The 56,922-nt window shown below is 65.5% G+C and carries 59 protein-coding genes and 1 CRISPR repeat array; of the genes, 23 read left to right on the forward strand and 36 right to left on the reverse strand.

Annotation, left to right across the window (positions count from 1 at the left end; translation table 11 throughout):
- Nucleotides 1-120 precede the first annotated feature (120 nt).
- Nucleotides 121-758: direct repeats of the CRISPR family, unit length 28 nt; unit sequence GTGCTCTCCACGCATGTGGAGGTGGTCC.
- A gap of 1,023 nt (nt 759-1,781) precedes the next feature.
- Nucleotides 1,782-2,039 (reverse strand): hypothetical protein, encoded by a 258-nt coding sequence (locus AC07FN_RS32015; protein ID WP_478399036.1) that lies wholly within the window; start codon nt 2,037-2,039, stop codon nt 1,782-1,784.
- Between AC07FN_RS32015 and AC07FN_RS32020 the strand changes: the two genes are divergently transcribed.
- From AC07FN_RS32020 to AC07FN_RS32030, 3 genes are all read left to right on the forward strand, one after another.
- On the forward strand, nt 2,040-2,603 hold the full coding sequence (locus AC07FN_RS32020; protein ID WP_478399031.1) for a tyrosine-type recombinase/integrase: 564 nt from the start codon (nt 2,040-2,042) through the stop codon (nt 2,601-2,603).
- A gap of 299 nt (nt 2,604-2,902) precedes the next feature.
- Entirely contained in the window at nt 2,903-3,286 is a 384-nt protein-coding gene (locus AC07FN_RS32025) for a hypothetical protein (protein WP_478398964.1), read from the forward strand.
- On the forward strand, nt 3,283-4,347 hold the full coding sequence (locus tag AC07FN_RS32030) for a tyrosine-type recombinase/integrase (RefSeq protein WP_478398965.1): 1,065 nt from the start codon (nt 3,283-3,285) through the stop codon (nt 4,345-4,347). The genes AC07FN_RS32025 and AC07FN_RS32030 overlap by 4 nt, the downstream gene beginning before the upstream one ends.
- Nucleotides 4,348-4,683: 336 nt before the next feature.
- On the opposite strand, the gene AC07FN_RS32035 is transcribed toward AC07FN_RS32030, so the two are convergent.
- Nucleotides 4,684-5,469: a tyrosine-type recombinase/integrase gene (locus AC07FN_RS32035; RefSeq protein WP_478398966.1), complete on the reverse strand. Its 786-nt coding sequence runs from the start codon at nt 5,467-5,469 to the stop codon at nt 4,684-4,686.
- A 2,183-nt stretch (nt 5,470-7,652) separates the two neighbouring features.
- Between AC07FN_RS32035 and AC07FN_RS32040 the strand changes: the two genes are divergently transcribed.
- The 10 genes from AC07FN_RS32040 to AC07FN_RS32085 all read left to right on the forward strand — a co-directional run bounded on the left by AC07FN_RS32040 (nt 7,653) and on the right by AC07FN_RS32085 (nt 19,697).
- Nucleotides 7,653-8,537 (forward strand): hypothetical protein, encoded by an 885-nt coding sequence (locus tag AC07FN_RS32040; protein WP_478398967.1) that lies wholly within the window; start codon nt 7,653-7,655, stop codon nt 8,535-8,537.
- A 175-nt stretch (nt 8,538-8,712) separates the two neighbouring features.
- On the forward strand, nt 8,713-9,003 hold the full coding sequence (locus tag AC07FN_RS32045) for a pilin (protein WP_478398968.1): 291 nt from the start codon (nt 8,713-8,715) through the stop codon (nt 9,001-9,003).
- Between the two features lie 332 nt (nt 9,004-9,335).
- Entirely contained in the window at nt 9,336-10,043 is a 708-nt protein-coding gene (locus AC07FN_RS32050; RefSeq protein WP_478399032.1) for a TrbL/VirB6 family protein, read from the forward strand.
- A 952-nt stretch (nt 10,044-10,995) separates the two neighbouring features.
- Nucleotides 10,996-12,024 (forward strand): PrgI family protein, encoded by a 1,029-nt coding sequence (locus AC07FN_RS32055; protein ID WP_478398969.1) that lies wholly within the window; start codon nt 10,996-10,998, stop codon nt 12,022-12,024.
- Nucleotides 12,024-13,868, forward strand: coding sequence for a VirB4 family type IV secretion system protein (locus tag AC07FN_RS32060; protein ID WP_478398970.1), 1,845 nt, complete (start codon nt 12,024-12,026; stop codon nt 13,866-13,868). Before AC07FN_RS32055 ends, AC07FN_RS32060 begins: the two co-directional genes overlap by 1 nt.
- Nucleotides 13,869-13,893: 25 nt before the next feature.
- Nucleotides 13,894-14,157, forward strand: a complete 264-nt coding sequence (locus AC07FN_RS32065) for a hypothetical protein (RefSeq protein ID WP_478398971.1) — start codon at nt 13,894-13,896, stop codon at nt 14,155-14,157.
- A gap of 103 nt (nt 14,158-14,260) precedes the next feature.
- The gene (locus AC07FN_RS32070; protein ID WP_478398972.1) at nt 14,261-15,094 is read left to right on the forward strand and encodes a GP88 family protein; all 834 of its coding nucleotides are present in this window, start codon (nt 14,261-14,263) and stop codon (nt 15,092-15,094) included.
- A 60-nt stretch (nt 15,095-15,154) separates the two neighbouring features.
- Nucleotides 15,155-17,617: a type IV secretory system conjugative DNA transfer family protein gene (locus AC07FN_RS32075; RefSeq protein WP_478398973.1), complete on the forward strand. Its 2,463-nt coding sequence runs from the start codon at nt 15,155-15,157 to the stop codon at nt 17,615-17,617.
- A gap of 227 nt (nt 17,618-17,844) precedes the next feature.
- Nucleotides 17,845-18,744, forward strand: a complete 900-nt coding sequence (locus tag AC07FN_RS32080) for a replication-relaxation family protein (protein WP_478398974.1) — start codon at nt 17,845-17,847, stop codon at nt 18,742-18,744.
- Nucleotides 18,745-18,755: 11 nt separating this feature from the next.
- Nucleotides 18,756-19,697: a M23 family metallopeptidase gene (locus AC07FN_RS32085; protein ID WP_478398975.1), complete on the forward strand. Its 942-nt coding sequence runs from the start codon at nt 18,756-18,758 to the stop codon at nt 19,695-19,697.
- Nucleotides 19,698-19,716: 19 nt separating this feature from the next.
- Here AC07FN_RS32085 and AC07FN_RS32090 read toward each other — a convergent pair whose 3' ends face one another.
- The 18 genes from AC07FN_RS32090 to AC07FN_RS32175 form a co-directional block, all read right to left on the reverse strand.
- Nucleotides 19,717-20,433 (reverse strand): N-6 DNA methylase, encoded by a 717-nt coding sequence (locus AC07FN_RS32090; protein ID WP_478398976.1) that lies wholly within the window; start codon nt 20,431-20,433, stop codon nt 19,717-19,719.
- Between the two features lie 201 nt (nt 20,434-20,634).
- On the reverse strand, nt 20,635-21,621 hold the full coding sequence (locus AC07FN_RS32095; RefSeq protein WP_478398977.1) for a DUF4192 domain-containing protein: 987 nt from the start codon (nt 21,619-21,621) through the stop codon (nt 20,635-20,637).
- A gap of 510 nt (nt 21,622-22,131) precedes the next feature.
- On the reverse strand, nt 22,132-22,416 hold the full coding sequence (locus AC07FN_RS32100) for a hypothetical protein (RefSeq protein WP_478398978.1): 285 nt from the start codon (nt 22,414-22,416) through the stop codon (nt 22,132-22,134).
- Nucleotides 22,304-22,684, reverse strand: coding sequence for a hypothetical protein (locus AC07FN_RS32105; RefSeq protein ID WP_478398979.1), 381 nt, complete (start codon nt 22,682-22,684; stop codon nt 22,304-22,306). The genes AC07FN_RS32100 and AC07FN_RS32105 overlap by 113 nt, the downstream gene beginning before the upstream one ends.
- A 130-nt stretch (nt 22,685-22,814) precedes the next feature.
- Nucleotides 22,815-23,366 carry a hypothetical protein gene (locus AC07FN_RS32110; protein WP_478398980.1) on the reverse strand — a complete coding sequence of 184 codons (552 nt, stop codon included), beginning with the start codon at nt 23,364-23,366 and terminating at the stop codon, nt 22,815-22,817.
- 33 nt (nt 23,367-23,399) lie between these two features.
- The gene (locus AC07FN_RS32115) at nt 23,400-24,002 is read right to left on the reverse strand and encodes a hypothetical protein (protein WP_478398981.1); all 603 of its coding nucleotides are present in this window, start codon (nt 24,000-24,002) and stop codon (nt 23,400-23,402) included.
- Between the two features lie 741 nt (nt 24,003-24,743).
- Nucleotides 24,744-27,683: a LysM peptidoglycan-binding domain-containing protein gene (locus tag AC07FN_RS32120; RefSeq protein ID WP_478398982.1), complete on the reverse strand. Its 2,940-nt coding sequence runs from the start codon at nt 27,681-27,683 to the stop codon at nt 24,744-24,746.
- Nucleotides 27,680-28,093 carry a hypothetical protein gene (locus AC07FN_RS32125; protein ID WP_478398983.1) on the reverse strand — a complete coding sequence of 138 codons (414 nt, stop codon included), beginning with the start codon at nt 28,091-28,093 and terminating at the stop codon, nt 27,680-27,682. Before AC07FN_RS32125 ends, AC07FN_RS32120 begins: the two co-directional genes overlap by 4 nt.
- Nucleotides 28,090-28,518, reverse strand: a complete 429-nt coding sequence (locus AC07FN_RS32130; RefSeq protein ID WP_478398984.1) for a TadE/TadG family type IV pilus assembly protein — start codon at nt 28,516-28,518, stop codon at nt 28,090-28,092. Before AC07FN_RS32130 ends, AC07FN_RS32125 begins: the two co-directional genes overlap by 4 nt.
- Nucleotides 28,515-28,940, reverse strand: coding sequence for a TadE/TadG family type IV pilus assembly protein (locus tag AC07FN_RS32135; protein WP_478398985.1), 426 nt, complete (start codon nt 28,938-28,940; stop codon nt 28,515-28,517). Before AC07FN_RS32135 ends, AC07FN_RS32130 begins: the two co-directional genes overlap by 4 nt.
- A 15-nt stretch (nt 28,941-28,955) precedes the next feature.
- Entirely contained in the window at nt 28,956-29,192 is a 237-nt protein-coding gene (locus AC07FN_RS32140) for a hypothetical protein (protein ID WP_478398986.1), read from the reverse strand.
- A gap of 44 nt (nt 29,193-29,236) precedes the next feature.
- Nucleotides 29,237-30,130: a type II secretion system F family protein gene (locus AC07FN_RS32145; RefSeq protein WP_478398987.1), complete on the reverse strand. Its 894-nt coding sequence runs from the start codon at nt 30,128-30,130 to the stop codon at nt 29,237-29,239.
- Nucleotides 30,127-30,900: a type II secretion system F family protein gene (locus AC07FN_RS32150; protein WP_478398988.1), complete on the reverse strand. Its 774-nt coding sequence runs from the start codon at nt 30,898-30,900 to the stop codon at nt 30,127-30,129. Before AC07FN_RS32150 ends, AC07FN_RS32145 begins: the two co-directional genes overlap by 4 nt.
- An 83-nt stretch (nt 30,901-30,983) precedes the next feature.
- The gene (locus tag AC07FN_RS32155; protein WP_478398989.1) at nt 30,984-32,357 is read right to left on the reverse strand and encodes a CpaF family protein; all 1,374 of its coding nucleotides are present in this window, start codon (nt 32,355-32,357) and stop codon (nt 30,984-30,986) included.
- Nucleotides 32,354-33,163 carry a CpaE/TadZ family protein gene (locus AC07FN_RS32160; RefSeq protein WP_478398990.1) on the reverse strand — a complete coding sequence of 270 codons (810 nt, stop codon included), beginning with the start codon at nt 33,161-33,163 and terminating at the stop codon, nt 32,354-32,356. The genes AC07FN_RS32155 and AC07FN_RS32160 overlap by 4 nt, the downstream gene beginning before the upstream one ends.
- A gap of 44 nt (nt 33,164-33,207) precedes the next feature.
- Nucleotides 33,208-33,885, reverse strand: coding sequence for an SAF domain-containing protein (locus AC07FN_RS32165; RefSeq protein WP_478398991.1), 678 nt, complete (start codon nt 33,883-33,885; stop codon nt 33,208-33,210).
- A gap of 995 nt (nt 33,886-34,880) precedes the next feature.
- Nucleotides 34,881-35,417 (reverse strand): hypothetical protein, encoded by a 537-nt coding sequence (locus AC07FN_RS32170; RefSeq protein ID WP_478398992.1) that lies wholly within the window; start codon nt 35,415-35,417, stop codon nt 34,881-34,883.
- A 13-nt stretch (nt 35,418-35,430) separates the two neighbouring features.
- A complete protein-coding gene (locus AC07FN_RS32175; protein WP_478399033.1) occupies nt 35,431-35,850 on the reverse strand; it encodes a prepilin peptidase in 420 nt (139 codons plus the stop codon).
- Between AC07FN_RS32175 and AC07FN_RS32180 the strand changes: the two genes are divergently transcribed.
- The 3 genes from AC07FN_RS32180 to AC07FN_RS32190 all read left to right on the forward strand — a co-directional run bounded on the left by AC07FN_RS32180 (nt 35,762) and on the right by AC07FN_RS32190 (nt 38,602).
- Complete coding sequence (locus tag AC07FN_RS32180; RefSeq protein ID WP_478399037.1) at nt 35,762-36,082, forward strand: hypothetical protein; 321 nt, start codon at nt 35,762-35,764, stop codon at nt 36,080-36,082. The two genes, AC07FN_RS32175 and AC07FN_RS32180, sit on opposite strands and share 89 nt — an antisense overlap.
- 765 nt (nt 36,083-36,847) lie before the next feature.
- Entirely contained in the window at nt 36,848-37,858 is a 1,011-nt protein-coding gene (locus tag AC07FN_RS32185) for a ketoacyl-ACP synthase III family protein (RefSeq protein ID WP_478398993.1), read from the forward strand.
- A gap of 435 nt (nt 37,859-38,293) precedes the next feature.
- Nucleotides 38,294-38,602: a hypothetical protein gene (locus tag AC07FN_RS32190; RefSeq protein WP_478398994.1), complete on the forward strand. Its 309-nt coding sequence runs from the start codon at nt 38,294-38,296 to the stop codon at nt 38,600-38,602.
- A 219-nt stretch (nt 38,603-38,821) separates the two neighbouring features.
- Here AC07FN_RS32190 and AC07FN_RS32195 read toward each other — a convergent pair whose 3' ends face one another.
- Genes AC07FN_RS32195 through AC07FN_RS32210 form a run of 4 tightly spaced genes read right to left on the reverse strand, consistent with a single transcriptional unit; the run spans nt 38,822 to nt 42,612 of the window.
- Entirely contained in the window at nt 38,822-39,901 is a 1,080-nt protein-coding gene (locus AC07FN_RS32195) for an LLM class flavin-dependent oxidoreductase (RefSeq protein WP_478398995.1), read from the reverse strand.
- Nucleotides 39,882-41,069, reverse strand: a complete 1,188-nt coding sequence (locus AC07FN_RS32200) for an MAB_1171c family putative transporter (protein ID WP_478398996.1) — start codon at nt 41,067-41,069, stop codon at nt 39,882-39,884. The genes AC07FN_RS32195 and AC07FN_RS32200 overlap by 20 nt, the downstream gene beginning before the upstream one ends.
- Entirely contained in the window at nt 41,066-42,037 is a 972-nt protein-coding gene (locus AC07FN_RS32205; protein ID WP_478398997.1) for a hypothetical protein, read from the reverse strand. Before AC07FN_RS32205 ends, AC07FN_RS32200 begins: the two co-directional genes overlap by 4 nt.
- Entirely contained in the window at nt 42,034-42,612 is a 579-nt protein-coding gene (locus tag AC07FN_RS32210) for a hypothetical protein (protein ID WP_478398998.1), read from the reverse strand. The genes AC07FN_RS32205 and AC07FN_RS32210 overlap by 4 nt, the downstream gene beginning before the upstream one ends.
- Nucleotides 42,613-42,818: 206 nt before the next feature.
- Between AC07FN_RS32210 and AC07FN_RS32215 the strand changes: the two genes are divergently transcribed.
- Complete coding sequence (locus AC07FN_RS32215; RefSeq protein WP_478398999.1) at nt 42,819-43,307, forward strand: WhiB family transcriptional regulator; 489 nt, start codon at nt 42,819-42,821, stop codon at nt 43,305-43,307.
- Nucleotides 43,308-43,374: 67 nt separating this feature from the next.
- Here AC07FN_RS32215 and AC07FN_RS32220 read toward each other — a convergent pair whose 3' ends face one another.
- From AC07FN_RS32220 to AC07FN_RS32230, 3 genes are all read right to left on the reverse strand, one after another.
- On the reverse strand, nt 43,375-44,133 hold the full coding sequence (locus AC07FN_RS32220) for a class I SAM-dependent methyltransferase (protein WP_478399000.1): 759 nt from the start codon (nt 44,131-44,133) through the stop codon (nt 43,375-43,377).
- Complete coding sequence (locus tag AC07FN_RS32225; protein ID WP_478399001.1) at nt 44,133-45,692, reverse strand: asparagine synthase-related protein; 1,560 nt, start codon at nt 45,690-45,692, stop codon at nt 44,133-44,135. Before AC07FN_RS32225 ends, AC07FN_RS32220 begins: the two co-directional genes overlap by 1 nt.
- Before the next feature lie 66 nt (nt 45,693-45,758).
- Complete coding sequence (locus tag AC07FN_RS32230) at nt 45,759-45,881, reverse strand: hypothetical protein (protein ID WP_478399002.1); 123 nt, start codon at nt 45,879-45,881, stop codon at nt 45,759-45,761.
- 611 nt (nt 45,882-46,492) lie between these two features.
- Here AC07FN_RS32230 and AC07FN_RS32235 point away from each other — a divergent pair.
- The 3 genes from AC07FN_RS32235 to AC07FN_RS32245 are packed head-to-tail and all read left to right on the forward strand — an operon-like array spanning nt 46,493 to nt 48,071.
- Nucleotides 46,493-46,702: a hypothetical protein gene (locus AC07FN_RS32235; protein ID WP_478399003.1), complete on the forward strand. Its 210-nt coding sequence runs from the start codon at nt 46,493-46,495 to the stop codon at nt 46,700-46,702.
- Nucleotides 46,699-47,229, forward strand: a complete 531-nt coding sequence (locus AC07FN_RS32240; RefSeq protein ID WP_478399004.1) for a DUF6879 family protein — start codon at nt 46,699-46,701, stop codon at nt 47,227-47,229. Before AC07FN_RS32235 ends, AC07FN_RS32240 begins: the two co-directional genes overlap by 4 nt.
- Before the next feature lie 14 nt (nt 47,230-47,243).
- A complete protein-coding gene (locus tag AC07FN_RS32245; RefSeq protein WP_478399005.1) occupies nt 47,244-48,071 on the forward strand; it encodes a helix-turn-helix domain-containing protein in 828 nt (275 codons plus the stop codon).
- Nucleotides 48,072-48,697: 626 nt separating this feature from the next.
- On the opposite strand, the gene AC07FN_RS32250 is transcribed toward AC07FN_RS32245, so the two are convergent.
- The 6 genes from AC07FN_RS32250 to AC07FN_RS32275 all read right to left on the reverse strand — a co-directional run bounded on the left by AC07FN_RS32250 (nt 48,698) and on the right by AC07FN_RS32275 (nt 52,238).
- Nucleotides 48,698-49,387, reverse strand: a complete 690-nt coding sequence (locus AC07FN_RS32250; RefSeq protein ID WP_478399006.1) for a phosphotransferase family protein — start codon at nt 49,385-49,387, stop codon at nt 48,698-48,700.
- 202 nt (nt 49,388-49,589) lie between these two features.
- Complete coding sequence (locus AC07FN_RS32255) at nt 49,590-49,751, reverse strand: hypothetical protein (RefSeq protein ID WP_478399007.1); 162 nt, start codon at nt 49,749-49,751, stop codon at nt 49,590-49,592.
- Nucleotides 49,752-49,776: 25 nt separating this feature from the next.
- Nucleotides 49,777-50,130 (reverse strand): hypothetical protein, encoded by a 354-nt coding sequence (locus AC07FN_RS32260; protein WP_478399008.1) that lies wholly within the window; start codon nt 50,128-50,130, stop codon nt 49,777-49,779.
- Between the two features lie 438 nt (nt 50,131-50,568).
- Nucleotides 50,569-51,201: a 3'-5' exonuclease gene (locus AC07FN_RS32265; RefSeq protein WP_478399009.1), complete on the reverse strand. Its 633-nt coding sequence runs from the start codon at nt 51,199-51,201 to the stop codon at nt 50,569-50,571.
- A 17-nt stretch (nt 51,202-51,218) separates the two neighbouring features.
- A complete protein-coding gene (locus AC07FN_RS32270; RefSeq protein ID WP_478399010.1) occupies nt 51,219-51,749 on the reverse strand; it encodes an NUDIX hydrolase in 531 nt (176 codons plus the stop codon).
- 150 nt (nt 51,750-51,899) lie between these two features.
- A complete protein-coding gene (locus tag AC07FN_RS32275) occupies nt 51,900-52,238 on the reverse strand; it encodes a hypothetical protein (RefSeq protein WP_478399011.1) in 339 nt (112 codons plus the stop codon).
- Nucleotides 52,239-53,212: 974 nt separating this feature from the next.
- Between AC07FN_RS32275 and AC07FN_RS32280 the strand changes: the two genes are divergently transcribed.
- The 3 genes from AC07FN_RS32280 (at nt 53,213) to AC07FN_RS32290 (ending at nt 55,017) form a co-directional block, all read left to right on the forward strand.
- Nucleotides 53,213-54,070: a helix-turn-helix domain-containing protein gene (locus AC07FN_RS32280; RefSeq protein ID WP_478399012.1), complete on the forward strand. Its 858-nt coding sequence runs from the start codon at nt 53,213-53,215 to the stop codon at nt 54,068-54,070.
- A complete protein-coding gene (locus tag AC07FN_RS32285) occupies nt 54,067-54,270 on the forward strand; it encodes a DUF397 domain-containing protein (RefSeq protein WP_478399013.1) in 204 nt (67 codons plus the stop codon). The genes AC07FN_RS32280 and AC07FN_RS32285 overlap by 4 nt, the downstream gene beginning before the upstream one ends.
- Nucleotides 54,271-54,549: 279 nt before the next feature.
- Entirely contained in the window at nt 54,550-55,017 is a 468-nt protein-coding gene (locus AC07FN_RS32290) for a Scr1 family TA system antitoxin-like transcriptional regulator (RefSeq protein ID WP_478399034.1), read from the forward strand.
- 55 nt (nt 55,018-55,072) lie between these two features.
- Here AC07FN_RS32290 and AC07FN_RS32295 read toward each other — a convergent pair whose 3' ends face one another.
- The 3 genes from AC07FN_RS32295 to AC07FN_RS32305 are packed head-to-tail and all read right to left on the reverse strand — an operon-like array spanning nt 55,073 to nt 56,859.
- Complete coding sequence (locus AC07FN_RS32295; RefSeq protein ID WP_478399014.1) at nt 55,073-55,855, reverse strand: hypothetical protein; 783 nt, start codon at nt 55,853-55,855, stop codon at nt 55,073-55,075.
- A 20-nt stretch (nt 55,856-55,875) separates the two neighbouring features.
- Nucleotides 55,876-56,190, reverse strand: coding sequence for a type VII secretion target (locus AC07FN_RS32300; protein WP_478399015.1), 315 nt, complete (start codon nt 56,188-56,190; stop codon nt 55,876-55,878).
- A gap of 15 nt (nt 56,191-56,205) precedes the next feature.
- Nucleotides 56,206-56,859: a hypothetical protein gene (locus AC07FN_RS32305; RefSeq protein ID WP_478399016.1), complete on the reverse strand. Its 654-nt coding sequence runs from the start codon at nt 56,857-56,859 to the stop codon at nt 56,206-56,208.
- Nucleotides 56,860-56,922 lie beyond the last annotated feature (63 nt).

Raw genomic sequence — 56,922 nt, forward strand, 5'->3', positions numbered from 1 at the left:
GCCGGCACAACCGAAGAATAAACACCAACCCACCAGGCACAAGGGGGTCAACATTCACATGCCGGAAAGGGGTCATGATCCAGCCGCCGTTGACAAGCGCGGCGCGAAAGCGTGGGGTGCGTGCTCTCCACGCATGTGGAGGTGGTCCGAACTTCGAGCAGGGGCAGAAACTGTTCCTCATGTGCTCTCCACGCATGTGGAGGTGGTCCAGAGGTGGGCTATGTCCCCGTGGTTGTGGCTCGGTGCTCTCCACGCATGTGGAGGTGGTCCGCTGATCGTCGGCGGCTTGCCCAGCTTCATGCTGTGCTCTCCACGCATGTGGAGGTGGTCCGTCCCTCTACGTCAAACACGGCGCATACCAAGAGTGCTCTCCACGCATGTGGAGGTGGTCCGCGGTGAGGGCTCGCGCAGCACCAGGGGACGTCGTGCTCTCCACGCATGTGGAGGTGGTCCGGAGACCCAGCCGTGACCAGCCCCCGCAAGCGGGTGCTCTCCACGCATGTGGAGGTGGTCCAGCTGGAATCCGGACCAGAAACGGTTGCGCAACGTGCTCTCCACGCATGTGGAGGTGGTCCGGACGAGGAAGTTACCGAGTTCAAGGTCTACGCGTGCTCTCCACGCATGTGGAGGTGATCCGCTCACGACGGCGCCGCTGCGCTCGATGAAGCCGTGCTCTCCACGCACGTGGAGGTGGTCCGCCGGTGAGCTCCATCCCGTTTTCGAGCAGGGCGCGCTCTCCACGCACGTGGGCGTGGCCCGCCAGCGAACGGCTCGAGCTGCAGGTCCGGATGGCGCTCTCCACGCAGCTGCGCGGCCGCCGACGTTGGTCGTGGCGGCCGGCGAGAGCATCGACGCGCCTGTCCGGGGGCTTGCGCGGATTTGTGCCCAACAACGGGACACGCAATTGAACAAAACGGACACATCTCAACCGTTCCCAAACAGCCACTGCTCTCGCTATTAAGGACATGAACTACCTCCACGCACCAGGAACTGCATCACCGCCCAAACCGGAGGCAGTCATGTCCTTCATCGCCGGTGACGTCTCATCGCACACCCAAGACCCCGAATTCTCGAAGAAAAGGGCGCATGTAGCTGACGCGATAATCGCCGCCGTCATCCCAGCGCGCACGCGAAGCGTGTACCACCACGCACCACCCCCGCCTATGCCAGAATTGGGACAACTACCCCGGGATGTCTCGATGGTGTACGCCATGGGTAGCGTGGACAGATCAGGACGGGTATCCGACCGTTCCGTCGCTTGCACACTGGGGTGGTCATCCGGAGATCGACTCGCTGTCCATGTGATATCTGGCGTCGTCGTCTTCCGTCGCGATCTCGATTCTGGATCGCTTACGCTCGCTGGCAGATCTTACATCACCCTTCCGGCGCCCGTACGAGCTCTGTGTGGAATAAACAATGGAGACCGCGTCCTACTGGCCGGAGCCATACAAATCGGCGTACTACTCGTCCATCCAATGTCCACTTTGGACGACATGATGCTGAAGTATCACACCGAGCCGCCGGAGACGGAATGATCAATGGATCCGAAAGAGCTGGACGGCAGCACGAGAGATGGTCGTCTCGAGATTGACGCGGTTCATGTCCTGCTGGAGAAACTGGGTATGCGCCCAGTTGACTTACTCGATCACAGCGCGACGCGCACATCCTTCCCCACTTTCGGGGATTACGTACCCAAGATTGCCGAATCGGCAACTCCAGGGGCCCGCAGGGTTTACACCCCATACTGGACCCGGATCGTCGACCGCTGGGGTGCTCGCCGACTAGACGAGCCTTCGCCTTCTGAGATCCGCCAGTTCGCCGGACAGATAAGAGCGCAGGCGGTAACGCGACGCAACAGCAGAGGTGGCCGTAGCGCCGAAGAACACTTCATCGGCGCGATGCGTTGCATTTACGCCCACGCGGTCGCCGACAGGCTGATTACAAAAGACGCCGACCCGGCAAGGCTTGTGCCAAAGCCCCGCCGCCTGCCAAGTACTCGACGAGCCGTACCAGATAGTCGCTTGGCTGAGATCAGCCACGTGGTCGCCACAACAGGCAACGACCCGACCCTAGACTCGCTCCTCCTCAGACTCCACGTCGAATCCGCATGCCGGCGTGGAGGAGCACTCGCCTTACGCCCGAGAGACCTAGACCAAGAACAGTGCTTGATCCTCCTCCGCGAGAAAGGCGGAACTGTTCGGTGGCAACCGGTCTCACCGACCCTGATGGCCCACCTAACAGCTCACGCTGATCAACGTGGAACCCAAGATCCGGATGCGCAACTGCTGAGGTACGCCAACGGAAGGCCAATCACAACCCGGCGCTACGACTACCTCTGGAACCGGGTGGGACGGCATCTACCTTGGTCCGCGACCCAGCAGATCAGCATCCACTGGATCCGGCACACGACCTTGAAATGGGTCGAGCGCAACTTCGGCTTCGCCGTAGCGCGAGCTTATGCAGGACACACCGACCGCGGGCACGAGCCTTCGGCCACGACGACCTACGTCCGTGCCGATCTCGACGAGGTTGCGACTGCACTAGCCGCACTGACAGGCGAACCACATCCGTTGGCGGACCAGGCCGACGCCGAGGGCCAGTAGCCAGCGGATGCGCCACCTGCTAACGTTCTCGGTGTGATTTCCCTGAATAAGGGGAATTTCACGCGCGTGGGGGTTCAAGTCCCCCCTCGGACACCAGTGGGTGGGATCCCTCCCACAAGAATACGAGTTGTTTTTCAGCCGACAAGATGGTGTGGCGCAGTGCGCCCACCGTCTTCTCGTGCTTTATGGCCAGCTCCTCCCGGTCGGGGGTGGTGGCCGTGGCTGAGGCATTCGTGCCCGCCGTCGTTCCCCGATCGATGCCCCGGGCCTCGCAGTCGGAGAACAGTGTCCGCAGAGCGATGTCGATCACATGTTTGGCGGCGTTGCCCGGTGAGACGACCATGCTCTACCGGATCGCCGCTGTCGATGAACGAGGACGGGTCGCGGAGCGGTCGGTGATCCATGCACTGGGCTGGGGTCCGGGTGAGCGGCTGCAGTTCGGCCTGATCTCGAACACCGCCATCGCCGTGCAGCCGGACTCTGGAGGGGTGTTCAGTCTCGCCCGGCGAAGTCACCTCCCGATCCCGGTCACCGCGCGACGGTGGTGCGGCCTGCAGACAGGTGATCGCGTACTGCTGGCCGCGGCGCCCGGTCACGCCGTGCTCGTGATCTACACGATGAGTGCCCTCGACACGATGGTCATGGCGTTCCGTGCCTCCGCGGGCGGAGGTGCGGCGTCATGAGCACCAGTGGCGAAGAACGCCCGGGAGCGGCCGAAGTGGAGGCCGCGAGGTTGGTGCTGGAGCGGATGGGAGTCACACCGGCGGATCTGCTCGGCGCCGCCGAACGCGGGACGCCGGCGCCGACGTTCGCCGAGTACATCCCGAAGGTGTCGGCGGCGGTCTCCCCCGGCACCCGCCGCGTCTACTCCTCCTACTGGAACCGGATCGAGAAGCACTGGGGGCAGCGGCGACTGGACGAACCCACGGCGTTGGAGATCAAGCAACTGGCCGAGCACATCCGGACCCATGCGCTCCCCCGCCGCAACGCCCGCGGCGGCCGCAGCTCCGCAGAGCACTTGATCGCGGCAATGCGTTGCCTCTACAACCACGCTGTCGCCGACGAAATCATCGCCGAGTCCGACAATCCCGCACGCAGGGTCCCCAAGCCCCGGCGACTGCCCAGCACCCGGCGAGGCCTGCCTGATTCAGGCCTGGAAGAGATCAACCAGGTCGCGGCCAGCACCGGTAACGACCCGGCATTGGACACCCTCCTGCTGCGACTGCACACCGAGACCGCCTGCCGCCGAGGCGGCGCACTGGCGTTGAGGCCGCAGGACCTTGACCCGGAGCAATGCCTGATCTCACTGCTGGAAAAGGGCGACACGGTGCGCTGGCAGCCCGTATCCCCCACGCTGATGCGCCACCTCCAAGCACACGCCGAAGAGCGAGGCGCGGCCGCCGAAGGCGGGCAACTGCTGCGGTACCGCACCGGCCGACCGATCACGCGCCGACGCTACGACCACCTGTGGACTCGACTCGGCAAACACCTACCGTGGGTAGCCACTCAGCAGATCAGCATCCACTGGCTGAGGCACACCACGCTGACCTGGGTGGAACGCAACTTCAGCTATGCGGTCGCCCGGGCCTTCGCCGGCCACACCGACAGCGGCGGAGACACAGGCACGACGACGACCTACGTGCGGGCCAATCTTGAGGAGATCGCCGCCGCACTCGCAGCACTCACCGGCGAACCCCATCCCTTGGCACCCGCTATGCCGCCAGCCCGGCGAGGAGATACGTGACGGCCCTCCACAGCGTCGCCCTGACAAATCAGCCCCAGGTTTCCACGACAGTCCGAACAAGAACCATGTGACACCTCGATCAGCCAAGCTGACAGGACCCGTGCCGTACCACATGGTTCGGCAGCGAATTTGCTGTACACAGCCCTGTGGCCTCTGCTCTGCGGCAGAGGCCACAGGTGGGCGGGCGTCGGCGGCGCGAGTACAGCCATGACAGCGCTGGCTCACTCCAAACGGGGTTAATTTCAATTAACACTGAAAATATTAATCTACATGAATCATGCATCCTTGTGCGTCGCCGCATCAGCCCGTCTCGCAAGGAAGCGGCTACGTTCAGCATCACTCAGAAGCTGCGAGTGGGTGTTCCTCGCCCGTCAGGGCTGCTAGTGCGGTAGCGACCTCGATGATGTCCGCGCGGATGTAGGTGGCGGTCACTCCGGCATTGCTGCTGTCGTTGTGCCCGGCATAGGCGCGGGCGACGGCGTAGCTGAAGTTTCGTTCGACCCATGTGAGCGTGGTGTGGCGAAGCCAGTGGATGCTGACTTGCTGGGTTTGGGCCCATGCCAGGTGCTTACGCATCCGTGACCAGAGGTGGTCGTAGCGGCGGGCGGTGATCGGCTTCCCGCCGCGATAGCGCAGCAACTGCGCGCTGGGGTCTCCGGCGCCGCGCTGGTCGGCGTGTTCCTGCAGATATCGCATTAGGGTTGGCGACACCGGTTGCCATCGCTGTGTGTCTCCCTTTTCTTGTAGAAGGATCAGACATTGGTCGTGGTCGAGATCCGCAGGGCGTAGCGCGAGGGCTCCGCCTCGCCTGCAGGCTGTCTCGGTATGCAGTCGCAGCAGAAGACAATCGAGTGCGGGATCATTTCCGGTCCGCGCGGCTACGTGGTTTAGCTCGCGCAACTGGGAATCAGTCAGCCCACGCCGCGTGCTGGGAAGGCGTCGCGGCTTTGACACCCGCACTGCGGGGTTATCCTCTTCGTTCATCAGCTCATCGGCGATCGCATGGTTGTAGACACATCGCAATGCCGAGATCAGGTGCTCCGCAGCGCTCCGTCCGCCTCGCCCATTGCGTCGGACGACAGCGTGTTTTCTGGTCTGTTCAGCGAGTTCCTTGACGTCCATCGCCGTTGGCTCATCCAAGCGGCGCTCGCCCCACGCCTCCACTATCCGATTCCAGTACGCACCGTAAACCCGGCGTGTGCCCGTCCTTACGACGGCAGCCACTTTTGGTACGTAGTCCGCGAATTTTGGTGCCGGCCCAGCTTGTGGCGCATCGGTAAGTAGGTCCGCCGGGCTCACCCCGATACGCGACAAGAGCAACCGTGCGGCATCGATCTCGGGTTTCCCCGCAGGCGTCGCTTCCCTTTGAGAGTTGGCGGCTCTCATCTCTGATCCCTCAGAGACAACGCCGCGTGATAAGCGAGCACCATTTCGTCCAACACCGCCATCGTGTGCACGACCAAGACACCCCATGCAGGTGCCGCGGCAAGCAAAACCCGATCCCCTGGCATCACGCCGCACCATCGGCGCACGGAAAGCGGCAGCTGCACGTGACCTCTCCGCGTCAGTTTGAATGCTCCGTACTGGTTCCGACGGAAGACCACGACTCCCGCCACTGTCGCAACCTCGACTCGGTCAGCGGGCATCCATCCCAGCACATTCATGAGAGAGGATTCGGCCATCCGACCACGATGATCCACCGAGACGATCCGGTAGTGCATCGACTCGTCTCGCGGTAGGGCCACTTCTTCAGTTAGTGGGAGCGATCGCTTCTCAGTGTCTCGGCCTGCCCTTCGTCCGACAGGGATTAGTGCCCCTACAACCTGGTCGGCGACAGCCTCGACTTCACAGCCGCTCCCCTGCTGCCTATCCGTTCCTGGTACGACTCGCAGAGAACGCATTCTGGAGGTCATCGCTCTAGCCCTCCGTTGACTCCATGCTTATCCGAGGCACAACGGGAGCTGCTGATCTTGCGGAACACGTAGGCGGTGGTTTGGGTACGGCGACCACCGCGGCGTGCGATAGGGCAGCGAGCCTGACCTGTGAGCGGGCGGTCGAGGGTCGGAAGTTGGTGGACCAGGTTCAGACGCTCGGTCAGAGCCAAGCCGGCGGTGGCAGCAGCGCGACAGAGGGCACCCGAACGAGTAAGAGAGTTTCGGCACCGAGCACTACTGTGTGTGATTGCGATCAAGGCTCCGTCGTCGGTCAACATCGCCGTGTAAACCGGCAGGGCCTTCGGGTACGTGGGGTGATCCGCACAGCCCGTGATGATCAACGTGAAGCGAGTCGAGTGCAGCCCCGCGGCGGGACTCAGGGCGCTTTCATCGGTCCGGTTCGCGGCGGCGTCGGTCCGGATTCCGGGCGCCGGCCCGGGTTCGGACTCGGAGCAGCTGCAGCGACTCAGAGCGTCAGAAATTGAACGGCAGTCGGGGCCATCGTGCAGCGCGCGGTGGGAATCGGTGGTCGCACCGCGGCCGAGTCGCAGCACGGCCTCGACGAGTCGGTCCCGTCGGTCACAGGCGGCTTGGGCGGCGGCCTTGTCAGGGATTCGGGCGTCGGCGAGCAAGATCCGATCGCCAGGCTCGGTGTAGGCGGTGGTGATCGTGCGGACGACAGCAGTCACGATCGCGTCGCCCTCGGAGGCAGGGCTGACGGGGCAGATTCGAACAGTGGCCGAGACCAGCTTTCCCATACACCCTCGTTCGTCGCGAGTGGCGCCGTGAGGCGGCTCGGGACGCGGGGGCGGCGCTGAGGGTTCGGGACGCAGCGCAGTGTGCGTAGTCGAGATCGGGCGCGAAGACATCGAGGACTCCCGTGAACGTCGTGCATTCGATGGGACGCCTCTGAAGTCCTCAAAAAGAGCCCATCTTCGCCGCAGGCACCATAAATGTTCTCGTACTGGCGGCCCAGAACAGGCGGCGCCTCTCAGTAATCGTCGCCTGCGCGCAGCACTTTTCCCTTATCGAGCGCCACAGAGGACTACACGGATCCCTTTATGGCCAACGGCCCGACCGTCACCGAGTCCAGTTCAAGATCGCCTCAAAACCCATCAAGATCTTTTCCCTTGTTTCCCTTCGCGACGACACCAAGAAGGCAGCAACGAAACAAAAACTGACTAACATCACAGCTCAGAGGCACAATTTCCAACCGCAAACTTGGTCGCACCAGAAGCATAATCTCGATCTTCATGCTCCAGAACAAGAAGATCACCTTAAGCGTTTAGTAGTACGTGGGCGTGCGCTGCACTGTTCCGCGCCTGGCTTTCTCGACGGCGCCATGAAACGTCGTTTGAGAGGAGCCCGGCAATGGCTCAGGTATCGGTTTCTAGGCGCGGCGAGTGGCCGAGGAATCCGTTTGATGCGGCGCGGGAGGCATTCGCGTGGTTGACCGCTGGAGGCCATCCGGTGGCGGTGGATGGCCGCCTGTTCGACCACCTGCCCAATCGTGAGATCCCCGTCGACGAACTCCGCGATCTGTTGTTGAAGCCAGGTTGCCCGCGTCGGGTGTGGGACCAGGTGTGGAGTCACGTGATCAACCGAGCCCGGAGCGAGGGGGCGACGTGGACGATCGTGGCGGTGGGACTGGCATTGCCGATGCTGACCCCGATCGCGGCCCGGTTGACCGACCGGTACGCCGACGACCCGGCTGACATCCACTCGGAGGTGCTGCGCGGGTTTCTCGACGCGTTGCGGGCGGTGGATCTGTGGGAGGGCCGGATCGCAATCCGGCTGCGGTGGGCGGCCTATCGCGCCGGGCATCGCGCCCTGATCGCGGCGATGGATGCCCCCACCCCAGCTGCGCCGGCGTTCCGGTCGTGCGTACCGAAGCCGCCGTCGGGCCATCCGGACTTGGTCTTGGCCCGAGCAGTGGAGGCGGGCGTCTTGACCAGGACCGAAGCCGATCTGATCGGTGGCACCCGCCTGGAGGGCGTTCCGCTGACGGACTGGCCCCGGCCGTCCGGTCTGACCTACAAGACGCTGGCCAAGCACCGGCGCCAGGCCGAACACCGACTTGCCGCCTGGCTGGCCGAGCGCCCGGTCGAGACCCCGGATAACGGCGCTATGGCCACATCACGGCTGTCCCCCGAGCCACCGGACGAGTTCAGCAATCAGTCACGCACGGTAGCGAAGAAAGTCGACGATGGCGAGGCGAATCCGACGCCGAAATCCGGACTTCAGGGCTGCGGGTGATCCCTGTTCACCCCGCCCGCTCCTCGCCCGCTGATCACGCCCGGAGGTTTCGCTCATGTTCCGACGTCACCCTCGCCAGCCCTCTCCGACAGGACAGCCGACCGCCACTTCGCCACGCGGCCGGAGATGGGCACGACTGCTCCTGGTCACGGAGCTCGCCGCAGCGCTCGGGCTGATGGCCGTCGCCGTGGCTACGGCGGATCCCCAGATCCTGGCTCAGGCACCTGCCCCGTCGATCGATGTTGTCCTGAACAACGCCAGGAACTGGATCATGGGCGTTCTCGCTGGGCTGGCGACGCTTTTCCTCACCGTGGGTGGGGTCCGCTATCTGATGGCTGGTGGCAACGCGGGCGAGGTGGAGAAGGCCAAGCAAGCGTTCAAGAGCGCTGGGATCGGCTATGGGCTGGCGGTGTTGGCGCCGGTGGTGGTCGAGATCTTCAAATCGATCCTGGCCCCGCCAAAATGACCACCCCACCTTCGCGGGCCTGGCGCGCCGGGGTGTGGCGCGTGGTCCTCGCCGCGGCCGTGGCGGCGATCGCAGGATTCAGTGTCGCCGGCACGGCCCTAGCGGAACCCACGCCTGCGCCGGCGCCTCCGTCTGTCGAACCCATACCGATGCCACTCCCGGTTCCTTCGGAATCCGGATGCGCGCCGGGCCAGCCACAGCCTCCGGCCTGTTTCCTGCCGACAACGCCTCCCAGCAGTTCCGCTGCACCGGCACCACCGCCAGCACCGAATCCGACGCCAGCTCCCGAGCCAGCGACTGAGGCCTCAGAGAGCTCGTGGATCGCGGAGTTCCTGACGGGGTGGATTCGGGATTTCTTCGCCGATGTCGCGCGTTCCGCGCTCAATGGGGTTCTGGGGATGCTGGCCGATTCCCTGCTCTCGACCCCGCAGTTTGATCAGCTTCCCGTGATGGGCCAATTGTGGGGCAGTTCCCGCAACATCATGATCGCTGCCTATGCACTGGCGACCACGATTGCCGGGCTCGTGGCCGTGTCCTATCAAACGCTGCAGGCGCGAAGTTCCGTCAAGGAAATTCTGCCGCGGCTCGTGATCGGGTTTGTGGCCGCGAATCTGTCGCTGTTTCTCGGCGGGAAGGCGATCGAGTTCGCCAACGCACTGTCCCAGGCTTTCCTGGGAGATCAAACCGGAGCAGAAGAAGCGTCCCGCGTGTTCGTGGACACGTTGCTCGGCAAGGCGCCGGACGAAGGAGACGACTTCTCCCCCTACGGCGATCTGTATGTCGTTTTCACCGTTCTGGCGCTCGTGGTCATGATTATCGCGGTGCTGCTGACCTACGTGGTCCGGATTGCGTTGACCGTAGTCCTGCTAGCCTCGGCTCCGCTGGTGCTGATGTGCCATGCCTTGCCGCAAACCGAGTCCATTGCGTTCTGGTGGTGGCGCGTCTTCGGTGCGATTCTCGTCGTCCAGGTCGCGCAATCTCTCACCTTCATCGCCGCGCTGAAGATCTTCTACCTGCCCGGCGGAATCACCATCTTCTAGCCCACCCCACGCCAAGGGGATGCCCCATGGTTCCTTTCCTGACCGCACTAGCCTTGTGCTACATCCTCGTCAAAATCCCGTTCTGGGTCCTCGGGGCCGTCCGCGGAGGCGGCGGCAAGTCCTTCATCGGAGGCCTCATCCGGGCATTCATTGCCTACAAGACCTTCGGGCTGATCCGGGGACGCCTCGGCCCAGCAGGAAAAGGCCTCCGGAAAGCCTCGAGTGCCTCCACCGACCCGTATGAACCGGCGAAGGCCGCTGCCGGTGGCCAATACATGCTGCCGTTGAACGTGAAACGCCAACGCCGCGCCTCAGCATCACACCAACCGACCTCATCGAAACCGAAGAGGACGCTACTCCGCCAGACCCAGCAGGGCCGACAGCTGACGTTTCCGCTCGATGGGGAATGGCCGGAGAACAAACCCCGACTCGGCCGGGACGGGCAATACCACCTCCCCTTGAACGTGCAACGCCAGCCCGCCCCGAAACGCCCCACATCGCCACCGACGTCTCCGAATCCACCACGTCCCCGGCCTCGAACCGAGCAATTGCGGTTCCCGCTTGATGGCCAGTGGCCGGAAAGTAGACCCGTCCTCGGCCGGGATGGGCAGTACCGCCTGCCGATCGACGTCCAGCGCGTCCCGCGGCCGGCCACTCCCTCGCCGCCGAAGCCGCCGATTCCGTTGCCGCGTCCCGTGGTCCGGCAGCTCAAGCTGCCCGCCGATGGGGAGTGGCCGGAGAACAAGCCCCGGATCGGCTCCGATGGGCAGTACCAGTTGCCGCTGCAGGTCCAGCGCGTCCGTCGCCCCGCTGCGCCTCCACCGGGCCCGCAACCGGCACCGCCTGCTTCCCCGCCGAGATCAAGGCAAGGCCGGCAGCTGTCGCTGCCGCTGGACCTACCGAAGGTCACTCCCCCACGTCCGAGCACCCGCCGTCGAGGAGGTGAACAGCAATGACGCGCAGCGTGCGCATACCTGCTGATGTCGAGCGAGAGGACCGCATACTCGCCGGACTCACGTTCCGGCAGCTCGCCGTCATGGCCGTCACCGGCCTGGTGCTCTACGGCGGCTGGCACGCCACCCGCGCGGTAGTCCCGGTGATGATCTACCTGATCATTGCCGCGCCGATCGCCGCCGTAGTCGCGCTGCTGGTGGTGGTGCAGCGCGACGGGCTCACCTTGGACCGCCTGCTTGTGCCGGCGCTGCGCCAACGCCTCGCTCCCCGCCGCCGAGTGGCGGCGTCCGAGAACGCGGCCGAACCGCCCGAGTGGCTGGCTGGATTCGCCGACAAGGCCAACAAGGCTCCAGCGGGAGGATTTGAACTACCCGCCACCGCGGTCAGCGAGGCCGGGCTGATCGACCTCGGCCGCGATGGGCTGGCACTGGTCGCGGTGTGCTCGGCGGTCAACTTCGCATTGCGCACCCCGGCCGAGCAGGAAGCACTCGCAGCGGGTTTCGGCCGCTATCTGCACAGCCTCACCGCTGGGGTGCAAATCCTCGTACGTGCTCAAAGGCTTGACCTCACCAGCCACATCGACGATCTCCGTCGCCGTGCGGCGAGCCTGCCCTACCCGGCGCTGGAGGACGCTGCGCTCGATCACGCCGACTTCCTGCACCTGCTGGGTGAGCAGGCCGAACTCCTGCGCCGGCAGATCCTGCTGGTCATCCGCGAACCCGTGCGTGGCGCATCACCGGATCCCCGACGCCCTCGTCGGCACCGCCCGGAGGATCGGGCGCCCTCGTCCGGGGCGCGCAGCGCGGCGGCCTCCCGCCTGGTGCGGCGCATGCACGAAGCTACCGAACTCCTCGCATCCGCCGGAATCGAGGTCACTCCGCTGGATACCGGGCAGGCCACGGTCGTGCTCGCCGCCGCCGCCAACCCCGACAGCCCCGCACCGCCCACGCCTGAGATGGCCGACGCCCGCGAGGTCATCACCACCAGCTCGTACTGGAAACCCGGTTATGAGGAGGACTCGATCTGATGCGCACCAAGCACCGCCATCGCCCGGCGCAGTCGTCGGCCAGCGGGTTCACGCCGGACGCCATCGAGATCGGCGCGCGGCATCTGCAGATCGGCAGCGACTGGGTGGCGAGCTTCGCCGTCACCGGCTACCCCCGCGAGGTCCACCCTGGTTGGCTGCAGCCCCTGCTGACATACCCCGGCCGGCTGGATGTATCCCTGCACATCGAACCGATCGACCCACACGTGGCCGCCGACCGGCTCCGCAAGCAACTCGGCAAGCTGGAATCCGGCCGCCATACCGATGCCGCTCATGGGCGCCTAGCCGATCCGCAAGTCGAGGCAGCCACCGAGGACGCCTACGAGCTTTCCGATCGCCTCGCCCGGGGCGAAGGCCGCCTGTTCCGATTCGGGCTCTACCTCACCATCCACGCAAGCTCCGAAGACGAACTCATCGAAGAGACCAGCGCCGTGCGTGCCCTGGCTGCCAGCCTGCTACTGGACGCCAAACCGACGACCTACCGGTCTCTGCAGGGTTGGGTGACCGCGCTGCCGATGGGCCTGGACCAAATCGGCATGACCCGCACCTTCGACACCGCCGCCCTGTCAGCCGCTTTCCCCTTCACCAGCCCCGACTTGCCCCCGCCTGACGTTACGTCGTCGTCGGCTGCCAGTGGTGTGCTCTACGGCTACAACCTCGGCAGTCAAGGATTGGTGCACTGGGATCGGTTCGCCTGTGAGAACTACAACTCGGTCATCCTCGGCCGCTCCGGTGCCGGCAAGTCCTACCTCGTCAAGCTCGAAGCACTCCGCAGCCTCTATCGCGGTGTCGAGGTCGCCATCATCGACCCCGAAGACGAATACGCTCGCCTCGCCGGCGCCGTCGGCGGAACCTACTTCCCCCTCGGCGCCGAAGGAATCCGGCTCAACCCGCTCGACCTGCCGATCCATACCCGTGCCGACGGGCGTCGCTCCGCACCCGGCGACGCGCTGACCCGCCGCAGCCTGTCCTGCCACACCCTGCTTGCTGTCCTGTTCGGACAACAGCTGACCGCCGGTGAACGGGCAATCCTTGATCAGGCTGTCTCCGCGACCTACCGGGCGGCAGGGATCACCGACGACGCCCGCACCTGGACACGCCAAGCGCCACTGCTCTCTGACCTGCACACCGCCCTCGCCGCACACCACGACGAGATCGCCCGGGATCTCGCTGCTCGCCTGCACCCGTTCACTGCGGGCGCCTTCTCAGAGCTGTTCGACGGCCCCACCACGGCTCCTCCCGAAGGGCACCTGCTGGTGTTCTCCCTACGTCACCTACCCGACGAGCTCAAGCCCGCCGGCACCCTGCTGACCCTGGACACCGCGTGGCGCCGTACGTCTCATCCCTCTATCCGTCACCCCAGGCTGTGTGTCGTCGACGAAGCCTGGATGCTCATGCAGCAGCCGGCGGGCGCGGAGTTCTTGTGGCGCATGGCGAAATCCGCCCGCAAGCACTGGGCCGGGCTCACCGTGGCCACCCAGGATGTCGGCGATGTGCTCGGCTCGGATCTCGGCAAAGCGGTGATCGCCAACGCCGCCACCCAGATCCTGCTCCGCCAGGCACCGCAATCCATCGACGACATCGTGCGCGCCTTCGCGCTGTCGGAAGGGGAAAGGCAGTTCCTGCTCTCGGCCGGAACCGGGCAGGGTCTGCTCTCGGCCGGGACGCAACGTGTCGCCTTCCACGCCCTCGCCTCCGACAACGAACACCAGCTGATCACCACAGATCCCGCCGAACTGGCCGCCATCGCCCACGACGAGCCGCCCGACGATGACGGCCTTACCACTGCTGCCGGGGCACACCACGACATCGTTCTCGACGACTAGACCAGAAAGAAAGGAGGCAAGGCACGTGCACACCCTCCTCGCCATCGTGGCTTTCTTCCTCGGCGGTGTGATTGCCATCGGCGCACGCAAGATAGCCAACGCCCGCGCGATACGACTTCGACGCCGCCACAACGCGGACTACGCCCGACTCGTCACGGTGCACCTCAACGGCCTCACCACCACGGTCGTCAACCTCGATCACTACCGACGCCAGCGCCAGCACCATCGCACACACCTCACCCCCTACGAGGCGGACAGCCAGCTCGAATCCGGCGACGATCCCGCATAGCCGGCCATACACGTAACCGTTCCGAACAGTCCACTACGGACACTTTCAACTTCGCAACCTCGAGAAGTATCCGATCATCTCGATTTCCTGCGGAGGTATTCCTATGCCTTCTTCCGTCAGTGCTGATCATTCGAACTCCATGCCTCTGCCTCCCGAGCGTCCGCGGCGATTGCTCACCCAGAACAGAGAGATGCGAGCGATCGGGGCGTGGAACTGGACATTGCCCGCCTGGGCCGGGCGGCTGCCGGACGGCCGTACCTTCAACACCTGTCCCTCGGCAGGGGTGTGCCGCCAGGTCTGCTACGCCCGTCACGGCACCTACCTCTGGCCGGTGGTGCGAGCCAAGCACCAGGCCAACCTGCAATTCGTCCTCGACGATCTGCCCGGGTGGGAGCAAGCCATGCTCACCGAGCTGGCAGCGCCGCGGTTCCAGGGCGGCTGGATCCGGATACACGACTCGGGCGACTTCTTCACCGACGAATACCTGGCGGCGTGGTTGCGCATCGTGCGCCAAAAGTCAGAGGTGAACTTCTACTGCTACACCAAAGAAGTCGCACGCTTCCGCCGTCTTGTCGAGCCGGACCCACCTGCGAACTTCTTGTGGGTGTACTCCTACGGGGGCACGCAAGACTCCGCACTGACCGCCTCTGACCGCGTGGCCGATGTGTTCCCCGACGAGGCGTCCATCGCAGCAGCGGGGTGGTCGTCGCAGGAAGCCTCGGACTTGCTGGCCGTGCTGGGCCCCAAGCTGGTGGGGGTGCCGGCCAATCGCATCCCGCATTTCCTGCGCCGGTTGCAGGGCCGCCGGTTCTCCCAGTGGCAAGCCGAAGTCGACGCCGAGCGACAGGCCCGCCGCGCTGTGCGGGTGCGCTCGATCACCAGCGCACCACCCGCGGGGCGGCGAGCCCGTCCTGAGTCCGGTTCGCAGGCTGCCTGATCTGCCGTCACGACTCAGTTCTTGAGCGAGGAGGCCCTTTTGATCTCCGAATCGTCTGTCGTGGACAGCCCTTTGGGCGAGTTGCTTGCAAACCCGTACGGCGCCATCCAGGCAGTCGTCGCCGCAGCATTGTCATGGATCCACACCTGGGGCACAGTCACGCTGCCGGTTCTTCTCGTCGTGGTGGCCGGACTGTGGCTGTTGCGGCGGTGGTGGTTTCTCCGCTGCCAGGACGTGCTGCACGAGCGGGCCCGGGTGGTGACGATCCTGGCGCCGCCGACCGTCGACCCCGATGGGGCGCAGGCGATGTGGTCGAACCTGGTGGGATTGCTACGCCCGATGGTGCAGCGTCTGACCCACGGTCAACCGCACCTGGCCTGGGAATACGTGTTCGGTCACGACGGGGTCGAAATCCGGTTGTGGGTGCCGGGCACGGTTCCACCCGGGATGGTCGAGCGCGCTATCGAGGCCGCCTGGCCCGGTTCCCACACCCGTACCGACAGCGCCAGCCCACCGTTGCCGACCGAGACCCCGGTCGAGCGCCGTCAGCTGGCGACCGGGGGTGTGCTGCGCTTGGCGCGGTCAGAGGCGTTGCCGATCCGGTCGGAGTTCCACACCGATCCGATCCGCGCACTCCTCGGCGCCCCCGTGGGACTCGGGGTGAATGACAGCGCCTGCGTGCAGATCGTGGCCCGCCCGGTCACCGGGCGGCGGGTCAAGCAAGCGCGGCGAGCCGCCCGGCACCTTGACGCCGGGCAGTCCACCCGGGTCGTCGGCCGACTCCTCGACGTCATCGCGCCCGGCCTCTCTCCCAGTGCGAAGAACCAGGCGGGTCAGCCGAAACTCGATCCGCAAACCTCGCTGGAGTTCAACGCGCAGAACCGCGCCATCGTGGTCAAGCAACGTGGATCCCAGTGGGAAACCGTGATCCGTTACGCGGTCACGACGACCGTGTCCGCAGGCACCTCCACGGAGCAGGTCGCTCGCGTCCGCCAGCGGCTCCGGGGTCGGGCGCACGCGGTCGCTAGTGCATTCAGTGGCTTCACCGAGCACAACCACTACGAGCGCCAGCGGATGCGTGACCCGTTGACGCGGTTGGCTCAGCGTCGGTTGCGGCGAGGTGATCTGCTCTCGGTTCCCGAGCTGGCCGCTGTGGCTCACCTGCCGACCGATGAGGGTCTGCCCGGGTTGGCCCGCGCCGGGGCGAAGGCCGTGCCCCCGCCGCCGAACACGCCTACCGAAGGCGAACTGATCCGTCCCGTCGGGATCTCCGACACCGGGCACGTCCGTCCAGTCGGGCTGCAGGTCTCCGACGCCCGCCACCACCTCCACATTCTCGGCGCCACCGGCAGCGGGAAGTCGACGATTCTGGCGCGGATGATCCTCGCCGACGCCGAGCACGGCCGCGGCGCAGTGGTCATCGACCCCAAAGGCGACCTCATCACCGACGTGCTGCAACGTCTCCCCGAGCACGCCGCCGACAAGGTGGTGCTTTTCGACGCCGACTCCCGTGGCCCTGCACCGTGCCTCAACCCGCTGGAGGGGCCGAAGGAAGCCGCTGTGGACAACCTTGTGTCGGTGTTTTCCCGGGTGTTCTCCTCGGCGTGGGGTCCGCGCACCGAGGACATCCTGCGGGCAGCGTGTCTGTCGCTACGGGCAGCCGCAGACGCGCCGACTCTGGCGAAGCTGCCCGAGCTGCTCACCGACCCGGCCACCCGCGCCCGGCATCGGGAGAAGCTGCAGCACGATCCGACATTGCGGGGATTCTGGGATTGGTACGAGCAACTCTCCGAGGGCTCGCGGGCTCAGGCCATCGCCCCGCTGCTGAACAAGCTCCGAGCTTTCCTATTGCGGCCGTTCGTGGTCAAGGCCATCGCCGCCGGCCCCTCCACAGTCGACCTCTCCGAGACGTTGGACGGCGGGTTGTGTCTGGTGCGCATTCCCAAAGGAAGCCTCGGCGAGGACACCACCCGCCTGCTGGGCTCACTCATCGTGGCCCGTGTATGGCAAGCCACGACCGCCCGCGCCAAGCTCCCGCAACGCCACCGCCGCGACGCAGGCCTCTACGTCGATGAGGCCCACAACTTCCTCAACCTGCCCTACTCCATGGAAGACATGCTCGCCGAAGCACGTGGCTACCGGCTTGCGATGACGCTGGCACACCAGCACCTCGGCCAACTCCCGCGAGACCTCAAAGAAGGAATCTCCACCAACGCCCGGTCGAAGATCTTCTTCAACGCCTCACCCGAGGACGCCCGCGAACTCGCCCGCCATACGACGCCTCGGATCTCCGAACACGACCTCGCCCACCTCGGCGTCTACCACGCAGCGGCCCGATTGGTCGTCAACGGCGAAGAAACCCCACCGTTCACCGTGAGCACCCGACCTCTCCCGCCGGCCGTCCGCGGCCGGGCCAAAACCGTTCGTCACGCGGCCGCACGGCACACCCGCCCCCTCACATCGCGTACCGAACACGATGACGTGCCGGAAACCGCTGGCTTCGATCCACGACGCATCGCCTGAACCACCGATCACCAGCGGCCGGCTACACCCACCGCCGCGGGCGCGGCCGGCCTGTCCCGTTGCCACCACCTCGTTCAGGAGGGCTTCGCATGCTCCAACCCACCAGCCGCCAGCGCGATTTCCGCACACCCGTTCCCGGCCGTGCCAGCGTCCGACTGGCCGCTTCCCCCGAACATCAGGCCCACATCGCCAGACACCTCACCACTCGCGACCGGTGGATCGCCCGCATGATCGCCGAACACCGCGTGCTGACCACCCACCAGATCAGCGACATCGCCTTCCCCTCCCGCCGCGCCGCCAACCACCGCCTCCAACGCCTCTACCAATGGCGCGTACTCGACCGCTTCCAGCCCTACATCGGCCGAGGCCGCGCACCGATGTTCTACGTCCTCGACACCACCGGCGCCCACCTGCTGGCCCACGAAGACGGCATCGACCCCCGCGAACTGAAATTCCGCCCCGAACGCTCTGTCGGCATCGCCCACTCGCTTCGCCTGGCCCACCTGCACGGCGTCAACAGCTTCTTCACCACGCTGCTGGCCGACGCCCTTGCCAACCCCGAGCACGCGGTGGCTGCGTGGTGGCCGGAAACCCGCTGCGCCCGGCACTTCGGCGACCTCGTCCGGCCCGACGGTTACGGCCGCTGGCGCGAAGGAAATCGCGAAATCGAATGGTTCCTCGAATGGGACACCGGCAGCTATCAGCTGTCCCGGTTCGTGGCCAAACTCCCCGGCTACTCCGACCTCGCTACCACTACCCGTATCGTCACTCCGCTCCTTGCCTGCTTCTCCACTCCACAGCGGGAATCCCACGCCCGACGCCTTCTCGCCGAGTACCTCAACACCCACACCCAACCTCCCAACCTGCCGATCGCGACCACCAACGCCCAACACCTGCTACAGGTAGGCGCCGCATCAGCCGAGACGTGGCTCCCGATGCAGCACGACCAGGGTGGCCGCCTCCGGCTCATCGAACTGCTCACCGCATGGCCGCACCTAGCCGTACCCGCAACCGACACCAAGACCACCGCCGTGGCCACCGAGCCGAATTCACCGCCGCGCCTGCGCCCACCTGCACCGATGCCGCCCTGGCAGGCTGCCGACCTGACGTGGAAGCCACAGCGATGATCCGAGCATCCTTGAAGCTCATCACCACTGTGCTCATCGCCGCCGTTGCGTTGATCGTGCTCGCTGCAGCCGCATTCGTCGGAATCGCCGCCAGCATCGTCGGCGGGAGCAACGCTTCCGCGAATTGCACTCCGACCGGTTTCAGTGCTGCCGATGCTCATGGCTACGAGCCCGACCAGATCACGAACGCTGCCATCATCGTCGCCGTCGGCGAGCAGATGAACGTTCCTGAGTACGGTCGGATCATCGCCCTTGCAACAGCGATACAAGAATCCCGACTGCACAATCTCGATCACGGCGACAGGGACAGCCTCGGATTGTTCCAGCAGCGCCCCTCCCAGGGATGGGGCACCGCGGAGCAAGTCACGAACCCCACCTACAGCGCCACCCAGTTCTACCAGCACCTACTCACGGTGCCCGGCTGGCAACAGATGAACATCAACGACGCTGCGCAGGCCGTCCAACGCTCGGGGTTTCCCAACGCCTATGCCCAACATGAGCCCGCAGCCTGGAAACTCCTCGGAGTCGTCCAAGGCTCGATCTGCACCGGCATGCCTACCGGAAGCTGGACCACTCCCCTGCAAGGACGATGCACCTCCGGTTTCGGACCACGCGACGGCCAGTTCCACCGCGGGCAGGACATCGCCGCCCCCATCGGCACACCTATCGTCGCCGCCAGCAGCGGCACGGTCATCGAATCCGGCCCTGCCAGGGGCTACGGACTTTGGATCCGCATCCAACACGCCAACGGCGTCGTCACCATCTATGGACACAACAACCACAATTTTGTCTACAAAGGACAAGTTGTTTCGTCGGGCCAACCGATCGCGGAAGTCGGAAACCGTGGCGAGTCCACGGGACCACACCTGCACTTCCAGATCGACATCAACGGAGAAGCCGCCAACCCGGTCACGTTCTACGACCAAAACGCAGCCTCACCGCTGTGCAGCTAAGAAGTGGCCGACGTTCGTTTCAAGGTGTCGTCGAGTTCTCAGGCCCGGAACAAGCATTGTCGTCCGCCGCAATCTCAGTGAGCAGTTGCGCGGTGCGCACAGCATCAAGCATGGCTTTGTCACGCCGGATAGTCTCGGCCAACCGCAGGACTTCGTCACGCTGTGCGGCGGCACGGCTGGCCCAGTCTCCTTCAGCCAGGGTGTCGGCCACCGCGAGCAGGAGGTGGGGGCCGAGTTCCCAGAGCACGCTGTTGATGGCACAGGCGGCGATGGCGAGATTGTCGATGTCAGCGCCGGCCCAGGCGACCGTGGCAGGGTCGCGGCCTTGTTCGCGCATCGCCTGGGCCGCGCCTAGGAACAGGCCGCCGCTGCCGACTGCGGGGTCAACAATTCTGGCACCTTCGTCCGGGACTTCGATTCGCGCCATCAGGTACGCGATGGGGTTCGGGGTGTAGACCTGGGCGTTGGCACTAGTGGCGCTAGACGATTTGAGCATGCTGAGCAGCATTCCGAGTAGGTCCACGTCGAAGCGGGCATCGGTGGTGGTGATGTCAAGTTGTCCCGCGCTCAGGCTGGCGTCAGCACAGGCTTTCGCAGCACAGCACAGTTTCTCGTCCGGTTCGTCGTAGGCCCATTCCATGAGCGGATAGATGAGATGGATGAGGTCGGGACGGCTGTTGCACAGTGCCGCGTAGACGTCGCGGACGAACTGGGTGAAGGTCTCTGGGGAGTGCATTCGTAGTTGGGTGGCTATGCCCGGGCCGCCGGGGTCAGGAGAGCCAGCAATCAGGGAGAGGGCGGCAACGACCGATAGTGGGACGTCGCGGCGCCCTGAGTGGTGGGATCTGCTCCATGCAGCATCGACGGCTTCCGCGACGGCTCGGGCGCGCTCGCTTGGGTTTCGGGGCGCGACTGGACGGCAGCTGCGGTTCATGGGTCAGTCCTCCTCCGGAATGACGGCGAGCTGTTTTGCGAGCTCCCGCACGGCGGCGATGAGGGGTTCCGGTCGCATTCCGGACCCGGCCGCAGGACCCAGAACATCAATCAAGCCGTGCCCGGGCTCGGCTTTCGCAGCGAGGTCGAGCAGCACACCGACAACAGCAATAGAGGCCTGACCAGCGAGATATGTTGCGAGGGCAGCGAGTGCGGCCGGGTCCGCGTTCCACGGGGCCGGTAGCGCACGCGTGAGCGCAATCCACAGTTCCCGCACTGGACCGGGTTGGTCCGCGGTGCTTTGCAGAGCACAGGCGAACCCATGCGGGTGGGTCAATGCCACGGCCGCAGCAGCGAGCTCATTGTCCGAAGTCGGCAACCGTCCTTTGCCTGCCTGGTAGATCGATTCTCGGATCGCATGCACTGCGTCCGCTGAAGAAGGACAAGGCGTTTCAACGAGAAGACCTTGACGACGTTCGATTGCGTCGGAGTCGGACGGAGAGAACTCTGCCGCGAGCGTCTCCCAGTCCGGGTAGGTGACCCGCCCGGCAAGGACACGTGAGACTGCGAGCGGGCTGGCCCCTGCATCTGGAACCACGCCCTGTTCGGTGTCGGTGCAGCAGCGGGCCCCGGGCGTGGTCGCCTCGGCCCAGACCACGTGCTGCACCATGATGGCTCGATCGGCGAACTCAGCGGTGAGCGCGTCGACTACCTCAAGATGATCAACCGGGCAGGCGGGGTCGAACGCCCGGTCATCAACGATAGCCATCACTACCTGGGCTGGCTGGTGCTGCGCGAGAACAGCGACCAGCTGGGCCGGAACCACGTCAGCGGACTCGATCGCGGGGAGCTCAAGGTACATCGTCCATTTCACCCCGTCATCCCGGTCCAAACCCGAGATGATCAGACTTCGACGCGGGTGCACTCCCAAAAGAAACGGAATCGCGGCCACGAACCCATCCGGGCCTTCAATAATGGACACCGTTGACATCACATACCTCCATGGCGGAAAGGAGCAGGTCCCGCAACGGACACGAGTTCCCATCCGGGTTGTGTTGAGCAGCAAGGAAAATCGATGGAGCGGGTGGATCGCTCAGGCGCCGATCGACTCGCGGGTTCGTCGGTCGTCGGTGGTCGGCATCAGCGATGACCTCAAGTTGGCGCATCGCAGGCCAAGGCGAACTGGTTAAGCCGTTCATAACTGCAAAAACTGCGGCAGCCAGGCAGGCTTACAAATGTCGTTGCCCAAGCGTCGACAAACGCGCCAGGGCAGGATTCCGCCGACTTCGGCGATCGCTGGGCCTTTTGCCCGGGTGCGGTCGACGCGGCCGCACGGGAGCTCCCGAGTCGGTAGAAAGGCCGACGGACCCACCCCTCGGAAGAGGCGTTGGTACGGTCCGCCGGCCACTCAAGAAGCCCCGTTGAAAGGGCACCGTCCCCGAAGGGAGGCAAGGGCCAGCGTAGCCCACTCGTCCAGCGGGAGCCGTGCCGCTCGCCGTGGTCAGGGCTGCGGCTGGCGCACGGGCATCAGTAGGTGTCGATACCCGGGTGCTTCAGCGTCGGTGAACACCACCGGTCGGGTCGCTGTCTCCAGCTGCAGCGTCACGGTGTCGCCGTCGAAGCTATTCAAGGCATCGCGCAGGTAACGCGGGGAGAAGAGCACGGACAAAGTGTCAATCGCTCCGTCGATCTCGGCTGGATACTTGGGTGCGGTCAGTATGTCGGCGTGGTCGGCCAATACTGGCGCCACTGACACCAACCCAACGGGATCCACGGTTACAGCCACCTGTGCCGCCCTCACATTCGCGGAACCATCTCGGGCGAGGTGTTTCTTGGCCTCTAGTACCGTCGTGGCTTGAGCGAATCGTTTCGCAGTCCGTGGCGGACAAGGTCAGGCGACCGTCTCGCCCGTCCAGCAACACGCCACCCAACGATGGCACGGCCGGTCGGCGCGGCACCCCGACACCGACCGTGGTCAACGCGTGCACGAGGGTTGCGCGGTCGGTGTGGCACTTCAGAGCCAGTGTGGACCGTTCGGCGGTCACGGCGGTCATAAGAAGGTACCTCCAATAGCAGGCAGGCAACGAAAAGCAGGAGTCAGAACGGAGGCGGGCGCATGGCAGTAGCTCGCCCGGCCGGCGGGGCGCCCTGGCCCGATAAAGGTGGACGCCCCGCCGGCAGTGGTCAGCCGACCCAGTAGGTGCCGGCGTGGTCCTCGGTGAGACCTGCGTGCGGCATGGGCTCACCCGGGTACGGGGTGTGCAGGATCAGTCGTCCGGCGTTCGTCTCGGCGTCGTCCGGGATGCGGCGCACGGTGAAAGCGAACGCGCCGCGCGGATCGCCGACGCTGATTGTGACGGTGATCGAGTCCTCATCAGGGTCGGTGTGGATCGCGGCACCGTTGGCCCATGCCAGCGGCACCCGTTGCGGCTGGTGCGGTCCCTCACCATGGCCCGGGCCGGTTTCACCGTCGCGGTCCACGTCATCGTCGGGGTCGTAGTCGGGGCAGATTAGCGCCCCTGATTCATCGGCGTGGCCGTCGATCTCTTCGGAAAGCGATGCGCCGCACACAGCGCACCGGTAAGCGGTGTCCTCGGCATTCTGGAACGTGATTACCGATGACTCATCGTCGAGATCCTCGGTAGAGACCATCACTCCGTTGGCAGACAGGTCGAACACAACGCACCTCGCAAGCGTGATCAGGAAGAAGAGCGAGATCGCGGCCGACCGCAGCACGCGCGCAAGGGCGCAGCCGGCCGCGCTACGGGGTCAGATCCGATTCTCGAACCGCACGGCTTTACAGCAGGCAGGGCACGCTACGTACCCGCGGCTACGGTCGCCAAAAGGCACGCGGACCAGACCCGTCACGCGGTACGTCGCCACGGCCCGGCCATCGCATGCATGCAGGTACGCGGCGTCAGCCGTCTGCCACCGGTGCCCGTTCACGCATTCGCCGACCGCACCGGAGTAGTCTCCCCACTCCTCCAGCTGATCCACAGTGGAGCGGTATACCTTCGGCGGCACAAAGCAGCCGAGGTGATCGCTCACGATGACCATCAAGTCGCCGTACTCCGCAGCCGAGAGCACGACGAAACCGAGATCATCGATCAGGTGATCGGAGAAATTGAACAGGTTATGCCCCCACATGGTGCCGTCACCGTGCAAGCCAACGGGAGGTTCCCCGGTGCGACACTCGATCCACGCGGCGATCACCTCATCATTCGGCCGGTCATGGCCGTTGGCGTCCATCCAGTCGCGCAAGTCGTCAGTCAGATCCTCCGCGTACTCGCCACGATCGTTGATCCACTCGCCGGTGTCGACGGCCAGCCATCCGTCACCGTTCGACCACGCTTCGACGCTCACAGAAGTCATGAGAATGCCCTTCAACGGTTTTCTTGAGTGCGAGCAAACGGGGTACCAATCCCTACCCGCGATACTTCCCAGCTCCCGGAACACCGGGGAGATATCCCGCGTTCCGATACATAAATAATAGCGTCGCACCACAATCGACACAACTCAATAACGCCCCTTTTTCGAATTTCTTCTACACGATCGAGTACGTCAAAAGAGTCAAATTTCACTCAGTATTCGATCGTCACACTTAAAGGAAATTCGATGACCATGCAAATAACAAAAAGAGAGCAAACAAATCGAATTAGTTAAGTATTCTGCAACAACGCAAGGAATCCCAGCTGGCAATATCAAGCTTTGTACACCACGTCGACAAACCAGAACCATTCGCCAGGTACCTCAATGAGGATCGCCACCTTTTCCTCCAGTCGTCAACAGGTTCCCGCGGGGCACCGAGGCTGGGCAAGCCGGGGTATAGTCATCGGCGCCGTGACCAGCAACAAGGCGCCCTTCTACCCCTTCCGGCTTATGAGGTAGGCGATCGAGCGCAGGAGTGGGCGCACGAATAAGAAGATGATCCAGCACAGACACTCTACTCGCCGGACAGCTCGAATCATATAAACGGCGACACAGCCAGAATTACACAGCAACGCAAGAGCACATCCCCGCCCTCATACGTCTATTTTAGCGAACCTTCCAGCGACTGATTTTCCCCAACGAGACTCTACCCGTTTGCAGACCATTGCGAAGCCTTAGGGTCGATTAGCTCACCACTTGTTGAGGTCGCGCCTGCAGAGCTCGGGCGAGCATCAACGTGCTGGGATCTGGTCGCTCGCCGATATCGGCGAGGTTAGTGGTGAGCAGGTGAACGGTGCGACTGATGGCGTCGGCGAGTCCGAGTTCGGCTTGGACTCGCATGATGTCGCGGTAGATGGCTTCGTTTTCGGGGCTGAGTATGCGGGCGTGTTCGAGGAGCTGGAGTTGTCGGTGGGGGTCGTGTCCGCGGTAGTGGGCGGCCATGCCGGCGAGGGCGTCGAGGACGGTGCGGTGGGCGTCTTCGCGGGGGCCGTCCAGCCAGAGTGCGGACATTCCGTCGGCGAGTTCTCCGTGGTAGGTGGCCGCGATGCGGGTCCACGCTTCCTTTCGTTGCTCGCTGGTGGTCGCGATGTTGCGGTGATGTTCGGCTTGGCGCAGCTGCCAGTAGTCGACCGCCACGAGATCTGCGTTGAGCGCCACTGTCTCCTCGTGCTGCGCGATCAGGTCGGCAGCGCGGGCATCGGTGGTTTCGGTGAGGGCTTTGCGGATCTGGGACAGGGTTGCGTAGAACGCGTTGTAGGGGCGGCGGCCGCGGGCATCGGGCCATAGGGCTTCACGGACTGCAGCACGGCTTGTGCCGTTGGGGTGCAGGGCGAGGAACACCAGCAGTGCTTTGTGTTTGGGCGCCAGGGCTGAGGTGAGGTCGTGATTCTCGCCGTCTGGTGAATGCCAGGTCAATGTGACAGGCCCGAATACCCCGACCGTTACAGGCCGATGGTCCTGGTCGGCAAGTGTGTCGGCAGGATGCGCCATTTCGGCGGAAGTGACTATCCGAGTCGAGTTCGGTGTGCGGTCTTCCTCGCAGTTCGAAGGCGGTTCTGCGTGGTTGTCCGCGCCATCAACGACACCGTGGTCGTCGGTGTCGTCCACATGAATGCCGTCGTCTTCGGCCTCGTGTTTGGTCGTGGTCTCCCGCTGTGCGTGCTCGGTGTCGGTGTTTGGGCGGGCCTTCGTGGTGTCGGCGAGCAGGTCGATGAGGTCGCGGGTGTCGGTGGCGTCGAGGTGGAACAGGCGTGTACCGCGCAGGTCGTCGACAGCTGAGCTCGTCGCGGTGACGAGGCCGTCGGCCATCACGTGCACGGTGGCTCCGGGCGGCCAGCTGCCCAGCAGGATGCCCGCGATGCCGCGTGCGGCGCCGTTGTCGAGAATCGCTTGGAGTCGTGGGTGGTGCCGGTCGGCGCCGGCGACCAGCACGACGTCCAGCTTTTCCGGCTCGTGTGTGTCACCGGCGGGCGTGTGGTGACGGGCAAGGTAGGTGGTTGCTTCGGCCAGGTCAGCCGTGATGCGCAGCCGTATTGAGGCTGGCAGGCCAGCCGAGATCAGGGAGTGGGCGTCGCGATCGGGAATGATGACGGTGGCGTTCGTGGTGGCAAGAAGCTGGACCAGGAGGGCGCGCGCGGCGGCCTCAGCGCCGGGTCCCGTCAGGCCCAGCCCGTGGACGGCGGCGAGGTTAAGCGCACGGGCCCGGCCATCATGAACTCCGACCTCCAGGTCCTGCGCTGCCGAGTCAGCCTCGGGAAGGTCTGTATGGCCGTCGAGCGAGGGCGTGATCGGTTCGGTCTTGCCGTGGTCGGCATGGCGAGTCGAAGTCTGGTCCTCGTCGAACGCGGAGCGTAGTGCCTGCACGGCGGGCGCGAGTGTAGGCCGCGGAGCGCGATCGCCACTTCCCGGTTGGTAGGTCCGTCTCTGTCGTCGGCGGCGGACGAGCAAGGCTAGTGCCGCGGCAGCGGCCAGACTGGCGGCCACAAGGCCGTTGCTACCAACGGCGAGTGCGGTGCCGGAGGTTGTGGTGACGGCACGTCCTGGGGATTGCTGCCGATCAGGAACTGGGGCCGGCTGCGGCTTGGGACCCGGCTGCGCAGCCTCGGCTTCCGGGCTGAGGGGGACTTCGCGGTTCTGGTGATCGTCGGTGGCCGGAAGTGCGAGAGACCAGCCGGGGAAAACCAGGTCGGGGTCGCGCAGGACGTGTCCGTCTGGCTGCGGGTGGTGGGCGTTGAGCTGGAAGATCTCGTCCCATCGATCGCCGGCGCCGAGGTGGCGTTCGGCGATGGTGGTGAGGGTGTCGCCGGGTTCGGTCATGACCCGCTGAGCGTCCTCCGGGATGTCTGCAGGAGTGGGCACCTGGGCGGCATCGGGGGGTAGCAGGAGGATCCAGCCTGGTTGGAGGTGGCGGGGGTTGCCGATGCGGTCGGCGTTGAGATCTCGGATTTCGGTCCAGCGGTGGGGGCTGGTGAGGTGGCGTTGGGCGAGGTCCCAGAGGGTGTCGCCGCGGGCGACGCGGTAGCGGGGGCAGTCCGGGCGCGCGGTGTCGGCGATGTGGGTGGGGGTGCTGGGTTCGGGCGGCGGGGTGGGGTCGGCGTAGCCGCCCGAACCCAGCGTTGTGGTGTCGCTGCTGGGGAAGGGCAGGACACCACTGGAGGGATGCTGCGGTGCGGTGACAGCAACCCGATCGGCCGCGGGGGACGCGGAGGCAGAGGGAGCGTTCAGCGAGATCACGACGCTGGCGAGCAAGGCGGTGATCCATCCTCGAGGCCCGGTGACGTGGAGGCGGTCGCGCAAGGCTCGCGCTCCGAACCGGAGCAGGAGGACCAGGTCGCACAGGGTCCACCACATCAGGCACGCCCACGTGACCCATCCGGTGGTGAGGACGGCGAGCAGGAATGCGCCGTCGGCGCCGAGGTCCAGGCGCAGGGTGTGCCAGGTGTGCTCGGCCCAGTTCGCGAGTTGGTCGCGGATCGGCAGTGTTGCCCAGGGCGAGGTGTCGAGCTCCGGCCAGGTCAACGCGGGGATGGTGATGACGTGCCCGGCGAACAGCAGGATCATCGGCATTCCGGCGAGCAGGCCGAGGATCCCGATGCCGGCCAGGAGGATGCGGATTCGGCTCATGGCAGCCCACCCGGAGTGCTGGTGGCGAGGGCGGCTGTGGCCTGTCCGGTGACGGTGTGGCTGGCCCAGAGCAGACCGATTTTCGCGGGTTCGGAGTAGGTGACGGTGATGCGCACAGTCGTGGTGCCTTCGAGGGAGACCGTGCCGGTGTGGTGGGTGGCGGTGAGGTAGTGCCGCGCGGCGGCGGTCGCGGCGCGGGTGTCCATGGTCAGGGTGGGACCGCGGGTGTCGAGTGCGGTCAGTGCGGTGCGGGCGGCCTCGGCTGCGACGGCATCCGCGCGAGCCAGGACGCGGAGTCGGTCGGCGCCGTCGACGAGGATCGTGAACACCAGCAGCAGGAAGGGCACCAGGACCGCGACGAGCACGCTCACCGATCCCGCATCGCCCGGGTGTCGGGTGTGGAGGGTCATGTTCGGCTCCGGTACGGGTCGACAGGGCTGGTGAACCCCGCGCGCAGCGGGATGCTGGCCGGCAGGCCCGGGATGCCGGTGAGGTCGGCCAGCGGCACCGCGCAGCGCAGAGTGACTGTGACGGTCCCAGAAGCTCCGGGTTGGCCGAATCCGCTGGTGTCCGCAGTCAACTGGAGGCCGGCGCAGGTGAGGTTCTGCTCGGCGAGGGCGTGGGTTCCGGTGCGGGTCGCGGCGGCGTGTGCCGTGGCTGGGGTGCGGGCGAGGCTGGCGGACCGGGCGGCGGCGGTAGCGGCGTGTTCCACGGCAAGGTCCGCGGTCACCGTGCGCGCGCCTGCGATGACCAGGGCGAGCAGCATCAGCAGCATCGGCGCCAGAACCGCCAACTCCACGCTGGCCGAGCCCTCATCGGAGAATCGGCGGTTCATGGCACCTCCCCGGGGGCGGTGAACCGTTCCTTGGCCGCTCGGGCTTCCTGCTCGACACGGTCGAGACCGGGAATGGGCAGGATCCGCGGTGCAGTGGCCGCAACCTGCACGCGCACCTGGCGGGCGTCGACGGTGGCGCTGACGACCGGATCGCCCACAAGGCCGCCGGCTCGGTTGAGGAAGCTGGTGGCGGCGGTGTGGGCGTCACCGGTGGTTCCGGTGACCGTGCGGGCGGCCTGCACGCCTTGTTGGGCAGCCGAGTGGCAGAGGCTGCGGGTATGCCACCACAGCCCGGCCTGCACGACCGTGAGAAGCAGGATCAGCGCCAGTGGCGCCAGCACAGCCAGCTCAACAGCCACCGAGCCCGTATCCCGCCCGCCGGGGGCTGCGCGGGGCTTGGTGTGGTGCGGCAGGGTTTTCATCGGTGGCGTCCCCGGTTAGTGGATTTGGCCTTGGTATTTCTGGACCACTGCGGTGATGGCGGCACCGAGTCCGAGCGCGGCTGCCAAGCCGATCGCAGTGAGCACGGCCTTCTCGGTGCTCTCCGATCCGGTGTCGTCGAAACGGACGTGCTCCCCATGCTGCCGGGCGTTCTCGCTTGCGAGGGCGATCCAGGCCGAGAGCAGCAGTAGGGCGGTCGTGGCGTGCCGGTGGAGGCGGCGAATGGCAGACATGACGATCCCTTTCGCATTCGATGGGCCGGCTGTGGTCGAGGCGGTTAGCCCAGGAGCCGGGTGACGGCCGGGTAGAGGACCAGCAGCAGGATTCCGAGCATGAGCAGGGTGACCGGCAGGGTGAGGCGTTCGGTGCGGGTGTTGGCCTCGGCCTTGTCGGTACTGATCGCGGCGGTCCGGAGGCTGGTGGCGTGGGTGGTCAGGCTGGTGTAGATCGCGGCCCCGTCCGCGGCGGTCGCCGCCAGGTCCGCCACCGCCACCAACTCCGGCAGTCGGATTGTCGTGCCGAGTGCGCGGAGCGCATCCCACGGTGAGTGTCCACTGTGCTCAGCGTGGGTGAGGGTGCGATGCAGCCGGGTCAGCAGCCAGTGGTCACCGACTGCAGCGGCCTCGCGCAACGCCGGGCCGGCCGCTTGACCGGCAGTGCGCTGCTGCGCCACGAGCTCCAAATAGACCGCGAGAGCTCGCCGCGCGTCCTCCCGCGCCACCGCGGCCTGATCGCGGAGCTTCCAGACCGGCACCACCGCACCCACCAGCCCGCCGGCGGCCACGATCCCCACCAGCACCCCGACCGGCACACCCACGACCGCCAGCGACACAGCAAGCAGCGCGGCGACGGCAAGGCTGCTCACAGCCCACCGCAGCCGCGTCGTCACGTAGTCGGCAGGGGTGCGTTCGAGCAAGTCGAGGTCGTGGGCGGGGATGCCCAGCCAGGGATGCCGGGCGTGGTCGGCGCGGCCAGTGGCGTAGGTCAACAGGCGCGCCCGCCAGGCCCGCCACCCGGTCGCGGGTGTGGAGGTGGTGGTCCGGGCGGTGAGGTGGCTGAGCGCGGCGGCCACGTCCATCGGCGCGGGCCCTGCGATCGCGCGCAGTCCTAGGGCGAGGCCGGTTCCGAGGACGGTGCCCATCCCAGCGGCCAGTACGAGTGCGGTGTTCATGATGGTTGCCCGTCGTTGAGGTAGCGGGGCCTGGAGGGCATCGTGGAGAGCTGGTGCATTCGCCATAGCGACAACGCGAAAATGCCTGCCACGACGGCCAGAACGCCTTGCCCGGTCCAGGTGTTGAAGGGGGTGAGGAATTCGCGGGCGAAGAGCACCAGCCCGACGACCATGACCGTGGTGATGGCCACCAGGCTGCGCACGGTCGTGCGGGGTTTGGCGCGGTCGGCCTCGACCTCGCGGGTCGCCGCGGCGCGGGCGCGCAGAGTGGCGGCTTGGGAGTGCAGGATCTCCACCAAACCACGTCCACCGGTCCGCAGGCGCAACAGCAGCGCCAGCACGACCTCATCCACCACCGGATCACCGAACTCCGCGGCGAACGCCCGCAGCGCCGCCTCCGGACTGTCGGTGCGCAGCCGGTCAGCCAACCGCCGAACCGGTGCGGCCAGCGGTTCCGGGGCGGTGTCGGCTGAGCGCGCGACGGCGTGGTGCAAGCCTCCGGCGCCCGAGGCCAGCAGGTCCCCGACCCGCCGCGTCCACACCGCCAGGGCTTCCTGCAGCACGACGGCTTCACGTGCGCCGCGTGAGGCCAGCACGACGGGCAGGCCCACGACGGCCGCGATGGCGGCTGCGGCGGCCACCGGCCACCCGGTCACCCACCACACCACCGCCGCCACCAGCACGGCAAGCACGCCGCGCCGCCACCACCGGAGCATCCACGGCTTCACCGCGGTGCGGCGCTCGTGCGCAGCCTCCTCGCGGGAGTGCATCGGATAAGAGGGCACAAGAGCGAAGACGCTAAGCAGAACCCCAGTTCCGAACAACACTCCACACAAGACAGTGACAATGGCGATCACGTCGGTTCACTCCTCTGATCGAGGTTGTTCCATTGGCCGTCCAGCCGGTTGAAGAGGGCGCGGTCCAGGCCATGGGCTTGCAGACGCGCCATCAGCGTCGGACTGGGAGGGCATGTCGGGACGGCACGGCCGTCACCGGGGCGAGGGCCGAACAGAGTGGTGAGGTCCGGAATCGCGGCGTCGCCCACGGGGCCGACTTCGACGATCTCGGTCACGAAACGTTCCCGGCGGTCAGAGTGATCGCGACGGGCGAGGTGGACGATTAGGTCCAGGGCGGAGGCCGTCCACCGGTACGCGGCTTCCACGGACAGCGGTGGCAACGCGAGTTGCCCCAGCGCGGCGATGCGGTCCGGGACCGCTCGGGCCGATGTCGCGTGCAGTGTGCCCATGCCGCCCGCGGCGCCGTTGCCCAGCGCCCGCAGCAGAGCAGTGATCTCCCCACCGCGAACCTCACCCACGATGACCCGTGATGGCGAGTGCCGAAGGGTTTGCTTGAGCAGATCGTCCAGGCTGATTTCTCCCACGCCTTCGGCGTTGGCGGTGCGCGCCTCCAACGGTGTCACCACGCGCTCGCCGTCGAGATGGAGCCCGAGTTCGGAGTCGTCCTCGACGGTCACGATGTGCTCGTGGGTAGGGATTTCGGCGCACAGCGCCCGCAACAATGTGGTCTTGCCCGCGAACGGGCCGCCGGTCACGAGCAGGTTCATTCCTGCGGCCACCGCGACGGTGAGGAAGTGCTCGAGGCCGGGGTCGAGGGTGCCGTGGCGGCGTAGGTCAGTGAGGGTGGTGTGGGTGAGGCGGTGGCGGCGGATCGCGATCCGCGGCCGGTCGGTGACTTCCCGCACTGCCGCCAATCTCGCTCCCAAGGGCCCACCTGCCGGCAGTCGCAGGTTCACGATGGGTTGCGCCGGGCTGAACTCGCGGGAGGTCTGTCCGAGTCGCGCGCACATCGCCTCGAGCTGTTCCAGTAGCTCGGTGTCGGAGTCGGCGACCGGGTAGGGCCAGCGTTGCAGGTGGCCGTCGGCCAGCTCCAGCCACACGTGGTCGTGGCCGTGGATGTGGATGTTCTCCACGTCCTCCAGTTCCAGCAGCGGCTGGAGCTGGCCCAGGCCGAACACCGCGGCCAGCACCGCGTCGGCGAGCCGCTGCTCCTCGGCAACCGACAACGGCGGGACACCCCCGCTGGCACGTTCATGAGCCCACGCGGCGATCTCCGCAGCCACCACCGCGGCCCGCTCATCCGCGGTGCTGTCTTTCAGGCGGGCGGCGACTTTCCCGCGCAGCGCTTGCACGGTGGCGTTGTCCGGTATCCATCCCCAGGTCTCGTGCGAGAGCTGCGGGCGTGTGCTGCCGTTGATCTCGGTAGTCATGCTGCACCTGCCTGCAGTACGCCGTCGGCCACCGGTGTTGTGGCCGGCGGTGTGGGTGGTGTGAGGCTGCGGTGCAGGCGGAGCGCGGCCTTCCGGCTGGTGTGCACGAGGGCCGAGCGGCGGGGTGGGTGGCTGCCTGCTCCGTCGGAGAAGAACCGGGCGGCTGGCGGGTCGTCGGGGAGCTCGACCCCGACGGGGATGCCCACGGCGTGGGCGACTCTGTCGGCTTCGCGGCTCGTGGTGGCCGACACCAGTGCTCCGAGCTGGGTGATCGGTATCAGCTTGCGCAATGTGGTGATCAAGGGCAGTGCGGCTGAGATGTGCCGGAGGCTGGGACGCACGCCGACCAGGACCAGGTCGGCTTCGGCGATCAGTGCCCAGGGCGTTTCGGGTGTCCATCGGCCGGCGTCGATGAGGACGTCGGGTCCTTCGCAGGCGAGGTCTCGGGTGGCGCTGGCGAGTCGTCGCCAGCCGTCGTCGCCCATCGCTCCCGCCTGGGCCCTGCTCGTCACCCCCGCCAGCAACCGCACGTGATCATGGCCAGGTACTTCCTGTACATGCCCCGCCAGTCCTTCCGAGGGCATGGAGTCCAGGTGGCGGGTGGCGGCGGCGAAGCTGACCACCCCGCGTTCGGTGGTGAGGCGCCCGTCGACCAGCCACTGGCCGCCCCATCCCGGCAGCAGATCACCCCCAGTGGGATCGGCGTCGACCACCAGGAGCCGGTTTGGCCAGACCGTGGCCAGCGCCGCCACCGCGGTGGTGATTCCGGGCGAGCACTTCGCGGACAGCATCGTGATGACAGCCATCACAAACTCCTTTCACCAGAGCAAAAAACCAAACCACCCGGCAGTCAGCGGGTAGGGCCGAGCAGTTTGACGAGTGCGCCGCTGGCCGCAGCGGCATCGGCCTGTTCGGCGGCTGAGGAGTCGATGAGCAGATCGACCACAACCGCGCCCTCGGAATCCGGGAGCGACGCCTGCACCACACGGGCCCGGAACCGTGCCCCACCGGTCACGGTGTCCGTCCCGCCCGAACTCGACAGGCCCACGACCTCCACAGGGTCGTTGGGTGCCAATCCGCGTGCCGGGTACCGGCCCGGGAGTAGACGAATTCCGAGCACCTGCTGCCCACTCGCGGGCACGGCTTGAGTGGTGACATCGCTGAGGGCCAAGAGCTGCCCGGCTCGCAAGTTGGCAGCGGCGATCTGCCCCACCACGCGGCCACGATCCGCATCCGCCACCACGAATCGCCGCGAGCCAGGATCCAGGTCCACAGTGGTCACATCAGCATCTTTGATGGGCTGGCCCCAAGAGACATCACGGACGAGCTGCAACATCGGCTCGCGGTCCCACGCCGCCGACACAACTCCGACCGTTCCCGCGACGGACACGACGATCACACCGAGGGACGCGCCGATCAGCCACCACCGTCGCTGCCGAGGAACCCGAGGACCACGCACCACAGTGCTCCCGTCCTTGGCGTCGTTCGAATCGGGTTTGGTGACCGCGAAGATTCCGGTATTGGACATAGATCTCTCCCCACACGTGAATTCACGAGACACAAAAAGAGGAAACAGTGAAATAGAAATTGTTGGTTACCGGGTACGGAGTGCTTGGGCCTCGGCCACCGCGAACCTCGCTGGCGTCCGCGAAGTCATCGGTGCCAGTTCACCGCCGGTCGGTGCGCTGCCGGTCCAGCCCTGCCATGTGACCCGCCACGTGATCGACCACTCCGCCGTCACCAGTGCACCAGACTGATCGGTCGAGGGTCGCTCATACACCACATCGCAGTCCGGCGAGGCCGCATGCAGCCCGAACGACCGGTCATACGGTGTCCCCGGTCCCGCACAGGAAGCGGGCGGCTGCCCCAGCCCGGGCGCCATCGACAACCGAACGGGCACCGCGGTGACCTCCGCCCACACCTCGCCCGCGTCTACACGTTCCGTCTGCGGACGCCAATCTTCTGGAGCAGTCCAGAACCAGGTGTGCTCACCGACGACTGTTGCCGGACGACCATCCGGCAACCGTAGATCCGGGGAATGCCGTGGCGTCGGCAACGGCAGCTGCAGCCGACGAGCCGCCTGCTGCGCGAGAACCGCAGGATCCGGCGGGGCTGCGGCGCCCTCCGGATTCGACGGGCGCGATGCGGCATTCGGCCGTGGACAGCGCCCGTCATCCAACGGCCCGAAACACCACGTCGACAACGGCTGGGAATCGAGCATGAACGCCGGATCCTGTGATTGCCCCGGGGCATCACACATCACGATCGGACACAACGGCACCGGCCCCGACGACGAGGCCCCAGTCGGACGCGTGCCGACACCCCCCGGTTTGGCCGTTGCTGGTCGCCCCGTTTGTCCTGGGACGGTAGCGGAGAGCCCGATCGAAGGTGGGCCATACCAGCCACCAACGTCGCCGGACTCCACGGCGACCTCACCATCCTGCGCCAGCGCCACGGGTGCAGTGGTGGCCATCAGCACGACCAAACTGGAGAGGACGCACGGGCCGCGGACTGTGGAGCGCATCAGCATTCACCTCCTGGGAACTCGATGTGATCGACTCGCCAGACGGCATCGGGTCCTTTGGTCAACGTGGCGTGAACGAGATTGCGTGCGACGCCAACGTTCTTCGGATTCCCGGACGCGAGGTCGGCTTGACCGGCCCGGCTCGCATCCTGACAGTCCTGCACGCTCGCTTGGTCTCCGTTGATCTCCACCGACGAAACACGGGCCACAACAGCGCCATACAGCCGGATCCCGCCGGACAGCTGCTCGCGAGCGCGCGAGGTGATCTGGTCCGCCAGCTCCTGCCCGGCCACACGGCGCACCTCGGCGTCCCACACTGCATCGCGCTCGGTCGTGGGGTTCCAGGTGATCCGCCAGAAGTCGCGATACGCGCGCTCGACTGCCGCACGTTCGTCAGAGGGCAGACTCGGAGGAGGCACGATGCTCGGGTCAGCTGGCAACGTGGCCGGCGGTGCTGTCGCGCAGCCGACCACGACGAACCCGACCGAGCACAACGCGGCAGAAATGGCTACGGACGCGGCAGGGGTCGTGAGCATTCCGGGTCGCCTTTCAGGAGATGTGGACGAGGACGGCTATCCAGCCGCCGAGTATCAGGCTTGGACCGGCGGCGATGCGCGCGGTCCGGGATCTCAGCGTGGTGGCCCATGCCAGGCCGGCGAGTACGCCGAGGACCAGCAGCGACGCGGCGATGCCCACCAGCACAGTGCGCCACCCGATCCACCCGGTGTACACCGAGATCGCAGCGAGCAACGTGATATCGCCGTACCCCAGCCCACCCGGCGCGATCCAGTACGCGAGCGAACCGACGGCCAGGACCACGACACCAGCGCAGAACGATCGCAGCAGCGCCGTCGGCGAGGACATCGTGATCGCGTGGACGGTGAACACGACCAATCCGCCAGCTGTCAAGGCGATCACCCAAGGGCGGGGCAATCGGTGGCAGGCGATATCGATCCAGGCCAGCGCCACGCTGCAGATCGCCCACCACCACCACGCGGCGAGCACAGGATCGGTGGCGAAGCGGCACCCCACAGCGAGCGAGACAGCGCCGCCGGCAACGCTGAACCCGGCCATCGGCCAGGAGCCTGTTGACCACATCACCCACGGCCGCACTGCCCACGCCACCAACGGGCCGACCGCGATGCCTGCGAGGACAACAACCGCGACCACCAGCACAGAGCAGGAAAGCGTCGGTGCATGAACGACGCCCTCCACTGATGTGAGGCAGGGAAGAATGTGCCAGCACCACAATTTCACCTCCGAAACCGGGGACCAGGCTGCGAGGAAGCCAGAGGGAGCCGGATTTGTCGCAGCGAGTCCGGGGAGATTGAGCGTGGCATCGGACCGCGCCTCGTGTCAGTTTTTGGCCACCGCGAACTGGTGTATGCGCCCGTTCGAGTGAAGCCTCAGGCAGAACAACCATCTCCTGATGCCCGGCCGCATCGTTCCCGTGCAGCAGAGGGGCTAAGTCGTGATCACGCTTCGTGCCAAGGGCTTTCGATACCGGAAGATCCAACGGCGTCGGACGCCAGGCCCACTCGGATGGGTGTATCTGGCCGGTGGGCGCGGCCAAAAACTGACACCAGAACCGCGCCCGTGCCACCGTGGCGAAACCCACAACGCGGAACCCTCTCCACTGAGATGGCGATTTCCCGAATGGGCTCCCTTTCCTCTTTCTTCCTGCCGCGCCACGCGCGGGAATGGAGTGATCCACTATGCGAACCGTACGACAAACCAGCAGATCCCGAACGCTCTTTATTCTGCGGTGGCAAGACGGCGAAGACTGGGGCCACCTGTCCGCGGTCACCGGCGCCGCTAAGCCTGTCTTCCTCGGATTCGTCAACCGCGCCCTCGACCCCGTCTTCCACACCCTCAGCCGTGACTGCTCGATCGGCGCCGACGGATTCCGCGAAGTGTGGTTCACCGGACGCCTCTCCAATACGACGCACCCGGCGAGGTGATCGGCATGCGACACCACGGGATCACGATCAACGGCATCGGAGCCGCCGTCGGCGACCTCATGCCCGCCACCGACGCCATCAGCGCCGGCCACTACAGCGCACAGCAGGCGCAGCGGAACCACCAGGATTCCCTCGCCATCGCACCAGAATGCACCGGGCCGGAGCTCGCGACACGCGCCGGACGCCAAGCCCTCCACGGCTTCCACCGCCGCATGGACCTGCACCTGCACTCCACGATCCACGACCCGGGCATCGACTTCTGGTCGCCCAACTGCTTTGTCGCCGACCAGCTCGGGATCAACACCACCATGACCCTCGCGGTCAACGCCATGTCCAACAGCATGGTCGCCGGCCTCGAACTCGCCACCAACGTCCTCAAAGGCCAACCTGGCCACGCGGCGCTCCTCACCGCCGGCGACACCTTCCATACGCCCCTGTTCGACCGCTGGCAAACCGACCCCGGCATCACCTACGGCGACGCCGGAGCCGCCGTCCTCCTCCAACGCGACTCCCGCGTCGGTGCCGTGGCAGAGCTGATCTCCACCGCCTCCTGCGCGCAACCCCACCTGGAAGGCCTCCACCGCGGAGACACCTGCTGGTACAACGGAAACACCTACAGACCACCAATTCAGCTACGCCAGCGAAAAGCACACTGGCTGGGCACCCACGACGGACCCGACGGCCTCGAGACCCTCAACACCGCCGCCGTCAGCACCGTCGTCAAGCAAGCGCTGTATGACGCCGAGCTCGAACTCGACGACCTCCGCTTCCTGCTCTGCCCGCATTACGGCGCCCCGCTGACCCACAGGCACTGCCTCGCACCGCTCGGGATCCCCGAAGAACGCAGCAGCGCCTTCCTTGCCAGCCGCTACGGCCACATGGGCGCCTGCGACCACATCGTCGACCTGCACCACCTCCTCACTCGGCGCCTCGTCGTCGCCGGAGAGCACGTCGCCCTGCTGGGCATCGGCGTCGGCATGACCTGGACCGCGGCCATCCTCCGCATCACCAACTAGCCGCTCGCGGCCCACACAACACACCCACCCAGGGCGAAATCTCGCCCAGGAGAACTGCACCCAAAAAGAGAAAGGAAATGAAATGAAGAGAAAGAATCAGTACCTCCCCAGGGCGGTCATGAACATGGTTTGGGCTGCGTTTATCGCCGTAGTCGGGGCCATGCTTCCCGCCGCCAGCGCGGTGCTCGCGGCCGAAGCCGCCCCCGGCGACGACTGCATCGCAGGGTCATGCGGCCTGCCGCACTTGGAAGAGCCACGCCAAGGACTCCCACATCAACACGTGCTCTGATGCTTCGCTGATTCCCTCCGCTTTCATCGGAGCCCTGCCCGCTGGGGTCCACATCCAACGCATCCCGGCCAGCGAAGTTTCGCTTCTGTATTGACAAAGTCTGATTACGAGAGGAACTTTCGATGCGAAAAACATGTAGTGCTGCGGTGAACCTGGCAGTGGCTGCGGTAACCCTGATGCTAGGCCTCACCGGCGCAGCTCACGCGGAAGGCGCCTGCCCGCCTGGCACCGCGTTGTCTATTCAAGACGGTGCCCGCATCCACCGCGCCGCAGATCTGCAGTCGCCCGTCGACGGCGTCTACTACAAAGCACACGCCTACCGTGTGCACCAGCTCGTCGGCGGGGCCCCCACGACACCGGACTGGGTCAACCTGACCGACGACACCACCCGAGTCACCGGCTGGGTGCACGGCAGTGTCGCTGGCTGTCTCGGCCTGACCGCGCCCTCCGTGTAGAACAACGAGGCAAAAGCATCACGTCACTATCGACACGTGAATCCCAGGACGGTGCACGAGAACTGGAAATTCCAGCCGTGGGACGAGCCTTGACTATCTGGCGAGGCTCGTCCCACGCGTTCATGTTCGGACCCGTCATTCCTCGGCTCTGCCATGACCGTCCACACCACACTCAGGCTGAGTTGGTGGTCTTCGACGAGAAGACCACTGGACGGGCGGTCAGTCCGTGCTGGTCGCTTTCCAGCCTTGAGCGATGGGCTTGCCAAGTTGACGGATACGATCGTCGAGCGTGCTGGCGGCGGAACTGAATGTGAGCGAGCTGAGCAGCTCGTAGGATCGGCGGCGATCAGTGTGGTTGTAGACGGGGGTGGTCACCATGATCTCGTCCGCGCCTGTCTCGTCGAGTATGGCGGTCAGCTTGCTGCATACGGTCGTGGGCGAGCCCGCTATGACGCTGTGGGAGCGCGCGGCGATCTCCTCGCGGTCTGCGGAGGTGTAGGGGTACTCGGCCGCCTCTTCCGGGCTGGGCAGCAGGATTCGCTTGCCGTGTATGCGGCTGAGCACTTTCAGTCGGGTTGATCCCGCGAGCCATTCGGCGCGCTCATCGGTGTCCGCGACGATGACCGACACGCTGACAATGATCTGCGGGGCCGGCGACACAGAGGAAGGCTGAAACGAGTCCCTGTACTCCCGGACAGCGTCCAGGCCGTCTGGGTTGAGGTGGTGGGCGAACGCGTAGCGCAAGCCCACCGAGCTCGCGAGCTTGGCGCTGGCGTTGCTTGAGCCGAGAATCCACACATGCGGCTGGTTTCCGACGGCAGGCACAGCCGTGACACTCTGTTCCTCGGGTGGATCGAAGTAGCCGAGCAGCTCATGGAGCCGCTCACCGAACGACACGTCGTTGAGCGTGCGTGAACCGCGGATCGCGGCAGTGGCAAGAGGCGGCCCGCCGGGGGCACGGCCGACTCCGAGATCAATCCGTCCGGGATGCAGCGCCTCCAGAGTGCCGAACTGCTCAGCGACCACCAGCGGAGCGTGATGGGGCAACAGAACCCCGCCGGACCCCACGCGCATGCGGTGAGTAGCACAGGCGATCCGGCCCACCAGCACTGCGGGAGCAGAGCTCGCGACGCCGCGCATGCTGTGGTGCTCAGGCACCCAGTACCGGTGGTAGCCCAGTTCGTCGGCAAACCGGGCTAGATCGAGTGTGTTGTGCAGGGCCTGCTGAGCCGTGGAGCCGCGCACGATCGGCGAAGTGTCCAGGACGGACAGACGCACGTCATTCTCCGACGGTGCCACGCTCCAGTTCCTTTCCAATCGCGCCGCGCCTTGTCAGCTCGTCACCGAGCCGGATCATCCACTGTGCTCGGCGGTGCCAACTGTCGTGGAAGTCGGGCTCCACGCGCGGATAGGGAGGTTCAATGGGCTCAGGCTCATCGCCGGCCCACCGCGCATCACGAGCCTGCGCGCGCCGCCGCAATGCGGCCTCCACCATGTTCGCCGCCACGACCGGTTCGCGAGGATCACCGCCCGGTTCCGGGCAGTCTCGCGCAAGCTCGGCCAATCCATCGGTGATCTCGGCAGTAATGCGCTCAAAGTCATCGTCACCGCTGCGACGGCCTCCACTGTGGTGGATGTCCAAGGCGATGTGCGGGAACTCCATGGTGAGTGTTTGCCACAACGGTCGCATCTCGGCGGTGTAGCGAATTCGCAGGGCTTGCTCATAACGCATCTTGACCGTGACGACGGCGGTGGCCAACGGTGCCAGTGCCAGCCCGAACGCCAGCAGCAGTTGACCACCGAGCTGGCCTGCGGAGTACAGCGTGCTCAGGACCTCAAGCTTGGCCTGGGGCGAGACCGCCCGAATGGCTTGCCGGATCAGCGAGACCGCGTTGACTCCCAGCGCCATTGCGGCGCTGCCGACGATCACAACCCAGAATGCGGTTCGAGCCCACGGATGCACCAACCGTGTGAGGTATCGGCTGGCCCGGCGGATCCCAACAAACCATGCGGCCAACGAGTACCCGTCGACGGCGAGGTAGAACACCGCGCGTTGCCATGTCCGGTATTGGCCACTCCTGGCTTCCACCGGCCACACCTCAAGCATCACCACCATTGTGGTCACCGCGATGGCGAACACACCGAGTTCGAGCCATGCAGCGCGGACCCGCGTGGACACAGGTTTGCTGGTGTCCGCAAGAAGGAAGTACGCAGCCCATGCGTAGGCCATCGCCATCCAACACCCGTTGATCAACGGCGTCCACGCACTGCCGAAGAACTCTTTGACCGGAGCCAACATGGGCGTACGGATGCCGACGGTGGCCGCAAACGCCAAGCACAGCAGGCCGGGCACCAAGACCCGCAGTGCGAGATCGTGCCGCCTTCGCGTCAGCTGGACGAGTTCCCAGACCGCGATCGCCACGATCACGGCAGCCTTGAGCCACCGCAGCGCCAGCTCAGCATTCATGTTCGTTCCTGATCCAGCTCGACGAAGCCGAAGGCCGCAGCGATGCTGCGCTCCGCCGCACCCACATCCGCGGGCAGATCGTTCGGCCGCGGTCGCTGACGCGACATCGTCACCAGGAGGCGAGCTCCGACCTCTGCCTCCCACTCGCGCCAGTCGGCGTAGGCACCATGCGCATTCGGTGCCTGTGAGGCTGCAACCCCGCACGTAAGAGACTCGCCGACATCCAGGTGCTCGCGGACGAGATGGATCACTTCGTGAAAGATCACCAAATCTCGCTGTGGTGTCGGGGCTGCCCGCTCGTACAGGATGGAGTCCACCCGCCGCTGTTGCGCTACATGGCCTACCGAGGTGGTAGCACCGAGATCGACTCCACGAACCTTGATAGCCCGGCCACGATGCTTCCCGAGTCGATGGCACAAGTCGACCGGATCCAGTGGTGGACGCATCCCGACAGTGGTGATCAGGTTCTGGCCCAACGCCAGCATCTGCGTCACGTTCAACGGTCCCGTAAGCGCCGACCTCCAGATACGGCCGCTGTCCATACCATCACGCGACGGGTGAGCCTCGGCCTCGACAGCAGCTGAGGTACCCAGGCCTCGGCCGAGCTCGTCCCAGCGCGTTACGGCTGACGGCGCGAACGCGCGGCAGATCCGAAAGCCGTCAAGATCACAGTCGTGCAGCGCATGCCTGAGAATTGCCTCGTGCGCGCGAGCGACCTCGGTCGGATCGGCCCCGAAGAAAGCAGGATCGACTCCGAAGAAATTGGCGATGGCCCCAAGTTGTTCCGGGTCTGCATGCTCGCCAGCACGCAGACGGGCGACAGCGTCGCCGCTCACTCCCGTAGCCTGACCGACCTCAATGTTGGTGTACGGCCGCCAGCCGATAGCTGGGTCCATGACCTCGGCCACGTTGAACAGCCAATTCAGCCGGCCTGCTACTGACCCTGCGTTGTCCTCGGCATCGGTCATGCACGTGTCCTCCCCCCAGCCTCCTCGTCCTCTTCGTCGTCGCCGAGTAGGGCGCGAGCGAGTGCACGCATCATCGCCGCCTGCTCGCGCGCGGCCGTGACGTTGGTCGTCCCCCGGTGGCCGACCTTCGTAACGCCCGACTCCCTCATCGCCTGCTGCAGCTCCTCGGTCGCTGCCCGCAGCTCCTGGAGGACCTGACGATCAGCCGCGATCTTGGCACGTAGTTTCTCCTCACGCACGGCCAACTCAGTCTCGACCTCCGCAGCCACGACGGGATCAGTGAAGTAGCCGATACGAATCTCGAAGAACCAGGCGACGGCTTCGAGGGTGCGCACGGTTGGGTTGGTCTTCACTCCCCTGCGCAGCTCGGAAAGATGCGACTCAGACAGTTCCCGTCCGGACGCCTTGCAGGCGGCCACGACCTCCCGATTGGTAAACGTCCGCTCCGGGGCATGTGGGGGCCGTTGCACCTCGAACAGGCGGTTGAGCCGACTGCCTAAGGTCGGCGATGTAGCCGAAGGCGTTTGCTCAGAGCTGTTCGTCATCACGTCTCTCCACTTCAGCGTTACCCGCAAGCATGACACCCTCGAACCAGCCGCGCCAGCGATGCAAAACCCAGGTTGCAGCAATCTTGATGCGTAGTAGCGTAGCAAGACAGACGAAAATCCAGATCATACTTCGCTGACGAGATGGGCCCCATTCGTTCCCATTAACGCGGAAGCGCGAAAGAAGGGCACGGGAGGCCCGTGTGGACGACACCTCCGTCTCGAGCAGCTGAAGCATGTCCCGCACTGATCGAGGCACGCAGACGAAAGTGACGGGACCTTTGATTCACATATGGGGGGTCGCCGTGTTTGATCAAGAAATAGGAGAACTCCAGAATGAAGTACGCCAGCGTGGCCGCTGCGTCACGTCCGCCACCCAGGACAGATGGTTTCCAGCACCGGCCCGCGGCACCGAATCGGTGGAGTACCAGCGCCGCCAAGCTGCCCACGCGTGTGCGGGCTGTCCAGTTAGGACCGAATGTCTCGCCATCGCCCTGACCTACGAAAGCACCGAAGGCACGAGCTGGGGAATCTGGGGAGGCGTGTGCGCACGTGACCGCCAGCAGGCCATCCAACATGTGACACTGCGACCGCGCCGCAGGCCCGATGCGATCACCCTCGCACAGCAGCTGCTGACAGCCCTGGATGCCGCCTTGAGGTCCCGGCATGTTCCCCGAACTGAGCTCAGCTCACACGACACTCACCCGAATGGGCGCATTGCCTGAGTGAGAGCCGTCAAATAAGCAACGAGCTGCTCATCCAGAAGGCCTCAGGACCAGTCGAGACGATCACCTAAGCCCGGTAGCGGGCGGCGGTGAAAACCGATCGCGAGTGGAGGTCATCGTTGGTGCGGCGTTGGTCTGGGTCGGCAAACTGTTCCAGTAGTTCGAATCCAGCCGTGGTGAGGTGTGTTTTCAGCTGTTCACGCGTCAAGATGCGACGCCGGATCGCGTCGGTATGGCGTTCGCCGTTGTCGAGCGTCCACTCCCGGTACATGGTCGTCATCTGCGTTTGATCGTCCCAGACGACTCTGGTGGTGACCTCACCATGCATGGTGTCGGTGTCCACACGCGACGCCACCGGATTTGCCGACTCAGGCGGTGGTGGGGCGACGGGAGTAAACAGCACCAGCAACGCACCGGGTTGGGCATGCGCGGCGAAGGTCGCGAAGGCCTCGCACATGTCGCGGTCGGTGTGGTTGTACGCCAGGGAGTTCCCCAAGCACAAGAGGATGCCGGCGGTCGCGGGTAGCCGAATGCTGCGCATGTCGCCGAGTTCCACGGTCAGACCGGGATGCCGGCGGCGGGCGTACTCAACCATTCCCGGCTGCAGGTCTACGCCTGTGCATTCAAAGCCTGCCGCTGCCAAGCGGGCGAGGTCTCGCCCGGTGCCGCAACCGAACTCCAGGACGGCGCGGGCATCCGGCCGGTAGTCCGCAACGAGATCCTGCACCGCACACAGCGGAGCAGTGGCGCCGGACAGCAGCTCGTCGTACCACGACGGATTCCGATAAAGCAGGCTACGCCTGCGGAGATCTCCCGAACTTGTCATTAAAGCTCCCGACTGGGCACGGAAACAGGGCACCCTAGCAGGCTTCGTAGGGACACTTCGGCCATCAAGGTGTCGCACAACACGGTCGGCAGATGCTCGCGTGTCGACGCGTCGTCGACGGTGTCGGCGAACACGGCCGAGTCGATGTGCCCGGTGTCAGCCAGCAGCATGCCCTTCCTCAGGAGATGCCGCGCCAGCGGCATGCCATGGCGACGCAGTCCTGTCTGCATGAGGCCGAGGAAGTTCTCCGGGCGCCGCGGATGAACCACGGTTTCTGGAAGTCCGGCGCGGTGCAGGCGCTGGCGCAGGAACCGCTTGCTGCGCCTGAAGTGCACGGGCAACTGCTGGCTAAACCGCACGAGTGCAGGCGTGACCAGCGGAGCGATGGGCCACATGCCGGCAGCGAGATAGTCCGGGTTGTGCACGGCGCTGCCGGTCAGGACTGATCTCGGCAGCACCGAGATCGGCGCCGCTCCCCCGTCGTCTTCGACGGCAGCTGTTCGTGCCCGAGGACCCAGCCACGGAATGCGCTCGGCGCGAGGCGGTAGCGGCGTGGCCTCGTTGGGGCGCAACGCTGCGAGTTCGTCCCCGCCGACTCCGGTGAAGACCACCTGTACTCCGTGCTGGGCAAGGTGACGGCCGACGGCGGCGAAGGCTTCACGGTAGAACTCCCCGACGTCGTGCGGCTCGCCCCTTCCGCGAATGCCGCCAGGAGCGAACGGCGGGAATGCAGAGCCGTTGATCGGTTCGTCCACCAGGCCGCACAGTGCCGCAATGCTTGCACGCCGCTGCCGCTGATCGCTGCCCACGGTCGTGTCGTCGACGATCACGCCAGCGCTGAAGAGGGGGCCGTCGTGGACGTCGCGCACCGAGAGTGCGACGTTGGCCGAGTCGCACCCTCCGGACAGCTCCATACCCACAGGGGTCCGTGCTCGTCGCGTGGCGACGCTCTCGGCGAGCAGGGCTTCGAACGCGTCGGTCACGTCCACGCCGGCTGCGATGTCGCGGGCGTGGAGCACATGCATCGCGGGTTCGGGGTACGTCAACGTCAGACCGTCGGCGGCAAAGGTCGCCCGGGCTCGTTCGGTCAGCTGCCACACCTGCGCGAAGAGGGTCTCGGCGGTGTAGGGCTGCTGCCGGGTCAGCAGGCGGGCAACTGCCCGATCACGCAGGTCATCAGCCGACAGGCGGTGCCGTAGGTCGGGCAACCACCACGAGCCGTACAGGGTTGTGGCCGTGGCGGTGAGGTAGACCGGCGCTGTGCCGTAGAGGCCGGCTTCGAGCTCGGCCTTGCTCTCCCTGAGGTAAATCGTCACGTAGTCGCCTGGCCATCTCGTTCGGTCCTTCTGGTCAGGGCAGTCTTCCGGGGGCGTGAAACACCCGGTCAGCTGTTCACGCACGACCAGTGTCGTCACAGTCGGCTCGTGCTTGACGAAGACACGCAGCGCGGCGACCGGTGGCAGGGCAATCCAGCTGCCGCCGTGCTCCCAACGGCCGTTCCGGTACGTCCATCGTCCGGGCGAGCACAGATCGGAAAGATGTAACTGCATAGCCAGCATGGGCAGGCACCGCTTTCGTTGGAAGCGAGGGGTGAGCCCGGAAAGGCCCACCCCTCACGTGCGAAGTCAGTTGCAGTAATCACCCTTGGCGTTGCCGTCCTCGGGGCCGGGGGCCTTCGTGCCGGTCGCCTCGGCAGCCGAGGGCACCCCCTCCATCAGGTCACCACTGAACAACTCGTCCACCTTCACCAGAATCTCCTTCCACGGTTGAACCAAGCTGTGCCCGGTCAGGCACAGCCGATCTGCCCGACTGTCCGGCGGGCAGACACTCCACAGTTGACGCGGTGCTCGATCACCGCATCTCATTGCCGACTAGGGGGTTTCGGCAATGCAGCATTCGCAGACCTGGCAACCGCCAGAAGGGACATCACCGACCTCGTGAGGCCGGAGTTCGAGTCCGCAGAGACACTGGGCAACGCCGTCCTCAAGATCAACCGCGACGATCCCATGTGCCTGCCGCCGCGTCAGCCGCGAATGCAGATGCAGCACCCACACGACCTGCCGGTCAATCACCTCTTCCGCACCGGGCTTCGCCAGAGCGCCCGGCGCGTGCCCCGGAGGCATCAACGCAGACACATCTGCCCTTCGATCTCCGGCCATGTGCTGCGACTCCTGAGGCGTAGGCGGGGCTTGCTGAAAGCAGCGTGGCACCCACCGATGGAGATCGACAAGAATAATTCGAATATTCGCTGTATTCTCCACTCGACTGGAGCATAGCGCTGCACCTGGTCGTGCGATTCGATGAAGCGGCAGACATAATGCGCATCGGCTCGATGCCTGCGCCGACGACAGGAGTACCGATGAAGTTGAGGTTCCTCGGCACCACGAGCACGGGCGGCCAGTGCCCCAACCTGTACGAAACCGACCGGGACACCTACGTCGTCCAGGGTTACAAGATCACCGACCCGGAGGCCCTCGCGGCCTTGCACGAGCGCGGGATGCCGACGACCGAGACCGCCGTCGAAATTCCCAAGACCCTGCTGAACTTCGCACCGAGGAACACGGCGTGAGCCGCCTCGTCCCACCGGGCCAGGCCTTCGACGACCTCTTCGGGAGCTTCGCCCACTGCGCCTGGCGCTTCGAAACCCAGCCGTCCTACCACGTCGACGCCGAGCAGCAAGCACTGCAGCACTACCTGGGCACCGGTGAGCTCGACGTCAGCTACCTGGCCGGCTGGCTCGACGGCGTACGCGCGGCAACCCGGCAAGGAAGGAGCTACGCCCGGGTCCGCGTGCTGACCGAACCCCTTACCGACTACCTGCGATTCGAAATGGCCGTCGCCCCCTACAACGCCGCCGCCGGCGAGGACATCCGCGTCTTGTCGGCCACCCAGGCCCGCGAACTGGCCTTACCGGATTACGACTATTGGGTGTTTGACGACGAACGGCTCGCCGTCATGCACTTCGGGCCCTCCGGCCTGCGACACGCAGAAGTGATCACGGACCCGGCCATCGTCGATGAACACCGCGGATGGCAGCACACCGCCGTCCGCAACGCCATCACACTCGAGGACTACCGCATCCTCGTAGACAGGTGAACGACTGAGGAAGCGTGACCGACTTCGACAAACGCCGACGCGAGTTCGGTGACCGATTGCGCAGACTGCGTGAGCAGACCGGCTTGACCGGGCACCAGTTCGCCGAGCGGGCGCAGTGGGGCCAGCCGAAAGTCTCGAAACTGGAGACCGGGCGGCAGGCCCCCACCGACTCCGACATCATCACCTGGTGCGAGCTCACCCACGCCGCTGAGGACACTCGCGAGGAGCTACGCGACGCGCTGCGTGACCTGAAGATCCGCTACGAGTCGTGGCGCCGCAGCCAGCGCGGCGGGTCGCGTGCCCGGCAAGAAGAAGGCCAGAACCTCGAACAATCAGCATCGGTGATCAGAGCTGTCGACTTCGGAGTCGTACCAGGCCTCGCGCAGATCCCCGACTACGCCCGCGAGGTCTTCCGGCTCTACTCCGAGCTCAACGGGACCGAAGCCGACGTCGACGACGCGGTCGCTGCACGCATGCAGCGACAAGCCGTCCTCTACGACACCAGCAAGCGCATCGAGATCCTCGTCGCGGAAGCCGCCCTCCGCTACCCCGTCTGTCCGCCTGAGACCATGCACTCCCAGCTCGACCGGCTGACATCGCTGATCGGCATCACGCACATCCGCTTCGGCATACTCCCGCTCGACCAACGGCTGCCCTACATGCCCATGCACGGGTACTGGCTGCTCGACGACCTCGCACTCGTCGAGAACATCACCGCCGAAATCCGCATCACCGACGAAGACGAAGTCGCCACCTACCACACACTGACCGACCGCCTCTGGGACGCCGCAGCCGAAGACAACGACGCCCGCCACATCCTGCACCGCCTTTTGAAGACCTGACCGACCCTCGGTCGGACAGTCGGCGCGCTGGATCGCCTCGGCAAGCGTCATCATCGCCTTGGCCTCGGTCGCTGGACACTACGTGTTCGCCCCACCCGCGGCCGTTGCCGGACCGGTGGCCTACTTGGATCGCCTCCGTCCCGTGTGGCCTGTGGCCTTTGGCATTCGGCGCCAGTGCGGTACTCCTGGCGCTGGCATGAGGTTGCTGCAGTGACGGCCGCGCACACCGACTCGAACCAACCCCGGCACCTCGAGGGCGAACCGACGGCGTTCGCCGAGGCTGCCCGCCTCGTGTTGGCGGCCCTGGTGGCCGGCGGTTGGCTGACGATCGACTCCGTCACCGTGAACTGGATCGCGGCACCGCCCTGTCGCGGCATACGCAACAAGCGGCCCACACGCCCTTGCCGACGTGGGGGGCCGCTTTCGTGCGTCCAGGATCGGACGATCTACTCCCTGTAGGCATTGCAGCGCCAGCATTGGAAGACGGGCAGTCTTACCCAGCACCGTCCCCGTTTGCTGATAGACGTGATCACCCGACTTGTCCGAAAGGCCACAACCGCAATGGTTGCAGTCCCGGATCTTCGTGTGGGTGCCGTCCTCGTTCGTGCTGAGGTTGCACACGGCCGTTACTTCCGTCCCATCTCCACGCACCATGCGGCGTACCGCCGTGCCAGCTGGGCCAGCCACTCCGGTGCGTCGCCGGAGCAAGCCCGGTACGACCAGAGACCGGCGACGAATGCGGACCACCCGGTGAGGACCACGCGGTCCACCCCACGCCAGCACTCCAGGAACGACGCCCACACCTCGGCCTGCCGTGGCGGGTGGCCGGCATTGATCAGGCGAAGCACCATGTAGGCCGCGTCTACCCACGGGGCCCCGGCCGCCGGCCAGCCCCAATCGATCACCCGGCCCGAACCGTCCTCGGCAATGAGGAACTGGCCCGCGTGGAGATCGGTGTGGACCAACCGGTCCCCGTAGACCAGCTCCGGCGCGGTCCGGGTCCACCGGGCCATTTCCTCCACATCGAACCCGGCCACAACGTCCGGCCATTTCTCCTCCAGCCGCTCCCACCAGTCCGTGACGCTCCACCTATCCCGCAGCGTCGGCAGGTCCGGGGCGGGCAACGCGCTGATCTTGTCGATCGTGGAGGCAACCAACGCCAGGTCCAACGACCCTGGCAACAGGTTCGCCGGTCGGCCCGGTAGATAGTCGAACCCCACCACCAACCAGTCGTCCACGTCGGCGTGGAAACGCACGGCCGGGGCAATGCCGGGCGCCAGCGCCCCGGCCGTGGTCTCGTTCCGAAGCCACCGCATCCGACGTGATACTCCGTGAACGCCCTTCACGAAAACCCGATCGCCATCGGGGCACGTGAGAACGGACGCCACATCGGTATTCAGCCCGCCTGCGGTATCGGCCACCTCGGAGACGGGGCCGGTGTACCACTCGATTTCTTCCCGTACTCGTTCGGGAAGGTCTTTCCAACCTTGGGTCATACTCGGCCCCGTCCCAGTGGTGCTAGTCGTCGTCTTCTTCGGTCGGATTCTGGGTTTCGGTGTTCTCGTTACCGCGCTGCCCAGTCGTGGCGCAGCCCTTCTCAAAGTCCGCCACTAAACTGGCGAACAGGTCCGGGGAGACCAGTGTCCGGGCCGACTTCAGTTCTTCCGCTACTGCGGTCACGATTGCATCCCTTCAAGTTGGTTGATCACCAACGTTTAGGGGTGTGCAACGTTTTTCCGGTTGTGTACCTCCCTTCCGGGAGTTCCTCGCCGCGAACCCGCAGCGACAGACGGCCACCCATGTTGCTGTCCAGGAAGGCCAAGTCCTCAGCCGTCCATTCGGCGTTGGGCGTCGCCACCACCTGGACCTGGTGGCCATACAGCTCGCCGCCCATCCACCGCTGGTAGCCGCTGCTTCCCGGCTCCCGGTGGGGCAGTTCTGGGCTCACGATTCGATCGCCGTTCGTTGGCGCGGAGCTCATGTGCTCCCCGTTTCCCTGCTGCTTCACCGAGTTCTCAGTACGTATCGCGTCAACTCGCGCGTCGGGCAGACGGTCCACGGTCGGCCGTCACCGTTCGCCATGACCGCTTAGGCGGCGGATTTTTCTCTGCCCCACACGAAAACTGTCGTTTGGTCGGGCCAGAAGGTGAACGGCTGCCATGGAGATTCGCCAGTGCGCATCACGACCCATCCATCGGATCGTCCTGTGTACACGACCGCTCGCCCCACGATGACCGGAACGGCCCGCCGCCGGAGCCATCCGCGTGCCTGCCACTCGATGAGATGCCACTCGCAGGCGTCGGCATCGAAGCGCACCACCGGCTTCGGAAGCATCCGCCCGGTCACGGCTGCACCAACGGCTTGGACACCACGGCCAAGCAGGGCGCCGGCTGTTCCGGTTGCTTGTTGATCAGGTACATGTACGCGAAAGAGGCTAGGAGGCAGACGGAAGCCATCAACCCGTAGAACAACCGAAGGATGAATTCATGCCGTGCCGTCATTGCGTCAGCCTTTCCCCGAGAAGCTGCATCCGCGATACAGGGTGCGGGCACAACCATTGGCCGCGCTCCCGAAGTTCCGAAACTGTCCACTGTCGTCCAGAGTTGTTCGCCAGGTGCAGGAACAGGTGGGCGGTCACCAGTGCATTCCACGTAGCCCCCTGTGGTCTCAGGTACTCCGGAATGTTCCCCGTCAACCCCAGGTACTCCGCAAGCGCCGACAGGCGCCGTTCCCGAATATCCAATATGGATCGAACCAGTCGGAGCGTGTCGAGCGCCTCAACGGGTCGCCAGTCCGGCAGCTTCCGCACCATCACGCCTAGGCTCGTACGAACATTGTGGCCAACCGGTATGGCGTCGCCGAAGTAGGTTCGCACTGCCTCCGCGACGGCCGCGAACGGCGGGCACAGCGCAACGTCCGCGTTGGAAATGCCGTGAACCTTATGCCCATGCCGACTGATCCGCTCCTTGGGGCGGACCCGCCAGGTAACCGGCCGGTCCAGTATTCCATCCTCAATGGACACTGCGGAGAGCTCCACCAGGTCTGGCGGATGTGTCCGTGGGGCCGTTCCCTGCGCGTCGATCACGACGTAGTTCAGTTTGGTCCATGGCACATTTCCTTGCCTAAACATTAGTATTTCACACCGTTTCAGTTCATCGCCAGACGCACGCGCTCACGCAGGACCTCGCCCGGTAGTGAGTTGATCGAGAAGAAGCCAGCGCCGCTCACCTCTTCCGGTTGGATCTCGCCGACACGCGCCGAAGTCCAGAACAGGTAGCGGAAGTCCCAATGCGTGCGCGCCTGCTCCCGCTTCTCAGGCCGCGTCGGAATCACGTGAATCGGCCTTGTGAAGGCCAGTTTCAGGAGTGCCGGATGGATGCCGGTTTCCTCGTTCGCTTCCCGCTTGGCCGTATCGGACAGGCTGTGATCTCCGGCCTCGGGGTGGCCGCCCGGCTGTATCCATTGCCCAGTGGCAAGGTGGTTGACCAGCAGGACGAAACCCGCATCGTTCATCACCACGGCGCTTGCGGTCACGTGGCCGCGCATTTCGGCGCGGGTGGTGATGTCGATGCCCTCGGCCATCAGATCCACCAGCGGCTTGAGGTCCAGCGCGTCGTTCGGGTACTTGTCCATATAGGACTTCGCTGCCTTCCGAACATCGATGTTCGTGAGGGTCATTGCGAGACTCTTTCGGTTGGGATGGATGGGACCGGCCCGCCCGCCCCTCCATGCCGGGGAGGGCGAGCCGGAGAACTCCAAGTCGCCCGGGTCGGGGAATCCAAACGACCAGGAGCCCGTCTAGGTGTCCGGCCGAGGCAGAGGGGGGACTTACCTCGACCGGACGTGCCCGGCTGGCGGGATGGGGGGTTCCCCGCCGGGCAGCTTGGTGACGGAGCGCGCCCGCCACGCTCGAAGGCATTCGAGGCACACCCGCCAGTCCAGCGACGGCCACGGGCCGACGATCGGGCACCAGGCCATATGGCCGCACTCGGCGAGTACCACCGGGTTGCCGAGGCGGACGCCGCGCATGACCAGTCCGGCCGGCGGCTGGATGTGCCGAACCCCGAGCTTCGCGCACCCCTGGAGGTAGACAACCTCCTCCGCCGGGGCGTCGCCGGTTCCCAGGATGTCCGGCGGCAACACGCCGGTGACACGAGCAAGGGTCATCGTCAACTCCACGGGTGCGTTCCGCAGGCAATCCGGACACGGCTGGCCGGCCGGTCGATCGATGAATCGGGGGTCCAGGTCGAAGGCGTCGAACGTCAGCCCGCAGAACACGGGGACGCGGCGCGGAGCTCGCCGAGGGCCCACCGGCGCGAGGTGCTGAAGGAGCACTGAGTTGACCTGTACGCGATCCGGGCGGAGACGGGCGAACATCACGGTTAGGCCACCTCCCGCATGACCGGGGCCGGGCGACGCGCTCCCCCGCGTGCCCGGCACCCGGCCCGATGCCTACCGCGAGACGGGGGAATCGCGGCAGGCTGGCGCCGCAACCTGCGGGGCGCCTGACAGGCCGCCACAGCCTCACGCGTCGTCCGGCGGGTGCGTGCCAGACGAGACGGGCGCGTAGCCCATCGGAACTGCCACACCGCAGCTTGGCGACGCCACCATTCGGACTGCGTGACCCGCAGGGCGACGTTGCCCATGCCGAGGCCGAGCGCAGCCCCAATCAAGATCAGAGTCTCGGGGTACACGGCCGATCACCACCGTCCCGGCCGTTCAGAATGAACACGGTGGCCCGGTTGATCGCCCACACCAACTCACCGACGCGGTTCACTTCCACGAGCCCGTACTCCCCAACGGGGGACGAAATGCCGATGCCCGGTGCCGGGCCGCCGCGCTGCGCCGTGATCACCAGCTCGTACGAACGCCCGAAAGCATCCGTGCAAGGCAAGCGCCACGACCGCGTATCTGCGCTGGCACCTTCCCCCGCCAACGAACCGCCGACCGCGACGGCCCCTTTGATCGTCTGCGTCCCCACGTCGGTACCCTTCCCGGTTCAGAGTTGCTCATGCTCTCCATGTGTTGCTCGTGAGCAATGTTGCTCGCGAGCAACGATGGTTGATCGCGAGCAACAAGCGCAATACCCCGATCGGGGATAGCGATCAGTAACCGGTTGACCAACGAATAGGATCGTGAGCATGGCCAGGAGTCCTGGAGGCAGCCCCAAGGCGCGTCATCTTGGCGCTGAACTGCGGAAAGCACGTGAGGACGCGAGCATGTCCGCGAACAAGCTTGCTCAAAAGCTTGAGGTTGCACGCGCACGTTTGCAGCGTTGGGAGAACGGCACGACCGTGCCGGAGCCCGCCGAGGTGGCCGCATATCTCGCCCTGATAGGCGTCAACGGCGCCGAACGGGACCGGCTGGTGGAGTTGGCCGAGGATGTGGACGCTTCGAACTGGATCACGTCCGACGTCTCCGGCATCCGCACGGAGTTGACGACACTCATCGAGTTCGAGCGCACTTGCACGAGGATGGTTGACGTCTCGCCGTTGATCGTTCCAGGCCTGCTGCAAACCGCAGACTACATCCGCGCCGTTATGTCCAACGTTCAGTCCAGCGAAACGGAAAAGCTGGTCCTGTTGCGGCTCGGCCGCCAGAACATCCTCACTCAGCGCCGCAACGCCCCGGACTTCTCTACGTACATCGCCGAGGGCGTCCTACGCGAACCCATCGGTGGTCCAGAAGTCATGGCAGACCAGTTGGCCCACATCCTCGCGATGGCCGAACGGCCCAACGTGCACGTACGGGTCGTCCGTTCGGGTGCGCAGGCCATCCACGTTGCCCATGCCGGTCCGTTCGTCCTGTTCGAGTTCCCCAAGGCGGCGCCCATCGTGCACTTGGAGCACTACCGGTCATCCGGTTTTCTCTACAACGCCCGAGACGTTGCCGACTACGCACGTGCGGAGGATCAACTCCGCGCTGTGGCACTGAGCGGAGACGACTCGTTGAAGCTCATTGCCGAGATCGCAACCGAAATGGAAAGGAATTCCACGTGATCCCCCACGCCGCCGTGAGCAACTGGCGTAAATCCACGTTCTCCCACGAACAGACCAACTGTGTTGAGGTCGGTCGCGTCCCCGGCTCCGAAGGTGGCGCGGCCGTCCGTGACACCAAGGACCGGGCGGCCGGGTACTTCACCGCCACGCCAACGCAGTGGGCTTCGTTCCTCGCTGCGGTCAAGGCCGATCGGTTCTGACCCGCTAAAGGCGACTCCAGCAGTGCAACCGGCGCCCGCACCCCGATAGACCACGTACCGGGGTGCGGGCGCCGGACTGTGCAGCGGGCCGCACGTCATGCTTGGGGCACGGCCCAGGAGCTCGACCCTAGCCGCTCAGCGCCCCGCCGTCCGAGTTTCAACGAACGCCCCCGGTTGGCCTACCTGCCACGCCGGGAACGCCTCGGTAGTCCCCCCACGGTGGGAAACTGTCAACGGCGGCCCACCGCGGCTGCCGCAGTGGGCCGCATTTCTATGTGACTGCCACCGGCCAGCTATGCCCGATCAGTGGCCATGACACGCCGGGATCGAGCGATGAAGTCCTCGCATCCCAGCGTGGTCAGTCGACGTGAGTGGCGTCGCGGACGGCTCCGACATACTTCTCGACGAGGCCTTCCAACGCCACGATGCCGACTGCGGTCCCAGTGTCGTCCTCCCGTCTGTCCACCTGAGACCATGCACTCCCAGCTCGACCGGCTGACATCGCTGATCGGCATCACGCACATCCGCTTCGGCATACTCCCGCTCGACCAACGGCTGCCCTACATGCCCATGCACGGGTACTGGCTGCTCGACGACCTCGCACTCGTCGAGAACATCACCGCCGAAATCCGCATCACCGACGAAGACGAAGTCGCCACCTACCACACACTGACCGACCGCCTCTGGGACGCCGCAGCCGAAGACAACGACGCCCGCCACATCCTGCACCGCCTTTTGAAGACCTGACCGACCCTCGGTCGAACTTCGATGGCAAGCTCGACGATTGGAGATCGCCGCCCAACTACCCGAGCGACCAGTCGGCATCACCGTCGGTGACGGTAGCGTCATTGAAGGGGTTGGTTGTGGCATCGGGCCAGGATCCTCCCGGGAAGTCTGTGGCGTCGACGGCTTCGCCGTGTAGGTCGACCAGCATGGCGGCTTGAGCTGCGACCAGCGCCCCGAGGGTGGTGACGGCTGCGCTGGTGAGCGCGGAGCCGACGACTGTTTCAGCGACGAAGAGAGCGGCTCCGGCCCAGGAGAAGACTCCTGATTCGAACGCGGCGATAGCCAAAGCCATTGTCTGGATGTATTTGGCGAGGATGAATCCCATGGCTACATAGAAGGCAACGCCTGCGGAGGCGCAGACCGTAAGAGCAGTGGCGGTCTTGCTGGCGATCGTTCCGATGCGTGTGGCGGCCTGCGACTGGGGCTTGATCGCAGCGCCGTAGGCAGCTGCGGCTTCGCCACGCCACTTGTTGTCGACGATCAGCGCCTCGGCCGTAAGGCGGCCGGCGACGGTGCTGGCACGTCCGCGTAGGCTTTGCCATTCCCAGGCCCTTTGGTACATGAGCAGTGGGGCGAGGGCGGCTTTTAGCAGATCTACGACTACCTCGTAGATCTCGGTTGCTGCCTCCTCGAGCACCTGAGCACACCATTCGATCGCGTCCTTGACAGGCTGGGAAACCCAGCTGGACTGGACTGCGGCTGCCGCCGCTGGACCGATCCGTGCGATCTGACCGTTCAACTCCTCCTTCCCCGCTGTGAGCTGGTCTACGACAGTACGGAACTGTGCTTCGCTGAACACGAACAATCACCTGCCGGACGTCAGTACAGGTTACGGAATGCGTGAGTGCCGTCGTCGTCCTCCTGCTCGTAGGTATCCGCGACCTGACGCAATGTTGTGGCCACGTCCCGTGTCCTGCTCACCCCTTCATTACACCGGTGGTGAACCTGGTCGACGACGGAGTCGTACGCGGATGCCATGGGGAAGAAGATGCCCGATTCCAGATACCCCATGCGGAGCTGGTCGGCTTGCACTGCAATCTCAGCCAGAATGTCGGCTTGCTCGTCCCAGACGTCCGCCTCGGCGCGAAGTGCGCGTGTTGCGACCTCAACTTCGCCTTTGTCCGGTGGCGCCACAACGCATCCCTTCCATCACTGTGGACGATGCTTGCTTGGATCATGCATGATCGAGAATGCTTCGTTCAGCTCAGATTCCCATTCACGTTTCTTCCTCGCCTGTCTCGCCAAGGCTTTTTTCAGGTTTGTTCGCGCTTGAGCCAACGCATCGCTCAAGCCGTGCGTCAATCGCGCCCCTCCGCGTGTTTCGATCCACTTTGGATCCGATTCACAGGATAGTTGACCGAACGCGGATATCGTCAGCCTTAGCTTCCCGTCGGTGGAGCTGCCATGTCCCTGGGGAGCTGGGGGCGGATTCCGAGAGTAGTCCAGCGCGGTGGACAAGGCTTCAATCATGTGCTCGGCGAGCACCTCTAGGCCACGCGGCCGCGGTCGACTTGCTCTGAGAGACGCGACTGGCGGCATGCTGGGAAACTCGTCGAGTTGCGCCTCTCCAGAGGTCTGGGTCAGAGCATCTCCCCAACCCGCCATTCGCTGCCGCAAGGCGGCATCGGCAGCTTCGGACACCGCGGCCGGAAACGCTTCTGCATCGAGCTTTTCGAACCACCGAGGGTGGACACGTATCGCAACTGGCATCCCCTCCGAGTCCAAACGGACACGAATAGCAGCCGTGCGATCGGCACCCTCTACGTCACGCGAAGCCGCTTGGGCCGCGTTCTCCAGCGACAAACGCGCCTCATGCAACCGCCGGCCAAGCCTCTCTAACCTTGCCGCTAGGTCCTCGTCCCCCAC

The organism is Saccharopolyspora sp. NPDC045941 (assembly GCF_056431445.1).

Bases quoted from the DNA above. Each gene is read 5' to 3' on its own strand.
- AC07FN_RS32025 (WP_478398964.1), top strand. From the start codon at position 2,903: ATGTCGATCACATGTTTGGCGGCGTTGCCCGGTGAGACGACCATGCTC.
- AC07FN_RS32030 (WP_478398965.1), top strand. From the start codon at position 3,283: ATGAGCACCAGTGGCGAAGAACGCCCGGGAGCGGCCGAAGTGGAGGCC.
- AC07FN_RS32035 (WP_478398966.1), bottom strand. From the start codon at position 5,469: ATGGACGTCAAGGAACTCGCTGAACAGACCAGAAAACACGCTGTCGTC.
- AC07FN_RS32040 (WP_478398967.1), top strand. From the start codon at position 7,653: ATGGCTCAGGTATCGGTTTCTAGGCGCGGCGAGTGGCCGAGGAATCCG.
- AC07FN_RS32045 (WP_478398968.1), top strand. From the start codon at position 8,713: ATGGCCGTCGCCGTGGCTACGGCGGATCCCCAGATCCTGGCTCAGGCA.
- AC07FN_RS32055 (WP_478398969.1), top strand. From the start codon at position 10,996: ATGACGCGCAGCGTGCGCATACCTGCTGATGTCGAGCGAGAGGACCGC.
- AC07FN_RS32060 (WP_478398970.1), top strand. From the start codon at position 12,024: ATGCGCACCAAGCACCGCCATCGCCCGGCGCAGTCGTCGGCCAGCGGG.
- AC07FN_RS32070 (WP_478398972.1), top strand. From the start codon at position 14,261: ATGCCTTCTTCCGTCAGTGCTGATCATTCGAACTCCATGCCTCTGCCT.
- AC07FN_RS32080 (WP_478398974.1), top strand. From the start codon at position 17,845: ATGATCGCCGAACACCGCGTGCTGACCACCCACCAGATCAGCGACATC.
- AC07FN_RS32090 (WP_478398976.1), bottom strand. From the start codon at position 20,433: ATGCACTCCCCAGAGACCTTCACCCAGTTCGTCCGCGACGTCTACGCG.
- AC07FN_RS32095 (WP_478398977.1), bottom strand. From the start codon at position 21,621: ATGTCAACGGTGTCCATTATTGAAGGCCCGGATGGGTTCGTGGCCGCG.
- AC07FN_RS32105 (WP_478398979.1), bottom strand. From the start codon at position 22,684: ATGACCGCCGTGACCGCCGAACGGTCCACACTGGCTCTGAAGTGCCAC.
- AC07FN_RS32115 (WP_478398981.1), bottom strand. From the start codon at position 24,002: ATGACTTCTGTGAGCGTCGAAGCGTGGTCGAACGGTGACGGATGGCTG.
- AC07FN_RS32120 (WP_478398982.1), bottom strand. From the start codon at position 27,683: ATGAGCCGAATCCGCATCCTCCTGGCCGGCATCGGGATCCTCGGCCTG.
- AC07FN_RS32125 (WP_478398983.1), bottom strand. From the start codon at position 28,093: ATGACCCTCCACACCCGACACCCGGGCGATGCGGGATCGGTGAGCGTG.
- AC07FN_RS32130 (WP_478398984.1), bottom strand. From the start codon at position 28,518: ATGAACCGCCGATTCTCCGATGAGGGCTCGGCCAGCGTGGAGTTGGCG.
- AC07FN_RS32135 (WP_478398985.1), bottom strand. From the start codon at position 28,940: ATGAAAACCCTGCCGCACCACACCAAGCCCCGCGCAGCCCCCGGCGGG.
- AC07FN_RS32140 (WP_478398986.1), bottom strand. From the start codon at position 29,192: ATGTCTGCCATTCGCCGCCTCCACCGGCACGCCACGACCGCCCTACTG.
- AC07FN_RS32145 (WP_478398987.1), bottom strand. From the start codon at position 30,130: ATGAACACCGCACTCGTACTGGCCGCTGGGATGGGCACCGTCCTCGGA.
- AC07FN_RS32150 (WP_478398988.1), bottom strand. From the start codon at position 30,900: ATGCACTCCCGCGAGGAGGCTGCGCACGAGCGCCGCACCGCGGTGAAG.
- AC07FN_RS32155 (WP_478398989.1), bottom strand. From the start codon at position 32,357: ATGACTACCGAGATCAACGGCAGCACACGCCCGCAGCTCTCGCACGAG.
- AC07FN_RS32160 (WP_478398990.1), bottom strand. From the start codon at position 33,163: ATGGCTGTCATCACGATGCTGTCCGCGAAGTGCTCGCCCGGAATCACC.
- AC07FN_RS32165 (WP_478398991.1), bottom strand. From the start codon at position 33,885: ATGTCCAATACCGGAATCTTCGCGGTCACCAAACCCGATTCGAACGAC.
- AC07FN_RS32170 (WP_478398992.1), bottom strand. From the start codon at position 35,417: ATGCTCACGACCCCTGCCGCGTCCGTAGCCATTTCTGCCGCGTTGTGC.
- AC07FN_RS32185 (WP_478398993.1), top strand. From the start codon at position 36,848: ATGCGACACCACGGGATCACGATCAACGGCATCGGAGCCGCCGTCGGC.
- AC07FN_RS32200 (WP_478398996.1), bottom strand. From the start codon at position 41,069: ATGAATGCTGAGCTGGCGCTGCGGTGGCTCAAGGCTGCCGTGATCGTG.
- AC07FN_RS32205 (WP_478398997.1), bottom strand. From the start codon at position 42,037: ATGACCGATGCCGAGGACAACGCAGGGTCAGTAGCAGGCCGGCTGAAT.
- AC07FN_RS32215 (WP_478398999.1), top strand. From the start codon at position 42,819: ATGTCCCGCACTGATCGAGGCACGCAGACGAAAGTGACGGGACCTTTG.
- AC07FN_RS32220 (WP_478399000.1), bottom strand. From the start codon at position 44,133: ATGACAAGTTCGGGAGATCTCCGCAGGCGTAGCCTGCTTTATCGGAAT.
- AC07FN_RS32225 (WP_478399001.1), bottom strand. From the start codon at position 45,692: ATGCTGGCTATGCAGTTACATCTTTCCGATCTGTGCTCGCCCGGACGA.
- AC07FN_RS32235 (WP_478399003.1), top strand. From the start codon at position 46,493: ATGAAGTTGAGGTTCCTCGGCACCACGAGCACGGGCGGCCAGTGCCCC.
- AC07FN_RS32250 (WP_478399006.1), bottom strand. From the start codon at position 49,387: ATGCGGTGGCTTCGGAACGAGACCACGGCCGGGGCGCTGGCGCCCGGC.
- AC07FN_RS32265 (WP_478399009.1), bottom strand. From the start codon at position 51,201: ATGTTTAGGCAAGGAAATGTGCCATGGACCAAACTGAACTACGTCGTG.
- AC07FN_RS32270 (WP_478399010.1), bottom strand. From the start codon at position 51,749: ATGACCCTCACGAACATCGATGTTCGGAAGGCAGCGAAGTCCTATATG.
- AC07FN_RS32275 (WP_478399011.1), bottom strand. From the start codon at position 52,238: ATGACCCTTGCTCGTGTCACCGGCGTGTTGCCGCCGGACATCCTGGGA.
- AC07FN_RS32280 (WP_478399012.1), top strand. From the start codon at position 53,213: ATGGCCAGGAGTCCTGGAGGCAGCCCCAAGGCGCGTCATCTTGGCGCT.